Source organism: Natroniella acetigena (assembly GCF_023227745.1).
GTDB lineage: Bacteria > Bacillota > Halanaerobiia > Halobacteroidales > Halobacteroidaceae > Natroniella > Natroniella acetigena.
On sequence record NZ_JALKBX010000014.1, the window covers coordinates 1 to 51,755 of the forward strand.

Annotated in this window: 52 protein-coding genes, 4 pseudogenes and 1 riboswitch; of the genes and pseudogenes, 51 read left to right on the forward strand and 5 right to left on the reverse strand. The window is 33.8% G+C overall.

All coding sequences use genetic code 11. The annotated features are described in order from the left end of the window. Positions 1 to 214 precede the first annotated feature (214 nt). The 44 genes and pseudogenes from MWH25_RS04865 (at position 215) to MWH25_RS05080 (ending at position 39,895) form a co-directional block, all read left to right on the forward strand. Entirely contained in the window at positions 215 to 1,399 is a 1,185-nt protein-coding gene (locus MWH25_RS04865) for a D-alanyl-D-alanine carboxypeptidase family protein (protein WP_248626454.1), read from the forward strand. Positions 1,400 to 1,584: 185 nt separating this feature from the next. Further along, complete coding sequence (locus MWH25_RS04870; RefSeq protein ID WP_248626456.1) at positions 1,585 to 1,917, forward strand: STAS domain-containing protein; 333 nt, start codon at positions 1,585 to 1,587, stop codon at positions 1,915 to 1,917. Between the two features lie 13 nt (positions 1,918 to 1,930). Then, positions 1,931 to 2,359 (forward strand): anti-sigma F factor, encoded by a 429-nt coding sequence (spoIIAB, locus tag MWH25_RS04875; protein WP_248626458.1) that lies wholly within the window; start codon positions 1,931 to 1,933, stop codon positions 2,357 to 2,359. Between the two features lie 10 nt (positions 2,360 to 2,369). Next, positions 2,370 to 3,155, forward strand: coding sequence for a SigB/SigF/SigG family RNA polymerase sigma factor (locus MWH25_RS04880; protein ID WP_248626460.1), 786 nt, complete (start codon positions 2,370 to 2,372; stop codon positions 3,153 to 3,155). Between the two features lie 86 nt (positions 3,156 to 3,241). Further along, the gene (locus tag MWH25_RS04885; protein ID WP_248626462.1) at positions 3,242 to 3,421 is read left to right on the forward strand and encodes a hypothetical protein; all 180 of its coding nucleotides are present in this window, start codon (positions 3,242 to 3,244) and stop codon (positions 3,419 to 3,421) included. After that, positions 3,411 to 4,055 carry a stage V sporulation protein AA gene (locus tag MWH25_RS04890; RefSeq protein WP_248626464.1) on the forward strand — a complete coding sequence of 215 codons (645 nt, stop codon included), beginning with the start codon at positions 3,411 to 3,413 and terminating at the stop codon, positions 4,053 to 4,055. The genes MWH25_RS04885 and MWH25_RS04890 overlap by 11 nt, the downstream gene beginning before the upstream one ends. An 18-nt stretch (positions 4,056 to 4,073) precedes the next feature. Next, positions 4,074 to 4,508 (forward strand): stage V sporulation protein AB, encoded by a 435-nt coding sequence (locus tag MWH25_RS04895; RefSeq protein WP_248626466.1) that lies wholly within the window; start codon positions 4,074 to 4,076, stop codon positions 4,506 to 4,508. Positions 4,509 to 4,542: 34 nt separating this feature from the next. After that, on the forward strand, positions 4,543 to 4,989 hold the full coding sequence (gene spoVAC / locus MWH25_RS04900; protein ID WP_248626468.1) for a stage V sporulation protein AC: 447 nt from the start codon (positions 4,543 to 4,545) through the stop codon (positions 4,987 to 4,989). Between the two features lie 13 nt (positions 4,990 to 5,002). Next, positions 5,003 to 6,091 carry a stage V sporulation protein AD gene (gene spoVAD, locus MWH25_RS04905; RefSeq protein WP_248626470.1) on the forward strand — a complete coding sequence of 363 codons (1,089 nt, stop codon included), beginning with the start codon at positions 5,003 to 5,005 and terminating at the stop codon, positions 6,089 to 6,091. Positions 6,092 to 6,093: 2 nt separating this feature from the next. Continuing rightward, the gene (gene spoVAE, locus MWH25_RS04910) at positions 6,094 to 6,447 is read left to right on the forward strand and encodes a stage V sporulation protein AE (protein WP_248626472.1); all 354 of its coding nucleotides are present in this window, start codon (positions 6,094 to 6,096) and stop codon (positions 6,445 to 6,447) included. A gap of 45 nt (positions 6,448 to 6,492) precedes the next feature. Then, positions 6,493 to 7,071, forward strand: coding sequence for a stage V sporulation protein AE (locus MWH25_RS04915; RefSeq protein WP_248626474.1), 579 nt, complete (start codon positions 6,493 to 6,495; stop codon positions 7,069 to 7,071). After that, positions 7,055 to 8,500 (forward strand): spore germination protein, encoded by a 1,446-nt coding sequence (locus MWH25_RS04920; RefSeq protein WP_248626476.1) that lies wholly within the window; start codon positions 7,055 to 7,057, stop codon positions 8,498 to 8,500. The genes MWH25_RS04915 and MWH25_RS04920 overlap by 17 nt, the downstream gene beginning before the upstream one ends. Positions 8,501 to 8,521: 21 nt before the next feature. After that, a complete protein-coding gene (locus tag MWH25_RS04925) occupies positions 8,522 to 9,442 on the forward strand; it encodes an acyl-CoA dehydratase activase-related protein (RefSeq protein ID WP_248626478.1) in 921 nt (306 codons plus the stop codon). Positions 9,443 to 9,496: 54 nt separating this feature from the next. Next, positions 9,497 to 10,591 (forward strand): acyl-CoA dehydratase activase-related protein, encoded by a 1,095-nt coding sequence (locus tag MWH25_RS04930; RefSeq protein WP_248626480.1) that lies wholly within the window; start codon positions 9,497 to 9,499, stop codon positions 10,589 to 10,591. Next, positions 10,588 to 11,535 carry an acyl-CoA dehydratase activase gene (locus MWH25_RS04935; protein WP_248626482.1) on the forward strand — a complete coding sequence of 316 codons (948 nt, stop codon included), beginning with the start codon at positions 10,588 to 10,590 and terminating at the stop codon, positions 11,533 to 11,535. The genes MWH25_RS04930 and MWH25_RS04935 overlap by 4 nt, the downstream gene beginning before the upstream one ends. A 269-nt stretch (positions 11,536 to 11,804) precedes the next feature. Then, entirely contained in the window at positions 11,805 to 12,089 is a 285-nt protein-coding gene (locus tag MWH25_RS04940; protein ID WP_248626484.1) for an EamA family transporter, read from the forward strand. 509 nt (positions 12,090 to 12,598) lie between these two features. Next, positions 12,599 to 13,107, forward strand: a pseudogene (locus MWH25_RS04945) (DMT family transporter). Between the two features lie 69 nt (positions 13,108 to 13,176). Next, positions 13,177 to 13,354: riboswitch (Lysine riboswitch) on the forward strand. 477 nt (positions 13,355 to 13,831) lie between these two features. Beyond that, positions 13,832 to 15,148 carry a diaminopimelate decarboxylase gene (gene lysA / locus MWH25_RS04950; RefSeq protein WP_248626488.1) on the forward strand — a complete coding sequence of 439 codons (1,317 nt, stop codon included), beginning with the start codon at positions 13,832 to 13,834 and terminating at the stop codon, positions 15,146 to 15,148. Positions 15,149 to 15,271: 123 nt separating this feature from the next. Beyond that, complete coding sequence (locus MWH25_RS04955) at positions 15,272 to 17,908, forward strand: CBS domain-containing protein (protein WP_248626490.1); 2,637 nt, start codon at positions 15,272 to 15,274, stop codon at positions 17,906 to 17,908. Next, positions 17,908 to 18,522: a site-2 protease family protein gene (locus MWH25_RS04960; protein WP_248626492.1), complete on the forward strand. Its 615-nt coding sequence runs from the start codon at positions 17,908 to 17,910 to the stop codon at positions 18,520 to 18,522. Before MWH25_RS04955 ends, MWH25_RS04960 begins: the two co-directional genes overlap by 1 nt. A 25-nt stretch (positions 18,523 to 18,547) precedes the next feature. Then, positions 18,548 to 19,540: a tryptophan--tRNA ligase gene (trpS, locus tag MWH25_RS04965; RefSeq protein WP_248626494.1), complete on the forward strand. Its 993-nt coding sequence runs from the start codon at positions 18,548 to 18,550 to the stop codon at positions 19,538 to 19,540. A 255-nt stretch (positions 19,541 to 19,795) separates the two neighbouring features. Continuing rightward, positions 19,796 to 20,575: a segregation and condensation protein A gene (locus tag MWH25_RS04970; RefSeq protein ID WP_248626496.1), complete on the forward strand. Its 780-nt coding sequence runs from the start codon at positions 19,796 to 19,798 to the stop codon at positions 20,573 to 20,575. Continuing rightward, positions 20,559 to 21,122 (forward strand): SMC-Scp complex subunit ScpB, encoded by a 564-nt coding sequence (gene scpB, locus MWH25_RS04975; protein ID WP_248626498.1) that lies wholly within the window; start codon positions 20,559 to 20,561, stop codon positions 21,120 to 21,122. The genes MWH25_RS04970 and scpB overlap by 17 nt, the downstream gene beginning before the upstream one ends. A gap of 162 nt (positions 21,123 to 21,284) precedes the next feature. Next, a complete protein-coding gene (locus MWH25_RS04980; protein WP_248626500.1) occupies positions 21,285 to 21,911 on the forward strand; it encodes a DUF2953 domain-containing protein in 627 nt (208 codons plus the stop codon). Between the two features lies 1 nt (position 21,912). Continuing rightward, positions 21,913 to 22,323 (forward strand): GerW family sporulation protein, encoded by a 411-nt coding sequence (ytfJ, locus tag MWH25_RS04985; protein WP_248626502.1) that lies wholly within the window; start codon positions 21,913 to 21,915, stop codon positions 22,321 to 22,323. Between the two features lie 44 nt (positions 22,324 to 22,367). Continuing rightward, a complete protein-coding gene (locus MWH25_RS04990; protein WP_248626504.1) occupies positions 22,368 to 23,495 on the forward strand; it encodes a D-alanyl-D-alanine carboxypeptidase family protein in 1,128 nt (375 codons plus the stop codon). A gap of 69 nt (positions 23,496 to 23,564) precedes the next feature. Next, the gene (locus tag MWH25_RS04995; protein ID WP_248626506.1) at positions 23,565 to 24,296 is read left to right on the forward strand and encodes a pseudouridine synthase; all 732 of its coding nucleotides are present in this window, start codon (positions 23,565 to 23,567) and stop codon (positions 24,294 to 24,296) included. Continuing rightward, entirely contained in the window at positions 24,289 to 25,305 is a 1,017-nt protein-coding gene (locus MWH25_RS05000; RefSeq protein ID WP_248626508.1) for an elongator complex protein 3, read from the forward strand. The genes MWH25_RS04995 and MWH25_RS05000 overlap by 8 nt, the downstream gene beginning before the upstream one ends. A 116-nt stretch (positions 25,306 to 25,421) precedes the next feature. Next, positions 25,422 to 25,680 (forward strand): annotated as a pseudogene (locus MWH25_RS05005) (stage V sporulation protein S). Between the two features lie 142 nt (positions 25,681 to 25,822). Then, a complete protein-coding gene (gene smc, locus MWH25_RS05010; protein WP_248626510.1) occupies positions 25,823 to 29,389 on the forward strand; it encodes a chromosome segregation protein SMC in 3,567 nt (1,188 codons plus the stop codon). Between the two features lie 53 nt (positions 29,390 to 29,442). After that, positions 29,443 to 30,576 carry a peptidase S7 gene (locus MWH25_RS05015; RefSeq protein WP_248626512.1) on the forward strand — a complete coding sequence of 378 codons (1,134 nt, stop codon included), beginning with the start codon at positions 29,443 to 29,445 and terminating at the stop codon, positions 30,574 to 30,576. Between the two features lie 20 nt (positions 30,577 to 30,596). Further along, complete coding sequence (gene ftsY, locus MWH25_RS05020) at positions 30,597 to 31,598, forward strand: signal recognition particle-docking protein FtsY (protein WP_248626514.1); 1,002 nt, start codon at positions 30,597 to 30,599, stop codon at positions 31,596 to 31,598. A gap of 89 nt (positions 31,599 to 31,687) precedes the next feature. Further along, entirely contained in the window at positions 31,688 to 32,053 is a 366-nt protein-coding gene (gene ylxM, locus MWH25_RS05025; RefSeq protein ID WP_248626516.1) for a YlxM family DNA-binding protein, read from the forward strand. Continuing rightward, positions 32,050 to 33,393, forward strand: a complete 1,344-nt coding sequence (gene ffh, locus MWH25_RS05030) for a signal recognition particle protein (protein ID WP_248626518.1) — start codon at positions 32,050 to 32,052, stop codon at positions 33,391 to 33,393. The genes ylxM and ffh overlap by 4 nt, the downstream gene beginning before the upstream one ends. 119 nt (positions 33,394 to 33,512) lie before the next feature. Further along, complete coding sequence (gene rpsP, locus MWH25_RS05035; RefSeq protein ID WP_248626520.1) at positions 33,513 to 33,776, forward strand: 30S ribosomal protein S16; 264 nt, start codon at positions 33,513 to 33,515, stop codon at positions 33,774 to 33,776. 17 nt (positions 33,777 to 33,793) lie between these two features. Next, positions 33,794 to 34,024 carry a KH domain-containing protein gene (locus MWH25_RS05040; protein WP_248626522.1) on the forward strand — a complete coding sequence of 77 codons (231 nt, stop codon included), beginning with the start codon at positions 33,794 to 33,796 and terminating at the stop codon, positions 34,022 to 34,024. A 457-nt stretch (positions 34,025 to 34,481) separates the two neighbouring features. After that, a complete protein-coding gene (gene rimM / locus MWH25_RS05045; protein WP_248626524.1) occupies positions 34,482 to 34,991 on the forward strand; it encodes a ribosome maturation factor RimM in 510 nt (169 codons plus the stop codon). Between the two features lie 8 nt (positions 34,992 to 34,999). After that, entirely contained in the window at positions 35,000 to 35,737 is a 738-nt protein-coding gene (trmD, locus tag MWH25_RS05050) for a tRNA (guanosine(37)-N1)-methyltransferase TrmD (RefSeq protein ID WP_248626525.1), read from the forward strand. A gap of 1 nt (position 35,738) precedes the next feature. Next, the gene (locus MWH25_RS05055; RefSeq protein WP_248626526.1) at positions 35,739 to 36,308 is read left to right on the forward strand and encodes an RNA methyltransferase; all 570 of its coding nucleotides are present in this window, start codon (positions 35,739 to 35,741) and stop codon (positions 36,306 to 36,308) included. Positions 36,309 to 37,037: 729 nt separating this feature from the next. Continuing rightward, the gene (gene rplS, locus MWH25_RS05060; RefSeq protein ID WP_248626527.1) at positions 37,038 to 37,382 is read left to right on the forward strand and encodes a 50S ribosomal protein L19; all 345 of its coding nucleotides are present in this window, start codon (positions 37,038 to 37,040) and stop codon (positions 37,380 to 37,382) included. A 77-nt stretch (positions 37,383 to 37,459) separates the two neighbouring features. Next, a complete protein-coding gene (gene lepB, locus MWH25_RS05065) occupies positions 37,460 to 37,972 on the forward strand; it encodes a signal peptidase I (RefSeq protein ID WP_248626528.1) in 513 nt (170 codons plus the stop codon). A gap of 15 nt (positions 37,973 to 37,987) precedes the next feature. Then, positions 37,988 to 38,836 (forward strand): ribosome biogenesis GTPase YlqF, encoded by an 849-nt coding sequence (gene ylqF / locus MWH25_RS05070; RefSeq protein WP_248626529.1) that lies wholly within the window; start codon positions 37,988 to 37,990, stop codon positions 38,834 to 38,836. A gap of 38 nt (positions 38,837 to 38,874) precedes the next feature. Then, positions 38,875 to 39,651: a ribonuclease HII gene (locus MWH25_RS05075; RefSeq protein WP_248626530.1), complete on the forward strand. Its 777-nt coding sequence runs from the start codon at positions 38,875 to 38,877 to the stop codon at positions 39,649 to 39,651. Between the two features lie 13 nt (positions 39,652 to 39,664). Further along, positions 39,665 to 39,895 carry a hypothetical protein gene (locus MWH25_RS05080; protein ID WP_248626531.1) on the forward strand — a complete coding sequence of 77 codons (231 nt, stop codon included), beginning with the start codon at positions 39,665 to 39,667 and terminating at the stop codon, positions 39,893 to 39,895. A gap of 442 nt (positions 39,896 to 40,337) precedes the next feature. On the opposite strand, the gene MWH25_RS05085 is transcribed toward MWH25_RS05080, so the two are convergent. Continuing rightward, a complete protein-coding gene (locus MWH25_RS05085; protein ID WP_248626532.1) occupies positions 40,338 to 41,906 on the reverse strand; it encodes a methylenetetrahydrofolate reductase C-terminal domain-containing protein in 1,569 nt (522 codons plus the stop codon). A gap of 728 nt (positions 41,907 to 42,634) precedes the next feature. Here MWH25_RS05085 and MWH25_RS05090 point away from each other — a divergent pair. Together MWH25_RS05090 and MWH25_RS05095 are read left to right on the forward strand one after the other, a co-directional pair. Continuing rightward, positions 42,635 to 42,988, forward strand: coding sequence for a YraN family protein (locus MWH25_RS05090; protein WP_248626533.1), 354 nt, complete (start codon positions 42,635 to 42,637; stop codon positions 42,986 to 42,988). A gap of 11 nt (positions 42,989 to 42,999) precedes the next feature. Beyond that, positions 43,000 to 44,052: pseudogene (locus tag MWH25_RS05095) on the forward strand (YifB family Mg chelatase-like AAA ATPase); the annotation flags it as partial. Here MWH25_RS05095 and MWH25_RS05100 read toward each other — a convergent pair. Continuing rightward, positions 44,026 to 45,687 carry a recombinase family protein gene (locus tag MWH25_RS05100; RefSeq protein WP_248626535.1) on the reverse strand — a complete coding sequence of 554 codons (1,662 nt, stop codon included), beginning with the start codon at positions 45,685 to 45,687 and terminating at the stop codon, positions 44,026 to 44,028. The pseudogene MWH25_RS05095 and the gene MWH25_RS05100 overlap by 27 nt on opposite strands. Positions 45,688 to 45,940: 253 nt before the next feature. Between MWH25_RS05100 and MWH25_RS05105 the strand changes: the two genes are divergently transcribed. Continuing rightward, positions 45,941 to 47,044, forward strand: a complete 1,104-nt coding sequence (locus MWH25_RS05105; RefSeq protein WP_248626536.1) for a methyl-accepting chemotaxis protein — start codon at positions 45,941 to 45,943, stop codon at positions 47,042 to 47,044. A 207-nt stretch (positions 47,045 to 47,251) separates the two neighbouring features. Here the strand turns inward: MWH25_RS05105 and MWH25_RS05110 are convergent, their stop codons facing one another. The 3 genes from MWH25_RS05110 to MWH25_RS05120 all read right to left on the reverse strand — a co-directional run bounded on the left by MWH25_RS05110 (position 47,252) and on the right by MWH25_RS05120 (position 49,865). Beyond that, positions 47,252 to 48,844, reverse strand: a complete 1,593-nt coding sequence (locus tag MWH25_RS05110) for a recombinase family protein (RefSeq protein WP_248626537.1) — start codon at positions 48,842 to 48,844, stop codon at positions 47,252 to 47,254. Positions 48,845 to 48,936: 92 nt separating this feature from the next. Continuing rightward, positions 48,937 to 49,404 (reverse strand): ImmA/IrrE family metallo-endopeptidase, encoded by a 468-nt coding sequence (locus tag MWH25_RS05115; RefSeq protein ID WP_248626538.1) that lies wholly within the window; start codon positions 49,402 to 49,404, stop codon positions 48,937 to 48,939. A 50-nt stretch (positions 49,405 to 49,454) separates the two neighbouring features. Further along, positions 49,455 to 49,865 (reverse strand): helix-turn-helix domain-containing protein, encoded by a 411-nt coding sequence (locus MWH25_RS05120; RefSeq protein WP_248626539.1) that lies wholly within the window; start codon positions 49,863 to 49,865, stop codon positions 49,455 to 49,457. A gap of 185 nt (positions 49,866 to 50,050) precedes the next feature. Between MWH25_RS05120 and MWH25_RS05125 the strand changes: the two genes are divergently transcribed. The 4 genes and pseudogenes from MWH25_RS05125 to MWH25_RS05140 all read left to right on the forward strand — a co-directional run. Beyond that, entirely contained in the window at positions 50,051 to 50,263 is a 213-nt protein-coding gene (locus MWH25_RS05125; RefSeq protein WP_248626540.1) for a helix-turn-helix transcriptional regulator, read from the forward strand. An 87-nt stretch (positions 50,264 to 50,350) separates the two neighbouring features. After that, positions 50,351 to 50,503, forward strand: a complete 153-nt coding sequence (locus MWH25_RS05130) for a hypothetical protein (RefSeq protein WP_248626541.1) — start codon at positions 50,351 to 50,353, stop codon at positions 50,501 to 50,503. 73 nt (positions 50,504 to 50,576) lie between these two features. Then, positions 50,577 to 51,482 (forward strand): DnaD domain-containing protein, encoded by a 906-nt coding sequence (locus MWH25_RS05135; RefSeq protein ID WP_248626542.1) that lies wholly within the window; start codon positions 50,577 to 50,579, stop codon positions 51,480 to 51,482. Continuing rightward, positions 51,475 to 51,755, forward strand: a pseudogene (locus MWH25_RS05140) (replicative helicase loader/inhibitor); the annotation flags it as partial. The gene MWH25_RS05135 and the pseudogene MWH25_RS05140, both read left to right, overlap by 8 nt.

The following is a 51,755-nucleotide window of genomic DNA, read 5'->3' on the forward strand; positions in this document are numbered from 1 at the left end:
TTTTAGCCCTCTCGCAACTGATTTTGAAGTTTATTGGTTGCAGATTTTAATTTTAAAAGTGAAACTATATATCAATATAATGTAAATCGCAAATTGATTTTAATGATTGGCTTACTCTGATATTAATCTTGAGCTTAAACCTTCCCTTTTTTTTACAATCATACTTGTTGAAAAGAGTTAATAAATATTAGTAAGAATGTGAGGGGAGGAAGTTATGATTTTGTGGAGACGGTCTATAATTAGTTGGTTATTTCTCTGTTTATTAATTTTTTTGATATCTCAATCTGTTTTAGCTGTTGAAGTTCCTGATTTTAATCTTGAATCTGAATCTGCAGTTTTAATGGATGCTAGATCAGGTAGGATACTTTATGAAAAGAATCCCCATCAGCAGAAGCCACCAGCAAGTATTACTAAGATTATGACTATGTTATTAACAATGGAAGCTATAGAAGAAGGGAGAGCACAATTAACAGATAAAGTTCCAACAAGTGAACATGCAGCAGAAATGGGAGGTTCACAGATTTGGTTAGAGCCAGGAGAAGAGATGACTTTAAAAGAAATGTTGAAAGCAATAGCTATTGTGTCTGCTAATGATGCGTGTGTAGCTGTAGCAGAGTATTTGTATGGAACAGAGGAAGAATTTGTTAGAGCAATGAATGAAAAAGCTGAGGAGTTAGGAATGGAAAATACTTATTTTAAGAATACAAATGGTCTACCTATTACTGAGGAGGGGGAAGAAGGTAATTATACAACTGCTTATGATATTGCTCTAATGTCTAGGGAGCTATTAAAGTATCCACAGATTTTAGAATATACATCCACTTGGATAGATCATTTGCGGGATGGAGATTCTTTTTTGCGTAATACAAATGATTTAGTGAGATTTTATGAGGGAGCAGATGGGCTTAAAACAGGATATACAGTGGAAGCAGGGTTTTGTTTATCGGCTACTGCTAGTCAAAGAGGAATGAGATTTATTACTGTAGTGATGAATGCTCCTAATTCAAAGGTTCGATTTGGAGAAACGAGAGAACTCTTATCTTATGCCTTTAATATTCATCAAGCAATTGATATTATAGAAAAAGGAGTAGAAGTAAGTCAAGTCGATGTATTTAAAGGAAAGAGTGAACGGGTGACTGCTATTGCAGCTGAAGATTTGACGGTTTCTGTAATTAAAGGTGAGGAAAGTGAAGTTAAAAAGCAAATTTGGCTTGATCAAGAAGTTATTGCTCCGATTAACGCAGGAGACGATATAGGAGAAATTATAGTTATCAAGAATGGAGAGCAGATAGGTCAGGTTGATTTGGTAGCTGCAGAAGAAGTGGATCAAGCTAATTTATTCGAATTAATAACTTTATTGCTTAAGAAATTTATTAGTAATTTAATTAATTATTCTTAAATTTAATTGGTGACAGTAATTCTTTTAAACTAGAAAGGATTCAGTAAAAAGTTAAGAATAATTTATTTAAGCTAAGTTGCCAATTGGCAACTTTGTCTTTTTAACGAATAAAAAGCGAATACTAGCAGGAAAAAAATGGTTTATATCTAAATGTTATGTAAAAGGGGCAAAGGAGGAGAAGAAGAATGGAGGTAAATTGTAGACAGTTGACTAATAATCTGTTTATTGAATTAGAAGGAGAGTTTGATCTTCATACAGCAGATTATTTTAGTACAGAGATAAGTAATCAATTAACTACTGAAATTGATAATTTAATTCTAGATTTAGATGGAATTGAGTTTATTGATAGTTCAGGATTAGGAGCAATTTTAGGAGTTTATAAGAAGATTAATCAAAAAGGAGGTAATATAGGAGCTATAAATATTACGCCACAGGTAGAAAGGATCTTTGAGGTCTCTGGGCTTTTAAAAATTATCGATATCTACTCTTCAAAACAGGAGGTATTGGACAAAATTTAAAGGGGGAACAGTTATGGAAAATCAGGTTGAGTTAATTATTGATAGTAGATCTAGTAATGTAGGATTAGCCAGAGTAACAGCAGCGTCATTTGCTTCCCAATTAAATTTTACATTAGCAGAAATTGAAGAAATCAAAGTGGCAATTTCAGAAGCGGTATCGAATGCTATCATTCATGCCTACCAGGATCAAGTAGGTAAAGTAAAGATGAAGTTGAGAATTTATGAAGGGCAGTTAGAAATAATTATTAAGGATGAAGGGCAGGGGATTGAAGATATAGAGCAAGCCTGTCAGTCTTCTTATACAACAACTGATAGAATGGGATTAGGGTTAGCTTTTATTGAATCGTTTATGGACAAGTTTGAGTTGAAATCAAAGTTGGGTGTGGGAACTGAATTAAGAATGGTTAAAGTTCCTGCTCAAGAAAAACAACAGGTTAATTAGGGGTAGAGAAATGGAAGGATTAGCAAACATTAATCTTAAAGAGCATAAACTTTTGTCTCAAAAGGAGACGAAGAAGTTATTAGCTGAAAGTCAACAAGGGAATCGACAGGCAAAAGACAAATTAGTTAAACATAACTTAAGGTTGGTCTTAAAGGTTGTTCATCGTTTTAAAAATGCTGTTTATTCATTAGAGGATATCTTTCAGATAGGAACTATAGGATTAATCAAAGCTATTGAACGCTTTGATTTGAGTAAAGAGGTGCATTTTTCTACTTATGCTGTGCCATTAATCATTGGAGAAATAAAAGTTTTTTTAAGGGATAATGATCGAATGAAGATAAGTCGCAATTTAAAGGAGAAAGCAAGTAAGATCAAGCAGATTAAAGAAGAGATGAAGGGTAAGTTGAAACGTGAACCTACAATTAAAGAGTTAAGCCAACGACTTGATTTAGCCCCAGAAGAGATAATTAGAGCTTTAGAAGCAGTTCAAGAACCTACTTCGTTATATGCTAGAGTTTATGACTGTGGTGATAGGGCTGGGAGATTAGAGTTGATTGATCAATTAGCTGATTCTAATGATGAGTATGAGGTAAGTTTGAATAAATTATTTATCAAACAGATTTTAGAAAAAATTGATCAAAGAGCAAGAGAGATAATCAAGTTAAGATATTTTGCTAATCAGACTCAGAGTCAAATTGCTGAAAAATTAGGGATTTCCCAAGCTCATGTTTCTAGATTAGAAAAGAGAATATTGGCTTTAATTAAGAAAGAGCTGGAAAAAAAGGACAGGTGTTGAACACCTGTCCTTTTTGCATTAAATTTTATTAAATTGTGTATAATAAGTTGTAGAAACGAGACTTATTAAGAGAGGTGAATATAGCTATGATTGATCTTGATTTGAATAAAATACTATTGATAATAGCTTTTAGTGTGGTCGTAATCTTAGTTACTTTATATTTTTGGGGTAGTTTTTTTATGAATGATGAAATTTCATCTAGAGCTAGAAAAGTTGATGGAACTCAACTTAATCTGGAAGTGAGAAGTGAGATTAATGATTGGTAAATTCGAGATATTTTTGCGGGTTAAAAGGGTGGTCAAGGCAAAACCCAATCAAAAGTTATTGGTGGGAAATTTAGCAGAGGTTATTACTGCTGAAGATAAGCAAGAAGAGTTAGAAAAAGTATATGTTAAAGAGGTAACTAAAGAAACTGGTCAGTCAATGATTATCACAGCTTTAGAAATTATTCGAGCTATTAAGGGCCAATTTCCTGAAGCAACGATTGAACATTTAGGGGAAGCTGATGTAATTGTTGATATTAATAAAGGCTCTAAAAATAAGAAAAATCAGGACAAGCCTTCTAAGCTATATATTGCTGCAGTCAGTGTCGTTTTATTTTTAGGTTCAGGAATGGCTATTATGAATTTTCATGCTGATGTTAATATGGTAGCTGTTCATCAACAATTATATCAACTAATTATGGGTAGGTTTGAGGAGAATCCACTCTTATTGCAGATTCCTTATTCAATTGGGATAGCTTGTGGGATGATAGTCTTTTTTAATTACATCTATAAATATAAATTGGATGATGATCCTAGCCCTTTAGAGATGGAGATGTATCTTTATGAAAATAAGGTGAATCAATTCTCCTTGAATCAAAAGACAAAAGAAGCAAAAAAAGGGGGGAGTAATAATTAAATGTTAGGTGGTGACTGAGTGAGGGCTTTTATCTTAATTCTGACCGGTTTTGCAGGAGGAGTTGTGGTAGGAACAGCTTTGGTTGCTTTCTTATTAGTTTTAGATGTTATCCCCCGCTTGATTCAAGTCAGTGATTCAAAAGAATATATTAAGTTGTATCAAGTATTAGTGATAGTTGGCCCTTTACTTGCTACGAAATTTCAATTTTATAAGTGGAAGTTACCTTCTATTAATATAATTAATACTGTTTTGGTGATTATGATGGGGTTTATATTTGGAATTTTTATTGGATTATTAGCAGGAGCGTTAACAGAGGTTTTAAAAGTACTACCTATTTTAAGTAGGAGATTGGGTTTGCAAAGCTACTTGGGTGAGCTATTAGCTATTATAATTTTAGGCAAGGCAATTGGTTCACTAATTTATTGGCTATTTCCTACTTTATGGCCACCTTGATCATTAAAAAAAGAGTAAAACTAGGAGGATTATTATGAGTCAGATCGATAAAACACAAGAAGAATATAATAAATTGGTTAAGAAATATCAACCTTCTGATTCTAAAGTTAAAAATTTCTTCAGTGCTTATCTAGTTGGAGGGTTGATCTGTTTAATAGGTCAGATCATAATTGAGTTATTAGTTGGTACAGGTTTAGAGTTAACTGATGCAGCTTCTTATACTGGGTTAATCTTAATTTTAGTTGGTGCTGTTTTAACTGGATTTGGTGTTTACGATGAACTAGCTCAGTTTGCTGGAGGAGGGACGATTATTCCTATTACGGGGTTTGCTAATGCAATTGTAGCTCCGGCTATGGAGTATAGGCAGGAAGGATATATTTTAGGGTTAGGAAAACAGATTTATTCAGTTGCTGGGCCAGTTATAACTTATGGAATCTTATCAGCATTTTTAATTGGGGTTATTAAACTATTACTAGGATAGCGGGGTGAAAAAAATGAAAAAGTTAGGTCAACAGACAGTAAAGTTTATCGATCCTCCTCAAGTTATTTCTTCAGCTTCTATAGTAGGTAAGAAAGAGGAGGCTGGGCCCTTAGGAGAGTATTTTGATGAAGTAATCAGCGATGGATATAATAATCAAAAAACCTGGGAGCAAGCCCAGATAAAGATGACAGAGGATGTATTGAATCTTGTTTTAGAAAAGGTAAAACTTTCTAAAGATCAAATCGATTGTTTATTAGCAGGAGATTTATTAGATCAGACTATAGCCTCTAATTTTGTTGCTCGAAAATTTCCAGTTTCATATTTAGGTCTGTTTGGTGCTTGTTCTACAATGGCTCAGTCATTAGCAGTAGGTGGAATGATGGTCAGTGGTGGAGCAGCTAATCAAGTTGTTTCTTTTACTTCCAGTCATTATCAAGCGACTGAAAGGCAGTTTAGAACGCCTAATGAATATGGGGATAAGTATCCCCCTTATAAACAATGGACTGTAACTGGAACAGGAGCCATGATCTTAAGTAATCAACAAGGAGGAGTCCAAATTCCCTCAGCAACATTAGGAAAGATTATTGATTTAGGGGTAAAGGATCCTAATGATATGGGCTCGGCTATGGCTCCAGCTGCTGCAGATACCATTATCCAACACTTAGAAGATACGGGTCGTGATCCTAGCTATTATGACTTAATTGTAACTGGTGATCTAGGTGAAGTTGGAAAGAGTTTACTTTTAGAATTGTTATTAGAAAAGGGTTGTTCAATTCAAGATAATTATGATGATTGTGGAGTAATGATTTATAATTCAAATCAAAAGGCAGGGGCAGGAGGAAGTGGTTGTGGTTGTTCTGCTGTAGTAACTGCTTCTTATTTATTACCACAGATAATGTATGGAAATTTCAATAAAGTTTTAGTTTTAGGAACTGGGGCATTATTGAGTCCTTTAACTTTTTTGCAAGGAGAGACGATCCCCTGTATTGCTCATGCAGTAGTATTAGAGAAGACAGGGCAGTTAACTCCAGGAATAGGCAGACCAAGTATTAGAAGTAAGTTAGCCAATAAAGTAGAAAATTTATCTGGAAATGAGGGATAAAAATGAGTCTATATATCATGGCCTTTTTAGTTGGAGGGTTAATTTGTGCGTTAGGGCAACTGTTTTTAGACTTTACTAACTATACTCCAGCTCATCTATTGGTTGGTGTTGTTGTTACTGGTGCAATTTTATCTGGATTAGGTCTTTATGAGCCTTTAATAGATATAGCTGGAGCAGGGGCTACTGTACCCGTAATGAACTTTGGACATATTTTGACCAGTGGAGTTTTAATGGAAGTAGAACGGGATGGTTTTTTAGGATTGTTTGCTGGGGTATTAGAACAAGGAAGTATTGGGATTACTGCTTCAATAATCATTGGTTTCTTAACTGCTGCTATCTTTAAACCCAAGGAATAAATGTATATTATTGCTTCAAAATAAATACAATAAGGGAGAAGGATAATGAAAGCAAAAGAGGTTATAATGGTTACAGATGGAGATAAGACAGCTCGGAAAGCAGTTGAAAAAGCTAGCCAAAATTTAGGTTTAGAAGTCATTACAAAATCAGCAGGTAATCCAACACCTTGTTCAGGGGCTGAATTAGTACAGGAGATTAATAACTGTTCTGGAGAATTAGTTGTAGTTATGTTTGATGATCAGGGCGATTTGAATTGTGGACGAGGAGAAACGGCGATGAAAGTAGTAGCTGAATCTGACAATATTGATGTATTAGGAGTAGTAGCTGTAGCTTCCAAGGCTAAGGAAGTGGAAGGGGTTCAACCGACCTGTTCAATTACTCAAGAAGGTGAGCTTGTAGAGCTACCTGTAGATAAATCCGGAAAAAAAGAAGAGGCAAATCATACTATATTAGAAGGGGATACTGTTGACGTAATCAATGAATTTGAAGATGTAATAGTTGTTGGTATAGGAGACTTGGGAAAGATGGAGGGTAAGGATAATTGCCATTTAGGAGCTCCAATAACTACCAAGGCAATTAAGGAGATACTCAAGAGGAGTGGAAGAGATGATGGACTTAAATAAGAAATTAGCTCAAAATATAAAGGTGATAGAAGATAGGTTTGATGGAGATAAAACCTTTGATTTTACTATTAGAGAATTTAAGATTGGAGATAAAGATGCTGCTTTAGCCTTTATTCAAGGGTTTAATAAGGATGAAGTAGTAAATCAAATTTTAGCTTATTTAATGTATGCTAAGAGACAAGACTTAAGTGTTGATGCAATTAAAAAAGTAATAGAAACTAGACTACCAGTGGCAGAAGCTGATGTTGTAGAGACGGTAGATGACGTGGTACTAGAGACCTTATCTGGGCCACAAGTGCTTTTAATTGATGGAGAAGATAAGGCAATTGTTATTGATGCTAGGACTTGGGAAGCTAGAGGGCCAGAAGAGCCTGAATTGGAAAAAGCAACTCGTGGTTCTGAAGATGGTTTTGTAGAGACGATGATGTTTAACGTTCAATTAATTAGAAGAAGAATTCGTGATGCTAGCTTACGAGTAGAGGCTTTACAAGCGGGAAAGAAAGCTAATAGTGATCTTTCAGTTATTTATATGAAAGATTATGCTGATTTAGAATTGGTTGAAGAGGTAAAGGAAAGGATTAATGAGATTGATGTAGATGGTTTGCCGCTAGCTGATCGGACAATTGAAGATTATCTAACTAGAGATACGTTAAACCCACTACCTAAAGTGAGATATACCAACCGTCCTGATATAGCAGCCGCCCATATCTTGGAAGGTAAGATCTGTGTAGTGGTTGATAATTCGCCGACGGTATTGATTTTACCATCAACCTTCTTTGATCAGACACAGAATTTAGAGGAGTATCGTCAATCACCTGTTCCTGGTACTTACTTCAATTTGTTAAGATTAGTAGCAGTAGTTATTGGATTGGTCTTACCACCTTTATGGTTATTAATAGCTTATGGGCCAGCATGGTTACCTGAGGCACTAGAATTTATTGGTCCTAAGGATCCAGGGACAGTGCCTTTAGGTTGGCAATTTGTGATAGCTACTGTAGGAATTGATTTAATCAGAATTGCCTCGATTCAGACACCGACTGCGTTAGCTACTTCACTCAGTTTAATTGCCGCTTTGATCTTAGGTGAGTTTTCTGTGGAAACAGGACTATTTGATCCAGAAACAATTCTTTATTTAGCAATTGGTGCGATCAGTAATTTTGCTTTACCTGGATATGAGTTATCTTTGACCTTATCATTGATGCGCTTTGGATTAATTCTTTTAGTTGTTTTTCTAAGAGCACCTGGATTGATTGCAGGACTGATTTTGATCTTCTTGTTATTTGTTTTGAGTAAGTCATTTGGAACCCCTTATTTGTGGCCATTGATTCCATTTGATTGGAGTGCCTTAAAGACTTATCTCTTTAGACAATCAATCTTATCTTTAAAAGATAGAAGACGAAAAGTACCAGGAGCAAAGGACTTTGAATAATTATAATAAAGGAGAGATTCGATGAACAAAAGAGTAGGAATACCACAAGCTTTATTTTATCATAGATATTCTCCTGCTTGGAAAGCTTTTTTTACTGAGTTAGATTGTAAAGTGGTAGAGTCGGGTCAATCTAATAAAGAAGTAATTGATGCTGGAGTCAAATTGGCCCCTGATGAGGCCTGTTTACCTGTTAAGTTATTTTTGGGACATGTTAAGAAACTGCAAAATCAAGTTGATTACTTATTTATCCCTCGGGTGGTCAGCATAGAAAATAAGGAGTATATCTGTCCTAAGTTTATGGGGTTGCCAGATATGGTTAGGTATAGTATCAATGATCTACCACCTATTATTGATACGACTATTGACTTGAAAACTAAAAAGAGTAATTTAGTAAAATCTGTTTTAGAGGTTGGAGAAGTTTTAGATAAAGGTTATTGGCAAGTCAGCAAGGCCTGTTGGAAAGGGTGGAGAGCATTAAAGAAACATCGCGAGCGATTAAGAGAAGCTAAAGATGATGATGCTCAATATAAGATTGCTATCTTAGGTCATGAGTATATCATTTATGATTCTCATATAAGTATGAATCTGGTTGAAAAGTTAAAGGAGATGGGAGTCGAGGTTGTTACTCCAGAGATGTTGACTCCTCAAGCTATGAGAGTAGGTTTATCAAATTTATCTAAGGATATGTTTTGGACATTGGGTAAAAAGATGATGGGAGCAGCTCATTATTTCTTTTCTAATCAAGAGATTGATGGAATTATTCAACTAACTGCTTTTGGATGTGGACCAGACTCATTAGTTGGTGAAATGATAGAACGAGAAGCTAAGAAAAGAGATGGTCAAGCATTTATGACTCTTAACTTGGATGAACATACGGGAGAAGCAGGATTGGTTACTAGGTTAGAAGCATTTGTAGATATGATTCAATGGGAAGGTGTTTAAAGCAAAGATTATTGTAAAGCTATTGGATAGAGAGAAGAAGGGAGTGTAAATTCTATGAAAGTAACTTTTCCCCATATGGGAACGATGTCAATTCCAGTTAAGAGTATGCTTAAAGAGTTGGGATTAGAAGTTGTTGTACCACCTCCAATTACGAAAAAGACATTAGATCTAGGTGTTAAACATTCTCCAGAATTTGCTTGCTTACCTTTAAAAATGAATGTAGGTAATTATATAGAAGCTTTAGAGCAAGGGGCAGATACGATTCTAATGGGTGGGGGAGTTGGCCCGTGCCGCTTTGGATATTATGGAGAAGTGCAAGAAGAAATTTTAGAGGATTTAGGTTATGATTTTGAAATGATAATTTTAGAACCGTTACAGGGAGATTGGAAAGAGTTATTCAAAACTATAAAATTATTAGTTGGTAATATAGCAATTACTAAGATTAAAAGTGCCTGGCAGAAAGGATGGGCCAAAGCTAAAGCGGTTGATCAGCTCAATCGGATTGCTAATCAAACTAGGTCTTACTTAATTAATCGTTATCGAGCAAGTGAAGTTTATGAAAGAGGACTTAAGTTAATTCGTCAAGCAGAGACAATTGAAGAAGTTGAAACTAAAGTAGGTTTAATTGAAGAAGAGTTTAATAATTTAGAACGGGATGAGGATTTTGAGCCTTTAAAAGTAGGACTAGTAGGTGAAATTTATGTAGTTCTGGAGCCATTTACTAATCTACAGATTGAAAAAAAGTTAGGGGAGAAGGGGGTTTTAGTTGATAAATCAATCTATTTAACTGATTGGATGGAAGGACATCTCTTCCCTAGTTTTTTAAAGCGAGATCAAGAAGGGAAGAAAGTAAAAGAAGTAGCTCAGCCTTATCTTAATCATTTTGTAGGAGGGCATGGATTAGAATCGGTAGGAGAGACGGTCTTATATTCTCAGAAAGGCTATGATGGTGTGGTGCAGCTCTTTCCTTTTACTTGTATGCCAGAGATTATAGCAGAAAGTATTCTACCTACGGTTAGTAGAGATCTAAATATACCGGTTTTATCTTTAACAATGGATGAACATACCGGAGAAGCAGGATATGTTACTCGATTAGAAGCCTTTATAGATTTATTAGAAAGAAAAAGTAGGAAGGAGAAGGTAATATGAAAGGTTACATGGGGGTTGATGTAGGATCGGTTAGTACTAATATTGCTATAATCAATGAAGAACAAGAGGTAATAGAAAAGCTTTATTTAAGAACTGAAGGTCAACCGATTAAAGCAATTAAAAAAGGGTTAATGGAGATTAAAGATAGGGTTGATTGTGAAATTTCGGGAGTAGGAACAACAGGGAGTGCTCGACAGTTGGCTGGAGTGATAATTGGTGCTGATACTGTAAAAAATGAGATTACAGCCCATGCAGTAGCTGCTTCAACAGTTGTACCTGGAGTACAGACGGTATTAGAGATTGGCGGCCAAGATTCTAAAATAATAGTTTTAAGGGATGGTGTAGTAGTAGATTTTGGCATGAATACTGTCTGTGCAGCTGGAACAGGTTCTTTTTTAGATCAGCAAGCGAGTCGTTTAAATATTTCAATTGAAGAATTTGGCGGATTGGCCTTACAAGCTAATGCTCCAGTCAGGATAGCAGGTCGTTGTTCAGTTTTTGCAGAATCTGATATGATACACAAACAGCAGCTAGGACATAATGTGGAAGATATTATAGCAGGACTATCTGAGGCATTAGTTAAAAATTATTTAAATAATGTTGCACAGGGCAAGGAGATTTTAGGGCCAATCGTCTTTCAAGGTGGAGTAGCGGCTAATGAGGGAATTAAGGTTGCTTTTGAGGAAGAATTAGGATTAGAAGTAGTAGTTCCTGAGTATTATGATGTGATGGGAGCGATAGGTTCAGCAGTGTTGGCCCAGGAGGCAGTTAATGAAAAAGGAAGAACAGATTTTAAAGGGTTTAATACAACAGATTTTAATTATCATGCTTCTAGTTTTGAATGTGAGGGCTGTCCTAATTCTTGTGAAGTAATCAATATTCATCAAGGTGATGAAGTAATTGCTCGTTGGGGTTCTAAATGTCCTAAATGGGAAGCGGTATAAAACCCTTTGAAAGTGATACTTAATTACAATATTGTGGCACTTTTGTGCCACAGGAATCAGGAATTTGAAATAAGGAATCAGTAAAAAAATTCTGTAGGGGCAGGTCTCTGTGCCTGCCCCTGTTAAACCACGGGCGACCCTACACAGAATCATGGCTTCGTAAGAATAATACGGATGAAAAGTTACGCTTTATCTCATTTTGATATTGTTAATTAGCCTCAAATATGTTTTAATTAATTATAGAGACTTTTAATTAGAGGTGAGGCTAAATGATAAAAAAAGAGGAATACTTAGCCATGTTAGCTGGAATAATTGCAGCATTTATTTTTGGATTTTCTTTTATGTTTACTAAGGAAGCTCTAGAGTTAATGAGTCCGTTTCAATTATTAGGCTTTAGATTTACTTGTGCTGTCATATTATTAACTATATTGAAGTTAATGAATATAATTGAAATAAATTTTACTAATAAAAACCTACATAGTTTATTTTTACTAGTTTTATTCCAACCTGTAACATATTTTTTATCTAAAACATTCAAAGAAAACTCCATCTAAATCTGTGATTTAGGTGGGGATGAATTTGGATAATATTTATAAGGTTAAATACCTTCAAATATTTAAATCAATATGATATAATACTAGTTACAAGGTTGCAAAAAATAGTAATGCTAACCTACAACTTAGGTTCAGCCCCTTGTAGTGGAACATTGACAGGCTTTGCCTGTAAATCGTAAAAGTGAATATATGGAGTTGCAAACACTAATCCTTGTTTGTGTAAAATATTCAAGGTATCGTAAGGATTAATGGTATTCCTGAAAGACTAATATAGTCTAGTAAGGATATTGGGTTTGTGGACAGCCCCTAGTGAATAAGGTAATCTACACTTGTAGAGGAAACTTAAAATACAAACTTCACTTAAAGCTACTAGTAACCTATACCTATATGGTATTTGTGAAGTATAGCGAAGCTCCATCTAAATCTTATTTTTGATTTAGATGGAGAGGTTCACTATTCTGTCAGTAATAGGAGTTGTGTTTATTATTTTGATGGCTGGCAGTGGAGAGATGGAAACTAGGTTAACAGGTATATTTTTATTATTAGGAGCAGTATTAGCAGGAGGAATCTATAATATTTTATCTAGAAAGTCTTCTTTACAGTTTAAACCAGTAGAGATAACTTATGTTATGATGGTGGTTGGTGCTATAGTATTTAATGGAGTAGCAATTATTCAACATTTATTAGCTGGTGAGTTAACTACTTATTTTTTTCCTTTAATGAAAATTGAAACTATAATAGCCATTATTTACCTTGGGATTTTATCTTCTGTAGTGGCTTTCTTTATGTTGATTTTATGTTATCTAAGATTGAGGCTTCCCGTTCGGCGGTATTTACTAATCTTACTCCTATTGTAGCAGTAATTGCAGGAGTAGTTTTTAGAGATGAGCCTTTTTACTGGTTTCAAGCTGTAGGAGGAGTGATGATTTTAATTGGAGTGTGGGGAACAAATTACTTTTCTCAAGGCGACAAAGTAAAGAATTCCCAAATGAATCTTGATGATTCTGTTGAGCTTTAAAATTATAAGTTTAGTGTTACAGAGTTGACAAGGTTAAATAATTATGTTATTCTATCTTAAAATTAATAAAAATAAGATAGAGGTGCAGTGCTTAAGAGTGATTTTTAGCTGCTAATTTGCTGAAACTGAAAGGGAGGGCTGCCGAAATTCTAAGTTTTTGAGATTAGGGTTGAGGTTATTTATGGTTATAGAATTTGCACGTAAAACCCGATGGGCTTGCCCTCGAGATGTAAGTGCTATTTTAAAAAAATATGATATACTACTAATAAGTTAAGGTAAATCTAAAAACTGAATATATGGAGATTCATGGTTTTAAAATTCAAAAACCATTCATGTAGAAAGCACTGCAATAGGAATTGAAGCGATAACCAAGCTCCTCTATTGCGAATTTATTACGAAGTGTCTGTTAAGACACGTAGGTAAAATATTCAAGGTATCAGAATTCCTTAATCGTCAGTCTACAAGTCTAAAAAGCAAGACTTTTCGTGAAATACATAAAAATCATATCTACCGTAGGGCGTACGGGATTCTAAGCCTCTGGAGAAACTGTAAGACCTAATTTCTTACTTAACACTTGATGTTAAGCAGAAATAGGCTTGTTTCTAGGAATGAGGAATCCACGTGAGCTTGCTCCGTGGAGCGTCAAGAGGTTGTCTCATAACTTTTTTGATTTAATTAATATAATAATAGTTTATAATGAGAGTAGAGAGAAAGGAGTAAGTTGATGCAATTACAAGGAACAATGGAAATTAATGAGCAAGGTGAGTTAGAAATTGCAGGACATAGTTTGGTTGATATTGCTAAAGAATATGAGACTCCTTTATATATTTTAGATGAGCCTGAAATTAGAAAGAACTGTCGAGCTTATCGGCAAGCTTTCGAGAAGTGGTATCCAAATTCTGAAACGATTTATGCTGGTAAGGCCTTTATGTCTTTAAGTATGACAAGAATTATTGACCAAGAAGGCTTAGGGTTAGATGTTGTTTCTGGAGGAGAGTTATATACAGCTTTAGAGGCTGATTTTCCTGCAGAAAAGATTTATTTTCATGGGAATAATAAGACACCTGCTGAAATTGAGATGGCTTTAGAGGCTGAAATTGGTTACTTTATTGTAGATAATAATTATGAACTTGAGTTGTTAAATAATCTAGCTGCTGAAAATGATAAGCAGGTTGATATTCTATTACGAGTTACGCCAGGAATTGAAGCTCACACTCATAGTTATATTCAGACTGGACAGACTGATTCTAAATTTGGATTAGGAATTCAAAATGGATTAGCGTTAGTTGGAATTAAACAGGCTCAGAAATTAACAAACTTAAATATAGTAGGAATTCATTGCCATATTGGATCCCAAATATTCAAATTAGAATCTTTTGCTAAAGCAGTCGATATCATGTTAGAATTTATGGAAGATGTTAAGGATGAGACTGGTATTATTTTAGAACAGTTGAATTTAGGAGGGGGCATCGGGATTCCTTATACTGAAGAGGAAGAGAAGCCTGATATTGAAAAATATGCTGAGCTTGTTACTAAGGCAATTAAGAAAAAATGTGATGAGTTAGAAATTCCGCTACCTAAAGTAATTAATGAGCCAGGTCGTTCAATTGTAGGGACTGCTGGTTCTACCCTGTATCGAGTTGGTTCGATTAAAGAAATACCCGAAATTAGAACATATGTAGCAGTGGATGGAGGGATGTCTGATAATATCAGACCTGCTTTATATGAGGCTGAGTATGAAGCATGTTTAGTTACAAAGGTTGAGCAACCTTTGATTAAAGAAGTTACAATTACAGGGAAATGTTGTGAATCAGGAGATATTTTAATTAGAGAGATTGAATTACCTAAAGTAGAAGAAGATGATTTATTATTGATCTCTTGTACAGGGGCTTATGGTTATTCAATGAGTAATAATTATAATGGTTTGACTAGACCAGGTATGATCTTGGTTAATGAGGAGCAAATTGATCTGATTATTGAACCAGAAAGTTATCAAGATCTGATAGCTAATGATAAAATACCAGCTAGACTAGAGAAATAATTTTTGAAATTGAGTTTAAGGACGTACAATTTAAATTGTACGTCCTTATTTTTGATTATTAATTGTAAATCAAGCTTTACCTATGGTATAATAACAACCGACTTGAATGAAGGGAGGGGTAAAATGGAGATTATAATTAGTCATCAACGGACTGATTTTGATGGTTTAGCAGCAATGGTGGCTGCTCAAAAAATATATCCGCAAGCAAAAATGGTTTTTGCAGGAGGAACAACAAATAATGTTAAAGAATATATGTCATTATATAAGAATAGAATTCCAATTAAGTATCCAAGTGATATAGATAAATCTCAAGTCACTAAAATTATTATAGTAGACACTAGAGTTGCTTTTCGGTTGGGAAGTTTCTCTGAATTGGTGCAGCAAGATGAAATAGAGGTTGTAGTTTATGATCATCATTTAAATCGACAAAATTGCTTGCAAGATGTGACAGAAATAATTGAGCCACTTGGAGCTACTACGACAATTTTAGTAGAGCAAATAAGACAAAGAAAGATTGGTCTAACTTCATTTGAAGCTACTTTGTTTACTTTAGGAATTTATGAAGATACAGGCTGCTTAGTCTTTAATAGTACGACTGCTCGAGATGCTAAAGTAGTAGCTTATTTATTAGAGTTAGGGGCCAATTTAGAGATTGTCGAAAAGTATATTGATTATTCTTTAAATAGGCAACAGCAACAATTATTTAATAAGTTATTAGATTCAGCATATAAAGTTACTAGTAAAGGATTTTGTATTAGTTTTTTTCAAGCAGAGGTTGAGGAATATATACCTGATATCTCTTTGTTGGCCCATAAGTTAGATGAGTTACATAATGTGGATGCCTTATTCGTATTGGTTAAATCAGGAAATAAGGTTTTGATTATTGGACGTAGTAATCATGATAGTATCAATGTCGCTCAGGTTTTAAATTATTTTGGTGGAGGGGGACATGCTCGAGCTGCTGCAGCAACTATAAAAAGGAATAACGTGCAAGATTTAATTGAGTTACAGCAGGAGCTATTAAAGGTGGCTAAAGAGAATATTGTTCCTAGTGTTTTAGCTGAGAACATCATGTCTAGTCCTGTCAAGACAGTAACACCTGACACTTCTATGAGAGAAGCAGATGAATTAATGTTGCGTTATGGTCATTCTGGTCTGGTTGTTGAAGAGAATGAAAGGCTTGTTGGAATTATATCAAGGCGTGATATAGACAAAGTAAGAAATCATAATCTGTTACATGCACCTGTCAAAGGTTATATGTCAACTAATGTAGTGACTATTGAAGCTGAAACTTCATTAAAGGAAGCTCAAGATTTGATTGTTAAGCATGATATTGGAAGATTACCTGTTACTGATCAACAGGGGGAGTTAGTAGGAATTATTACAAGAAGTGATTTATTGAAATTGCTTTATGGAACAGATGATTATATAAAGAATCGACAGAATTTATATGGAAGAAGTTTGGTTGAGTTACAGGAGAAACGTTATAATATAGATGAGAAATTAAAGCTAATTAAAGAAAGAATTATGGAAGTGTTAAAGTTGGCTGCTAGGTTGGCTGATTTTTTAGAGGCTGATCTTTATTTAGTCGGGGGGTTTGTTAGGGATCTCTTGTTAGAACAGGGAAGTTTAGATTTAGACTTAGTAGTAGAAGGTAATGGTATTAAGTTTGCTAGAAAGTTGGCCCAAGAATTAAATGGTGATCTTAATGTCCATCATGAATTTGAGACAGCAACAATATCTTTAGGTAATAATTTGAATTTGGATGTATCTACTACGAGGGTAGAGTATTATTCTGATATTGCTAGCTTACCTGAAATAGAACCCGGTTCTATTCAACAGGATCTTTTTAGACGTGATTTTACTATTAATGCCTTAGCTATCCAATTAAATCAAGATTCTTTTGGACAATTAGTTGATTTTTTTGATGGGAAGGTTGATTTAGAGCAAGGACTTATCAGATTGTTACATAATTTTAGCTTACATGATGACCCGACAAGAATCTTTAGAGGATTAAGATTTGCTAGTCGATATCAATATCAATTTGAGTCTGAAACTGAAAAGTTAATTAGACAAGCAGTAGATTTAGATGTGGTGGATAAACTGAGTAATAATCGTTTGATTGCTGAAGTAAAAAAAGGATTAAATGATGCTCAGCCCCTTTCTTTTATTAAATTATTATTTGATTATGACCTTTTATCTTATTTATCTAATAATATAAGCTGGAATCAAACTAAAGAAGAGTTAGCTGTTAACTTGTCGAAGATTATAGAGTGGTCAGATTCTTTAGCGGTTACCTTTAATATTGAAGAGTGGTTGTTATATTTTACTTTATTAGTAGCTGGGTTGGAAAAGAAAGAGATCAAAATTTTAGTAGCTGATTTTAATTTAAGTAGTGACTGTTTACAGCGGTTGTTATTTAGTTTAGAGGTTGATCAAGTTATTGAGCAGTTGTTAGTAGCAGAAAAGAAGAGCAGAATCTACTTTATTTTAAAGGAGTTAGCTATAGAAGATATCTTATTTTTGTTGGCCCGAGAGTCTAAATTAATAGAGAGAGTTAAGTTATATTTAGAAAATTTGCAGTGGTTAGATATTGAAGTTTCCGGAGAGGATATTATTGATTTAGGATATCAACCTGCTCCTGGCTTTAAGAAGGTGTTAGAGGAGGTGAAAAAAGCTAAATTGGACGGTGAAGTTGAAGGGTATCAGCAAGAACGTCAATTTTTAGAAGAGTATATTAAAGAAAAGGGGGTGGAATAATGAATATGACAGCTCAACTCATATTATTGTTACCGATATTATTACTGTCTTTGTCCTTGCATGAGTATGCACATGGAAAGATGGCTGATTTATTAGGTGATCCGACACCTAAAATGACAGGAAGATTAACTCTAAATCCTATGGCTCATTTAAGTTTAATAGGAACATTAGTTTTAATTATGACTAGACGTTTCGGCTGGGCCAAGCCGGTTCAGGTTAATCCTCGTTATTTTGATGACAAAAGAAAAGGGATGATGTTAGTTGGCTTAGCTGGTCCGTTAGCTAATATTACTTTAGCAATAACAATTACCTTTTTATTTAGGAGTTTAGGGCCAATATTATACCAATTTGTTGACCGGAGAATTATTGAAACTTTATTTATTAATGGAATATTACTTAATTTGGGATTGGCTGTCTTCAATTCAATTCCAGTACCACCTTTAGATGGCTCAAAAATTTTAAAAGGAATAATACCAAGAAAGTATGATAATATCTTTCGAAATTTAGAAGCATATGGACCATTTTTTTTATTATTTGCAGTTTTTACAGGGCTGATTGGTAGAATAATTCTACCAATTATTAATATATTATTTAATTTATTAGTAAGGATTTAAGCTTAAAGGAGTAGGAGGAATTATTATGGAAAAGAAAGGAACAATTTTGAGTGGGATGCGCCCTACAGGAAAGTTACATTTAGGTCATTTAATTGGGGTCTTAAATAATTGGAGGAATCTTCAACAGGAATACAATTGTATTTTTGAGATAGCTGATTGGCATGCACTGACAACAAAATATGATCAGACTGAAAATATAAAGAATGATATTAGAGAAATGGTGATTGATTGGATTAGTGCGGGGATTGATCCTGAAGAGAGTACTATCTTTGTTCAATCTGATGTACCTGAAATTGCGGAGTTAAATCTATTATTATCAATGATTGTTTCTGTATCTAGATTAGAAAGAAATCCAACATATAAAGAACAGGTACAAGAGTTAGGGGTTAAGGGCTCTATTCCTTTTGGTCTATTGGAATATCCAGTCTTACAAGCAGCAGATATCTTGATTCATAAAGCAGATACAGTACCTGTTGGGGAAGATCAATTACCACATATTGAAATTACTAGAGAGATTGCACGTAGATTTAATCACTTATATGAAGAAATTTTTCCTGAACCGGAACCGAAATTAGGACAGGTTCCTAAGTTATTAGGGTTAGATGGACGGAAGATGAGCAAAAGTTATGGTAATGCTATTTATTTAGCTGACGGGTCAACAGAGATTGCTGACAAGGTCAAGCAGATGGTGACAGATCCAGAAAGAATAAGATTAAAAGATCCAGGTAACCCTGAAGTCTGTTCTGTCTATGATTATCATCAGCTCTTTAATTGTGAAGAGATTGAAGAACTTGCTCAAGGATGCTCTACTGCTGAGATTGGTTGTATGGATTGTAAGCAGAAATTAGCTGATCTGTTGACCGATTATTTAGTTGATGTTCATCAAAAACGAGAAGAACTAAAAGCTGATCCAGAATTAATAGATCAAATCTTAGCTGAAGGAGCTAGCAAAGCACGCCAGACAGCTCAACAGACATTAAAAGAGGTTAAAGAGGCGATGAATTTAGTTTATTCTTAATTACAAAATAGCTTCACAATTGACAATTGACGGAATGTACAATTTACAATTAAAGATTAAATTCTTAAAAGCTTAAGTTCTTAAAAGATTAAGTTCTTAAAAGATTAAGTTCTTTGAAGAACCTTGTGGCAACAAGCTTTGGTTGACTTTGATTATAAGATTTAAGGTTTTTAATTGTCCATTGTCCATTGTCCATTGTCCATTGTCCATTGTCAATTGTACATTGTAAATTGTAGACTAAGATGGGGTGAGATTATGGGTTATCAAATTAAAATTGATACCTTTGAAGGGCCAATTGATTTATTATTACATTTATTGAAGAAGAATAAAGTAGAGATCTGTGATATTAAAATTTCTGAGATCACGGAGCAGTACTTAAACTACATTAATAGAATGCAGCAGTTTGATTTAAATATAGCTAGTGAATTTTTAGTGATGGCAACGAAGTTAATGGAGATTAAGGCCCACACTCTCTTACCTAGTCCTAAAGAAGAAGGTGAAGATGAGGTTGATCTTAAACAGCAGTTAGTAGAACGGTTACTGGAGTATAAAAAATATAAACAGCTAGCAACTCAACTACAAGAATTTGAAGAAGAGCAACAGGAAAGATATACTCGAAATGTAGCTCCTTTATTGGGTAACTTGGAATTTGAAGCAGAAAATCCGTTAGAAGATGTAGAGCTTGAACAATTTGTGGCAGCATTTGAGAAGGTAATTAAGCGAGCTACAATTAAAAAGAAACAACAAGAAGAGAAAGATCCAAAACAGGAAGAAAAGCTATCATATTTGACTCCAGAACAGGTTACAATTAGTGAGCAAAAAGAATATATTAGAAAGAGTTTAGTTGTTGCAGGAGGAGAAATTAATTCTTTAGATTTGTTTTTAGAATTAGATTCTAGGCTGGAAATTGTTGTGACTTTCATGGCTTTATTAGAACTAATTAAAAGGCAAGAGATAAAGATTAAACAGGACTTTAATTTTTCTGAGATTAAGATTTATTATACAGGGATGGTGTCAAATGTTAGAACAATCTGAATTAAAAGCTGCTATTGAAGCATTATTATTTATGGCAATTGAGCCATTACAGATTAAAGAACTAAAAAAAACAATAAAAGCAGACATAGCTGAGGTCAAGGAAATATTAGAAGAAATTAAGATAGATTATAATCAACAAGATAAAGGGATAGAATTGGTTAAGGTAAATCATGGTTATCAGTTACAGACTAAAGCCAAGTATGCTTCTATTATTAAGGACTTTCATCAACCAGAAGTAACTAAGGCCCTTAGTCAGGCGGCGTTAGAGACTTTGGCTATCGTTGCTTATAAACAGCCAGTTACTAGAGCAGAGATTGAAGATATTAGGGGAGTAAATGTAGAAAAGGCATTAAAGACATTACAAAAGAGGGGTCTCATATCTGAACAAGGTCGTAAGGATGCAATTGGGAAACCGATTATTTATGGAACAACTGCTCAATTTCTTGAGTATTTAGGGTTAGAAAGTTTAGATGATTTGCCTCAACCAGAGGAGTTTGTCAAATTAAATAATGAAGAATTAGAAGAGATTAAGCCAGATGCTAATTAGCATCTGGCTTTTTTTCTTATGTTTATTTTTGAAGTTTTTGTTTTGACTTAAACTTAAACTCAAACTCAAACTCAAACTATGACTGGAGTTCATTTTGTTTACTGTGTATATTTGAATTTAAGCGAGGGGAAAATAAGGATTATAGGTTAGAAGGTGATAATAATGTCTTATCTGTTGAGTTTAATCGTTTTAATAATTATGGCAATTTTCTTTTGGGTACCAATTAAAATTGAGGTAGATTTTGAGCGACAGCAAGAAAAGAATAACTTAGATCTTAAGTTATCGATATTATTTATTAATTATAAATTGAATTTATCATATCTGGAAATCAAGAAATTATTATCACTGCCGACTTTAGAAATTGAAGGTGATCTGAATAGTATCTTTATAGATAAGGTAGATGTTACTGAGAAATTAGATCAAAATGAATTAAAAAAGTTATATAACTTTTTTAAAAGATCGTATCGACTTAATAAACGAGTTAAAACTTTTTTAGTTTTAACTCATAATTGTCAATCTTTTTTATGGAAGACAAGCTTTGGCTTAGTTAACCCTGCTCATACTGGGTTAGTTACAGGTGGTTTATGGGCTTTTAAAAGTTCAGTAATTGGCTTTTTACAAGAGTATTTGGAGTTCAAAACGTTACCTTGTGTTCAAGTAAAGCCAAATTTTAATCGGAAGCAACCAGTAAGAATAGAACTTAAAGGTATATTTGAATTTAAATTAGTTAATATTATACATATAGGTATTAAAATTATTTGGTATGAGATTAAAAGGAGGATTAAATAAAATGGATGATCATCCAATTGAAACATTGATGAATACAGCAATGGGAAATATAAAGAAGATGGTTGATGTCAATACAATTGTTGGTGATGCAGTTGAAACAAAGGATGGAAGTGTAATTATTCCAATTTCAAAGGTTAATTTTGGATTTGCAGCAGGGGGAGGAGAATATAGTAGCAAGGAAAATAAGAAGAATAGTTCTGAGGAGCCAAAATTTAGTGGAGGAAGTGGAGCAGGTGTAATGTTACAGCCAATGGCTTTTTTAGTTGTCAAGGAAAATCAGGTTAGACTATTACCCGTTAATGATAATGCAGTTATAGAACGTTTAATTAATATTGCTCCTGAGTTGATTGAACAGATTAAAGGGTTTTCTAAGAAGGATAATAATGGAGAGATGAGAAATAGAGGATTTTAATTTTAGCTTAGTTAGGAACAGTAAGTGAAAATAGGGGGTAATCTATGAAAAATAAAAAATATTATAGTATATTAATCATACTCTTTTATTTAGTATTAGTAAGCAATCAACAAGCAGTAGCTCAGCCTCAAGTGAATGCTAGAGCTGCTATTTTAATAGATGCTGAAACGGGGAAAGTACTTTATAATAAAAATATGCATGAGGTGCGTCCTCCAGCCAGTACAACTAAAATAATGACTGGAATATTGGCAATTGAGTATGGGAATTTAGCAGAACAGGTTAGTGCTAGTAATAGAGCAGCTTATGAAGGAGGCTCCTCTATCCATTTAATTCCTGAAGAGACTCTAACTTTACGTGAGTTAGTTTATGGTCTATTAGTTAAATCAGGAAATGATGCTGCAGTAGCTATTGCTGAACATATAGGTGGATCAGTAGAAGAATTTGCTGAGATAATGAATCAGAAGGCAAGAGAGGTAGGAGCATTACAAACCACTTTTAAGAATCCAAATGGTTTACCTCAAGAAGGTCATTTGACGACAGCTTATGATTTGGCCCAAATTACTCGTTATGCATTAGAAAATGATTTTTTTGCTGAAGTAGTTGCCACTCCTAAAAAAAGAATCTCCTGGCCGGGTAATGCCTGGGATAGAATTTTGATTAATACGAATAGGTTACTGACTCGTTCAGAGATGGTAGATGGGGTTAAGACAGGTTATACATCAGCAGCAGGAAAGTGTTTAGTGGCTTCTGCTACCAAGAACGGACAGCAATTAATCAGTGTTGTTTTAAAAGGTGGAGATGTATGGAATGATTCTTTGACATTGTTAAGTTATGGATTTAATAATTATAGTAAAGTTGATATTATAACTAAAGGAGAGTTAATTAAAGAAATAGAGTTTAGAAATGGTAAGCAGCTGGGGCTAAAAGCAGCAGATGAATTTAGGTTGGCAATAGATAATGAGAGTCAAATAAATTTAAAACAGGTTATAGATCTCAATCAAGATATTCGATTACCTGTTGAAGTTGGAGAAAAGGTAGGAAAGTTATCTATTTATGATAGTGATGAGCAGTTGTTAGGTCGAGTTGATTTAATAGCAGATAGAGATATTGAAGCTTCAGCGTGGATTAATTTTTGGCGAAGATTAACGTCGATAGTGCAGACTTATTTTTAAGGAAGGAACTTCAGCAGCTATCGTGAATATAATCAAAGGAACAAAATTATTTAATTGAGGTGATAGTTGATGGAGCGTTTACAAAAAGTAATGGCTAAAGCAGGAGTAGCATCGCGGAGACAGAGTGAGAAGTTAATTGCAGCAGGAAGAGTAAAGGTCAATGGAAAGGTAGTTACTGAATTAGGAAGTAAGGTTGATCCTGATCAGGATCAAATTGAAGTTGATGGTGAGCAAATAACTAAAGAAAAACTGGTTTATATTTTGTTAAATAAACCACAAGGTTGCGTTACGACTGCTGATGATCCTCATGGAAGAAGGACGGTCTTGGATTTAATTAAGGTTAAACAACGGGTTTATCCAGTAGGAAGATTAGATTATGATACGGAAGGATTGTTACTTTTGACTAATGATGGTGATGTAACTTATGCTTTAACACATCCTAGCCATCAGGTTACTAAGAAATATATAGCTACAGTTAAAGGTGTTCCTAACCAAGGAAATTTAAAAGCACTAGAAAGAGGGATTAAATTAGCTGATGGTTGGACAGCACCGGCTGAAGTAGAACTAGTAGTTAATTTTAGTGAGCGAGCAATTTTATCTTTAGAAATTCATGAAGGTAGGAAGCATCAAGTAAAGAGAATGTGTAGAGCAGTTGGACATCCAGTTCAAGAATTAAAAAGGATTAAGATGGGGCCTTTAGAGTTAGATGATGATTTAAAGTTAGGAGATTATAGATTTTTAAGAAAGAATGAAATAAAGCAGTTAAGGGAGCTTGCCAAGAAAGTAAAGGAAAATGAGTAAACAGAATTATATTATTCCAATCTTCGTGCCCCAGTTAGGATGTCCTCATGACTGTGTTTTTTGTAATCAAGAAGAGATTACGGGAATTAAAGAGCAGATTAATCTTAAGCAGATAAGTGAGCGGATAGATGATTATTTAGCTACTATTCCCCGCCAAGCTGATCGAATTGAGGTTGCTTTTTATGGTGGGAGTTTTACTGGTATTCCACAACAACTACAGCAAGATTTATTAACTGTAGCTAATAAAAGGTTAGCAAGGGGTAGAATTAATGGAATTAGATTATCAACTCGACCGGATTATATTGATAGCAAAATTTTAGATTTTTTAAAACAAAATAATGTAACTGCAATTGAATTAGGAGTTCAATCACTTGATAATAATGTCTTAGCTGCTGCAGGTAGGGGGCATACTAGAGAAGATACTCTACATGCAGTAGAATTAATTAAAGAATATAACTTTGGACTTGGCTTGCAAATAATGCCTGGACTACCCTCTTCTAGTGAAGATTCTGATTTGGCTACGGGAAGAGGAATAATAAATTTAGGGCCAGAATTCGTAAGAATCTACCCTACGTTAGTTATTAAGAATACTGAATTGGCCCGTTTATATCAGAGAGGTGTGTATACTCCTTTATCCCTCAAAGAAGCTGTTGGAAGTACAGCAAAATTATTGAATTTATTTAGGAGGGTTAATATAGATGTAATTAGGATTGGTTTGCAGCCTTCAGAAAGTGTTAATCAAAAAGAGATTTTAGCTGGGCCATTTCATCCAGCCTTGAGACAGTTAGTTGAATCTAAATTACTCTTAACTAAGATAGAGGAGAAATTAAAAGAGGTTTCAGTTGGAGATAAGATGAGGATAACTGTTCATCCTAAAGATTTATCAAATTTAAAAGGACAAAAAAATAAAAATTTTGTATATTTAAAAAAAGAATATGATATTAATGAAATTAGGTTTAACTTAGATGATACCTTGGTTAGAGGAGAAGTTGTAGTTGATTTACTTTAATAAATTTTTAGAAAATAAAGGGATTTTTTCGTTTTCCGTGAATATTATAGTTAAACGACACACTATACATTAATAGAAGTCATAAATGTAGTTATAAAATTAAAGGGGGATAAAACATGGAAATATTAAAGGTATCATCAAATTCAAAACCGAAATCTGTAGCAGGGGCATTAGCGGCTGTTTTAAGAGAAGAAGGTAGGGTTGAGATGCAAGGTGTTGGTGCTGGTGCAGTTAAAGGCAGTAAAAGCCGTTGCAATTGCAAGGGGCTTTGTAGCACCGAATGGGATAGATTTAATAGCTATTCCAGCTTTTACAGAGATAGAAATTGATGGTGAGGAAAGAACAGCGATTAAATTTATTGTTGAGCCTAGATAAAAATTTAAATTTAATTATTTGCTCTAGTTGACCTATCTACTCTTGTAGGTAGGTTTTTTTATGGGTAATATATTTTATTTTTATTTAATTTATGATAAAATAAAGTTTAGTGTTTCGATTTTGGTAAGAAGGAGGGACTGGTTTGTTTTTAAAACAGATTGAGATTAAGGGATTTAAATCTTTTGCTGATAAAGTACAGATAGATTTTGAACCAGCAATTACGGGCATTATTGGTCCTAATGGGAGTGGGAAGAGTAATATTTCGGATGCAGTGAGGTGGGTTTTAGGAGAACAGAGTGCTAAAACACTGCGTGGCTCCAAGATGGAAGATATAATATTTGCTGGGAGTAAGCAGCGAAGAGCATTAGGGATGGCTCAAGTTTCTTTAACTTTAGATAATAGTCAAGGTGAATTGCCAATAGATTATAATCAAGTGACTATTAGTAGAAGGGTAACTCGTAGTGGAGAAAGTGATTACTTAATTAATAATAATATTTGTCGTTTAAAGGATATTCAAGAGTTATTATTGGATACAGGAATTGGAAAGGATTCCTATTCGATTATTGGACAAGGAAAAGTAGATCAGATCTTGAGTGAGCGTTCTGTAGATAGACGAGAGTTATTTGAGGAAGCAGCAGGGATTAGTAAACATAAACAGAGAAAAAAAGAAGCAATTAAAAAATTAGATAGTACTGAACAAAAATTAAACCGAGTAGGAGATATTATTGAGGAGATAAAACGCCAATTAAATCCTTTACAAGAAGAAGCTACTAAAGCTAAAGAATATAAAAAACATCAAGGTCAATTAAAGGAATTAGAAGTTAATTTATTATTAAATCAATATGTTCAATTAGATAATAAGTTTGATCAACAGATTTCTATTAAGCAAAAGCTATCATACCAGTTAACCGAAGCTAAGGCAGGGGTTAATGAATTTGATTTGAAAATAGATAACTGTCAGACAAAACAACAAGAATTAGTAGTAGCAATTGATCAGCATAAAGATGCTCTATTTAATACTAAACAGGATTTAGAGCGGCTTGAAAGTAAATTAGAGTTACTTGCAGAAAGGAAAAAGAGTCTTATAGAACAACAAGATAAGGTTAATCAGGAAATAATTGAGTTAAAAGATAAGATGAGTTTGCTCGAAGAAGAAATTTCTAAGAAAAGAGAAAAGGAGGAAAGTTTAGAGCAGAAGTTACAGCAGAAACTTTCGTTGTTAGCTAATAAGGAGGAAGAACTTGATCAAATTAGGAAAAAATTAGCAGAAAAATTAGGTTCCAAGCGAGAAATTGAGGATAATAAGTTAACTCAGGCTAATCAAATAACTGATTATAAACATCAGGTTGAAAGTTTAACTAAAGAGATTGAACGTTGTCAGCAGGAAAGTGAAGGGTTAATTGAGGTTAAAGAGAAGTTACAACAAAAAATTGAAAAAGTTAATGAAGAGAAGGAAGTTAAACTTAAAAAATTAGAAGAAGTTAAAAATAATTTATCCAATTTGCAAGCTGATTATGAAAGAAAGAAGATAGAACAAGAAGAATTAAAGAAGGAATTAAATACTATCCAGGAGGAGTATCAACAACTAAAAGAGGAATTAAATAATAAAGAATCTAGATTAAATGTTTTAGAAGGGATGCAAGATAATTATCAAGGTTATTATCGTGGAGTTAAGAACTTACTTAACTATATTAAGCGAACTCAGGATTTAAATGGAGTGTGTGGAGTAGTAGCTGAATTAATAGAGGTACCTCAAGATTATGAAACGGCAATTGAAGTTGCTTTAGGTAGTAAATTACAGAATGTAGTTGTCGAAGATGATCAAGTAGGAAAGAAGGCAATTGAATATTTAAAGGATAATAAAGCTGGAAGAGCTACTATGCTACCCCTTAATTTAGTTACATCACGGTCGCTAAGAAAGAGTGAAGAACGGGGATTGGAGTTAGAGGGAGCAATTGGGGTGGCTAAAGATTTAATTGATTATCAAGTACAATACCGACCAGTAATTGAAAATATTTTAGGTAGAGTTATTGTAGCTGAAAATATCGATGCAGCTGTTGAAGTTTCTAAAGCAACTAATAAGCGGGTTAAGGTTGTTACGTTGGATGGAGATGTAGTTAATCCTGGAGGAGCAATGACTGGAGGAAGTTATGCTCAAGATAACAATTTATTGGGGCGGAGTCGAGAAATTGAGCAATTAAGAATAGAAGTAAAGAAGCTTTCTAAAAAGATAACTACTTTGGAGCAACAAGGTCTTGCTAAAAAAGAAGAGCTAGTAATTAATCAAGAACAGATCAAAAAAATAAAGGAAAAATTACATCAATTAGAGATTCAAAAGACAACTTTTGAAAAGGACGAGCAGCAATTAGAAAGAGAATTGGCTCGGATTGAGGAAGAGGTTGAGTTTAAAGTTAATAAAATTGAACAGTTAGAGCAACAAATTATCGAATTTGAAATTACAAAAGAAGAATTAGTCGATAACTTAAATCAACTGTCTGTGAATGAGGATAATTTAGAGTCAACAACTGATCAGTTAGAGTCAGAGATTAGTTCAATTGAGCAGAAAGAAGAATTACTTGTTGAGCAGATTACTGATTTAAAGATTGAATTAGCTTCTGTTAAGGAAGGAAAGAAGAATTTAGAAACTGAATTAATGAAGTTAGAGCAGACTTTTAAGCAAAGTCAACAGCAATTAAAAGAGAAAGAAGAGGAAATTATTAGGTTAGAAAATAAGCAGGTTCAACTTAAAGATACCGCCCAAAATTTAGCTTTAGAACAGCAAGAGTTAAATTCTAAAGTAGGGAATTTAGAGGAGCAGTTGCTTAGTTTAAGAGAAGAAAAAAAAGAAGTTAAAGAGCGAATCAATCAGTTTCAGCAACAATCAAAAGAGGTCAGGGAGCGATATCAGAATTTGCAACAAGAGTATAATCAAATAGAGGTGGAGTTGGCCCAATTAGAAGTTAAATTAACTAACGTTGAAACTAAACTGACTGATGAGTATCAATTAGATATAGACTTAGTGGTTGAACAGCGAACAGCAATTGAGGATTTTTCTGAGGTTAAAGAAAAGATTAAAAAGTTAAAGCAAGAGGTGAAAAGATTAGAACCGGTTAACTTAGGAGCAATTGAAGAGTATAAAAAATTAAATCAACGCTTTGATTTTCTTAAAGAGCAATCTGATGATTTGGCCCAAGCGAAAAAATCATTGCAGAAAGTAATAGCTGAGATTAATGAAAAGATGGAACAGAAATTTGCTAAAACCTTTAAAGAGGTAAAAGGTGAATTTGAAGATATATTTGTTGATTTATTTGGCGGAGGACAAGCTAAATTAACTTTAGAAGATGAAGCTGATTTATTAGAGACAGGTGTGGAGATTAATGCTCAACCACCTGGTAAAAAACTACAGAAGCTATCTTTAATGTCTGGTGGAGAAAAGGCTTTAACAGCTACTGCATTAGTATTTGCTTTATTGAAGGTTAATCCGAGTCCTTTTTATGTATTAGACGAATTAGATGCTCCTTTGGATGCTGCTAATGTAGATCGTTTTGCTAATTATTTGGATAAGTTGTCGTCTCAAACACAATTCATAGTGATCACTCATCGTAAAGGAACAATGAAGGTTGCAAATTCGTTATATGGTGTTACTATGGAGGAATCTGGTGTTTCAAAATTAGTTTCTTTACAGTTAGATCAACTGGCTGCCTTTTAATTGTATATTAAGTATTAAAAATAGAGAAAATAGATTAGAAAAGGAGGAAGATAATGAGGATTAAAGGAATAGCGAAATTTATAGTAGATAGAATTGTAGAAAGAAGTAATTATTTAAGTCAGGGTCGCTCTGTAGGAGCAATTGGTTTTGTTAATCAAGACGGATATATAGATGCTTTATCTGAAGTTGTTAATGGAGGGATCTCTGGCATTCCTTACCGTGAGATGTTATCTAAAGTTGTTGAAGCAGATGGTAAGTCTTTATTAGAAATTATTAATCAACTACCTGATAACGCAGTTATTATTACAACTAATCCAGGGAAAACAGGGATTATTGTAGGAACAGGTGGGGTTAGTATCTTTAATTGTCCTCTAGTTAGGATTGGTGTTAAGATGGGCCAACCTGCTGGGGTAGGTATCATCTACCCAGAACCTGATTATTTTGAATTGGCTACTGAATCTGAAGAAATTCAATTAGAAAGGTTGACAGCTAAGACGATGGATGAAGAACGAGAGATATTACGTAACTTATTTAATTTAAGGTTAAAGTACTTAGATATTAGTCAAGAATTAGAAGTAATAGAGATTAAAGAGCAGGAAGTTGATTTTGAACAGAAAGAGCAAGATGAATGGGAGGTTCCATTTATTGAGGTCAATTCTCTTTCTAAAGAATTTGCTACCAAACTAGTAGAGAAATCAACTACTGTGGAGCAAGGTAGAGAAGTAGCAGCTTTTGGTGAGGTTAAAGATGGTCACATTGTCCAAAAAGGAGAGATTGTAGTAGGAGGAATGGGTTATGTTCCATCACGGATGTTAGCTTCAAGTTATACTGATATTACTAGAAAATCTTTGCGAGAGGTTTACTCAACAGTAATTCCTAACAATGTAGCGATTGTTCATACTCATCCTGGAGGGACTGGAGTCATGCATATGGGAGATGCCAAAGCTGGCCCGGGAACATGGGGACGACCTGTTGTGGCTATTGGTCATAATAAAGAAGGGGAGATCAAAGGGGCTACGGTAATTGAGTTATTATCAGAAGTAGCTGAGCTTGATCAAGAATATGAAAGGATTGGTCAGGAATATTATGAAGCTGAAACCCCAGAAGAAGAAGCTAAAATAAGAAAGAGGCGTTTTGGGATTGCTCAAGAATATACAGATTTATGCAAATCATTAGAAATTAAGTAAAAAAATTAGGAGGAGAACTGATGTTAAAGAAGATATTTGGTTTTGGAAAGGAAGAAGAGGTTAAAGAGCAAGAAGTAAATGAAGAACAGGAAGAGACTACAAAAGAAAAACCTGGATTATTTAAGAGGTTAAAGGATGGTTTAAGTAAGACGCGAGAAGGATTTGTATCTCAAATTCAAAATTTATTTAGTCTTTATTCTAGTATTGATGACGAATTGTATGAAGATCTAGAAGAGATTTTGATTCAAGCTGATGTTGGTGTTCATACTACGATGAAATTGGTTGATCAGTTAAAGACAGAAGTAAAAGAAAGGAAGATTAAAGAACCAGAAGAATTAATAGAAATTTTTCAGAAGCAGTTATGCCAACTATTAAGTCAAGATGTAGAGCAAGTTGAAGAGAGTGATCAGCCAACTATATTAATGGTAGTAGGAGTTAATGGAGTTGGCAAAACAACAACGATAGGTAAGATTGCTCAACGGGCCAAAAATGCGGAAAAGGATGTATTGTTAGCAGCAGGAGATACCTTTAGAGCAGCAGCTATTGATCAGTTAACAGCTTGGAGTAATAGAGTAGGAACAGAGGTTATAGCCCATCAGGAGGGAGCAGATTCTGCTGCAGTAGCTTATGATGCAGTTCAAGCAGCTAAATCAAGAGCAACCGATTTATTAATTGTTGATACTGCAGGTAGACTACATACTCAAGCTAATTTAATGGAAGAATTAAAGAAGATTAAGCGAGTGATAGTAAGAGAAGCAGAAGGGATTAAAGTCGAAGTTTTATTGGTATTGGATGCAACAACTGGTCAGAATGCAATTTCACAGGCTAAATTATTCAATCAAGAAGTTGATGTAGATGGGATTGCTTTGACTAAATTAGATGGTACAGCTAAAGGAGGAGTAGTAATAGCTATTATGGATGAATTGGGCATTCCAATTAAGTTGATTGGAGTTGGAGAAGATCTAGAAGATTTACAAGATTTTGAACCAGAAACATTTATTAATGCTTTATTCGAACAATAATTGTCTAACTGCTTGACAAAAAAATAATTATATGTTATATTATCTGCTGTAAAGGGAAAATACTTAACAGCAATTGTAGGTGATCTTTATTGAAGGTAGAAAAAGTAATTAAAATTGGAAAGTTATTCGCCTTTTATGCTTCTTTATTAACAGAAAGGCAACAAGAGTTTATGAGCTTATACTATTATCATGATCTCTCTTTAGGAGAAATTGCTCAGCAAAAATTGGTTACTCGGCAGGCTGTTTATGATAATTTAAAGAGATCGGAACAGGCTTTACAAGAATATGAAAAGAAGTTAAACTTAGTTAAGTATTATGATAAAATTCAATTAGAAATCGATAATCTAGGGCAGGTAATAGATCAGATTGAATCTCGGCTTGAATTAGAAGAGGTTGAGAATTTACGGGGGATTTTGGATAGATTACAGACCTATCAGAAGGGGGAATTGATGTGATTTTCGAGGGGTTAGCGGAAAAGTTACAGAGTACTTTTGATAAATTAAAAGGTAAAGGTAAGTTATCCTCGAAAGATGTTAAAACTGCCTTAAGAGAAGTTAAGTTGGCATTGTTAGAAGCGGATGTAAATTTTAAGGTTGTTAAAAACTTGATCAATAAAATTGAAGAAAGAGCTGTTGGACAAGAGGTTTTAGATAGTTTAACTCCAGCTCAACAAGTAATTAAGATTGTTAATGAAGAGTTGACTGATTTAATGGGGGGCACCCAAAGTAAGATTAATTTTGGGGCCAAATCTCCAACAGTAATTATGGTAGTAGGCTTACAGGGTGCTGGTAAAACAACTACTGTTGGTAAACTGGCTAAAAGATTTAGAAAAAAAGGAAAAGATCCTTTATTAGTAGCGGCTGATATCTACCGTCCTGCTGCTATTAAACAGTTACAAGTACTAGGTGAGAGGATAGAACAGCCAGTATTCAGTATGGGTGACAAACAAAATCCTGTTGATATAGCTAAAGCTGCTATCAGTAATGCCAAGTCAAATGGAAATGATATTGTAATTATAGATACTGCGGGACGATTGCATATAGATGAAGACTTAATGAATGAATTAGAAGACATTAAAGGTGCAGTTACTCCTCATGAAATCTTATTGGTAGTTGATTCTATGACTGGTCAGGATGCTGTTAATGTAGCAGAAAACTTTGATCAAAAATTAGGAATTGATGGTGTTGTCTTAACTAAATTAGATGGTGATGCACGTGGTGGTGCTGCTTTATCTATCAGTTCTGTTACAGGACGACCAATTAAGTTTGTAGGGATGGGAGAGAAGTTAGATGCTTTAGAGCCTTTTCATCCTGATCGAATGGCTTCCCGGATCTTGGGTATGGGAGATGTATTAAGTTTAATTGAGAAGGCTGAGGAGCAGATTGATGCTGAAAAAGCTAAAGAGCTAGAGGAGAAATTACGAAAAGAAGAGTTTACATTAGAAGATTTTTTAGACCAGATGAATCAAGTTAGAAATATGGGTTCATTAGAGGAAATATTGAATATGATTCCTGGAGTAGGCAAACAGCTGAAGGGTCTTAATATGGATGAAGGTCAATTAGACCGGATTGAAGCAATTATTAGTTCAATGACTATTGAGGAACGGAGAAATCCAGAAATTATTAATGGAAGTCGACGTCGTAGAATTGCTAATGGAAGTGGGACGACTGTGCAAGATGTCAACCAGCTTTTAAAGCAATTTAAGCAGACTAAGCAGATGATGAAGCAGATGGGTGATTTACAGAAAGGTAATATGGGTGGATTAAAAGGAAAGATGAAATTTCCTTTCTTTTAAATAGAATTTAAGTTTAAGGCTAAGGTTGAGATTAAGTCAATCTCCAAGAATAGCTGTTTAGTTTTTACTTAGACTTAAACTTGAACTTAACCTTAATTTTGTTAAAGGAGGTGACAAGAATGGCAGTTAAGATTAGATTAAAAAGAACTGGAGCTAATAGAAATCCTTCTTATAGATTGGTTGTGGCTGATTCTAGAAAGCCACGTGATGGAAGATTTATTGAAGAGCTAGGTTTTTATAATCCTACTACTGAACCAGAGACAGTTAAAATTGATGAAGAGAAAGCACTAGAGTGGTTACAAAATGGTGCTAAACCTTCTAATACTGTTAGGAATATTTTCAGTCGAGAAGGAATTATGAAGAAGTTTGATGAAGCGAAGTAAGTTTGGAGGTGCTTTAATTGAAGGCGCTACTAAAAACGATTGTAAGTAATATTGTAGACAAGCCTCATGAAGTATTTGTACGCAAGATAGAAGATAGTAAGACAATAACTTTAAAGTTAACAGTTGCTGATGAAGATATGGGTAAGGTGATAGGAAAGCAAGGTAAGATTGCGAAGGCTATCAGAACAGTAATCCAAGCAGCAGCAACTAAGGAAGGTAAGAAGGCTAGCGTAAAGATTATACAATAATTACTTGCTAAAATTACTTACTAAAGGCTAGGGGCAACTCTAGCCTTTTCTTAATGAGAGAGTTTAATGTAGGGTATATTATAGTATAGTATAGTGGATAGAAAAAATCTAAGAGCGGATTTTTTCATCATGAAGGGTTCAAAGAACCCGAAGGGAGAAGTAAGAAACAAATGTACAGTTTACAATTTACAATGTACAGTTAAAAAAGCAATGAATAGTTAATAATGAATATTGAATAGTTAAAGGTCAGGAGCTTAAGAGAAAAAGCAGTGAGCAGTGAGTAGTAAACAGTTAAGAGCTAAGTAATAAAGAGCAATAAAAAATCTAAGAGCGGTTTTGACTTTGAGGTGTTTAACTGTCAACCGTCCCTACAGGTCTTTGTCAAGACCTTTCGTGAAATCCATAGAAACCATATCTACTGTACACTGCAAACTGATATTTAAAGAGGTGATTAGTTATGAGTGAAGAATTAATTACGATAGGTCAAATTACTCGGCATCAAGGGAATAAAGGTGAAGCAAGGGTTATTCCTCTCACTGATTATCCAGAGCGATTTGAGTATTTAGATCGGGTTTATTTAGTTAAAGATGATCAGACTAAGGATGAAGTAATGGTTGAAGAAATCAGATACCATAAACAATTTATTATTATTAAATTTGCAGGGATAGATGATATTGGAGAGATTATGGCTTATAAAAATTTCTATCTGCAAATTCCTCAGGCAGAAGTGGTTGAGTTACCAGAAAATAATTATTATTTATATGATATTATTGGACTTGAAGTTTATACTGTCCAAGATGAATACTTAGGGCAGGTTGAAGAGGTCTTAGAGACTGGGGCCAATGATGTCTATGTAGTAACTAAAGATGGTAATGAAATTTTAATTCCAGCAACTCTCGAGGTGGTTTTAGAGATAGATTTAGAGCAAGGAAGAATGGAAGTCAAGTTACCTTCGGGATTAAGGTAGGTGTTAAGATGAAAATTAATGTGTTGACCCTATTTCCTGAAATGTTTAAAAGTGTTTTAGGAACTAGCATGTTAGCTAAAGCAAAAGAACAGGAGTTGATCTCTGTAGATTTGATAGATATTCGAGATTATACTCAAGATAAGCACCGTCAAGTTGATGATTATCCTTATGGTGGAGGAGCAGGAATGCTTTTAAAACCAGAACCTATCTTTAGAGCGATTGATGATGTTGATTACCCTAGTCAAACTCCGATAATATTTTTAACCCCCCAAGGAGAGACCTTTAATCAAGCTAAAGCTAAAGAACTTGCTAATTATGAAGAATTGATCTTATTATGTGGACATTATGAAGGAGTAGATCAACGGGTAAGAGAGGAATTGATCACCAATGAAATTTCGCTTGGTGATTATGTATTGACTGGTGGAGAATTGCCAGCTATGGTTTTAATTGATGCTGTTGCTCGATTGATCCCAGGGGTGTTGGGTAGTCAAGAATCTGCTGTAGAGGACTCTTTCTATCAAGGAATATTAGATTATCCGCACTATACTCGTCCTAGGGATTATAAAGGATTAGAAGTACCACAAGTCTTATTAAGTGGAGATCATGGTCGAATTGAGCGGTGGCGGAGAAAGAAGGCATTAGAAAACACATTACATAAACGACCAGATTTATTGAAAGATGCTGATTTATCTGTACAAGATCAGGAATTATTAGCAGAAATTAAGCAGGAGTTGAAGGAGGAGTAAAATGGAACAACAGGTTTATTTAGCTTTATTACATAACCCTGTTTATAATAAAAATATGGAAGTAATTACTACTACAGTAACCAATTTAGACTTACATGATATTGCTCGAGCCAGTAGAACATATAATATTGGTCAGTATTACATAGTTAATCATTTAGACTCCCAACAAGATTTGGTCAATCGAATGAAAGATTATTGGGCAGGAGATTTTGGAGCAGAATATAATCCTGATCGTAAAGAGGCATTCAGTGTACTTGAGATTAAGGCTGAGCTTAAAGATGTAATAGCAGATATAACGGCTAGGGAAGGTAAAGAACCAACTTTAGTTACGACTGATGCTAGAACTTATTCTAATACAATTAGTTATAGAAAATTGCGCCAAGAGATTGCTAAAGGAGAAGAAGTATATTTGATTTTATTAGGGACAGGTTGGGGCTTGACCAAAGAAACTATGAAATCTGCTGATTATATCTTGGAGCCAATTTATGGGCCAGGTGATTATAATCATCTGTCAGTTAGAAGTGCTGCTGCTATTATTTTGGATAGATTGTTAGGAGAAGTTTGGTGGTAGAAAAAATCTAAGAGCGGATTTTTTCATCACGAAGGGTTCGAAGAACCCGGAGGGGAAGTAGGAAACAAATTTACAATTTACAATTTACAATGTACAATGTACAATGTACAGTTAAAAACCAAGTGATAGAGAGTAATAAAAAATCTAAGAGCGGATTTTTTCATCACGAAGGGTTCGAAGAACCCGGAGGGGAAGTAGGAAACAAATTTACAATTTACAATGTACAATGTACAATGCACAGTTAAAAACCAAGTGATAGAGAGTAATAAAAAATCTAAGAGCGGATTTTTTCATCACGAAAGGTTCGAAGAACCCGGAGGGGAAGTAGGAAACAAATTTACAATTTACAATGTACAATGTACAATGTACAATGCACAGTTAAAAACCAAGTGATAGAGAGTAATAAAAAATCTAAGAGCGGATTTTTTCATCACGAAAGGTTCGAAGAACCCGAAGGGCGATGTAAGAAATAAATTTACAATTTACAATGTACAGCTTATAGTTGAAGAGCAAAATCTTAAAAGCTTAAGACCGTTGAAAAGTCTTATGTTTAGGAGCTTAGAGTGGTTTTGAATTTATTTTTTTAACTGTCAACTGAATAACAAAAGAAATTAAGGGGAAAATATAGCTTGTAATTAGATTTGGCATGTGTTATAATAATTTACGGACAAAAACAGGCGGTCCTCTGGCTAATATAGTTAAGAACGTTTTGTGAGAGGAGGAAAGAGTATGAACTTAGTTGATATTGTAGAACAAGAGCAATTACGTGATGATATTCCTGAGTTTGGCCCAGGTGATACTGTTAGGGTTCACCTTAAGGTTCAGGAAGGTGGGAAAGAAAGAATCCAGGTTTTCGAAGGTATTGTAATTAAAAGACAAGGTGGTAGTGTACGCGAAACCTTTACTGTAAGAAAGATATCTTTCGGTGTTGGAGTTGAGAGAATCTTCCCATTACATTCTCCAAAGATTGACAAGATTGAAGTTGCTAAACGTGGAGATGTTAATCGAGCTAAATTGTATTATTTAAGAGAGCGTCAAGGTAAGGCTGCTCAAGTACGAGAAAAAAGAAATTAATTAAATTGTACTTAAATTTATTTAAGAAGGGGACTGGCTGTGTAGGCTTGTCCTCTTTTGTATAGGAGTGTCTATTAATGATAGATAAAGAGACGATTAAAGAATATTTGGAAGCAGTTGTTGTGGCGGTAGTAATTGCCTTTTTTATTATTAATTTTGTTGCTCAAGCTTTCTATATTCCTTCAGGTTCAATGAGACCTGAATTGCAGCCTGGAGATAGAATCTTTGCTAATAAATTTATTTATAGATTTCGTGAACCACGTAGACAGGAGGTAGTTGTCTTTAAATATCCTGTTGAGCCTGAACTTAACTTTATTAAAAGAATAATTGGTATGCCTGGTGATCGAGTCGAAATTGCTGATGGGCAGATTTATATTAATGATCAAGTATTAGAAGAGGATTATGTAGTAGAAAAGATGTATAGTGATTTTTCAGAGGTTGAAGTTCCTGATGATAATTATTTTGTATTGGGAGATAATCGGAATAATAGTGAAGATAGCAGGTATTGGGGCTTTGTTCCGCGTGAAAATATCGTAGGACAAGGTAGTTTTATTTTTTGGCCGCTAACTAGAATAGGGCTGATTAATTAGAGGGGGATAAGTTTAATGTCAATTCAATGGTATCCTGGTCATATGGCTAAAGCTAAGAAGAAGGTTGAAGAAGGTTTAAAATTAATTGATGTAGTAATTGAGTTATTGGATGCTAGAATTCCATTAAGTAGTAGAAATCCTGATATAGATGATCTTTTGGCAGACCAAAAGAGAATTATTGTACTTAATAAGAAGGATTTAGCTGATCACAAACGAACTAAAGAGTGGAAGAGATATCTTGCTAAGTCAGCTCCAACGTTAGCTGTTAATTCTTTGACTGGAGCAGGAGTAAACCAAGTTTTAAATTTAGCTCAACAAATAATGAAAGATAAGTTGTCTGCTCTAGCAGATAAGGGACGTAAAGAACGTGATATTAGATTAATGATAGTTGGTATTCCTAATGTTGGAAAGTCACAATTGATTAACCAACTTAGCAATAATAAGAGTGCTCGAACCGGAGATAGACCAGGTGTTACTAAGGGCCAACAATGGGTCAAGTTAAGAAAAGGTTTTGAGTTATTAGATACTCCTGGGATTTTATGGCCTAAGTTTGAAGATCAAGAGGTTGGTTTTAAACTAGCAATTACGGGAGCGATTAAGGAGAAATTGGTTGAAAGTGAGTTGCTTGCTTATAAATTAGTTGAAATCTTACAAGAAGTTGCTCCTAACAAGTTAAAAGAAAGATTTAACTTAGATCAATTGACTCCTGATACATATCAGTTAGTAGCAGATATTGGACGGAAGCGTGGTTGTTTGCAGTCGGGAGGAAGAATTGATCGGGAGCGGACGTCTAAGATAATTATTAAGGAGTTTCAGGAGGGTAAATTTGGTAAACTTACATTAGAATTACCGCCAACAGTTTAATTATTTTTGTTAGGAGTTAAAGATAAGGAGTTGTTAGAATGGATTTATCTAAGTTAACGATTAAAGAGGTTAAAGCTGAAGTTAAAGTTTTAGAAGAAATATCACAAGAGCTAATTGAGAAGCTGGCAGCTGATTCTAGAAAAGGGATTCAGAAGTTGGCCCAGCGGCTTGTCCGTCAAAAGGAGAAAAGACAACAGACTATTGCCAAATTTAAACGGATGAGCCAACATGAAGATAGATTACGCCAGCAAGGTTACAATTTGATTGCAGGGATAGATGAGGCAGGTCGGGGGCCTCTAGCAGGACCAGTAGTAGCTGCTGCTGTTATTCTACCAGAGGATACTTTAATCTTAGGTGTAGATGACTCTAAGAAGTTATCCGAAAAGAAACGTGAAGAATTATTTACACTTATCCAAGAGCAAGCGTTGGGTATTGGGGTTGGAATTATTGATAGTCAAACAATTGATCAGATTAATATTTTACAAGCCACCTATCAGGCGATGAGAGAAGCAATTGCTGATTTAGAGCGGGTACCTGATTATTTATTGATTGATGCTGAACATCTTCCTGACACCGATCTAGCACAGGCAGCAATTACTGAAGGAGATAGTAATAGCGTTTCAATTGCTGCTGCTTCTATTATAGCTAAGGTAACAAGAGATCGACTCTTGGTTGAATATGACCAACAATTTCCTGAATATAACTTGGCCCAGCATAAAGGCTATGGAACCCAAGAACATATTCAAGCTTTAGAACAATATGGGCCAACTTCAATCCATCGTACTTCCTTTAAAATAGTTAAAAATTTAAGCTAACTGGAGGCATGTAATGTTGCTTAAAGCTGGTACTAAGTTAGAAGGGGTTGTCCTAGAATTAAAAGAAGATAGTGCAGTGATTAAATTTGATCAGAAAGCTATTGAAGCTCAAATAATGACCGATTTAAAAGTGGGTCAAAGAATTACTGTTGAGGTTAAGGGTTGGTATCAAGGAAGAGTTATTTTGAAAATTTTGGGTACAGATGATAAATTATCTGCTACCAAAATTGATATTAAAGCTTAATAGAGTGAACCCCCCCGCAATAAAACTTGGAGGGGTCAATCTATAGTGAGAGATAATCACTTAAGTGACTATCTTTATTTTTATTATATGTAAATAAGTAAAAATAAGTACAGATAAGCTCTAGTAATCATCAGAAAAAATTACCAATGAACAAAAAATGGTTAGGAAGTTTCAATAATTATTTGATGATTTGACCATAAAAAGCATTAAAATATTTTTGTATACTATATATAGTATAATGCAGATAGCCACCTACTACATACAGTATGTTTTTGATGGTTTCATCATTAATTAGACTTTTTGAGGTTGAACCATTTAATAAAAAAGAACATATAAGATCAGTAAAGCTATGGGAAGGATAATAAATATTATCCTTCCCATAGCTCATTATAAGTCCAGAAAAAGATTATTAAATTGCTTAATTTATAAGTTTGAATAAGATTTAAGCTTTCTGACTCTTATCTCCACTAGTTGGAGGAGCAATATCAATTCTTTCAGATACATGATCGCGTCCCATAAAGAAGTTAATCCAAGATGATGTACGATATAAATCCCAGTTAACTGGAGGAACAATATATTCTTGTAACTGTTCTTCTTCTCCGTAAGGCTTCAATCTATCATAAACTCTAACATAGATACATTTTTGTTCCTTTGGATATACTTCACACCAGCCATCTCTACTACCACCACACGCACCATTTCTTTGGTTCTTTGGACATTGAGACATCGGACATAGATAAGCTAAATCAAATAGTGCACAGTCTCCACATTCCCGACATTCATTAGAAACTGTCTTAATCACACGCTCCATAAGATCAAATGGTCCTTCGAAAATACTATCTTCAACAGTTTTACATAAAAATTGCATCGGTTTAAATAATGGACTAGCTGGCTCAAAGAGAGCATGGTGCATTACTCTAAAGCTACTATTAACAAACTCCTTACTTGGTTTATGATTTCTAGCAGCAGGTTTATCAGTATTTAAGCCAGTCTCTTCATCCTTTTCAAAGTAATAGAAGCCATCTTCCATTGGGTAGTCAAACTCATGGACAAGGTCTTTCCAATTAGGAGCTAACTCTTCTCCTTTTTCAATGATGAACTCTAAATCCTCATAACTCATACCATGACCAGCAATGTGTACTCCAGCAAAACCCATACCTTTTTTGAAAGCATACATCTTAGCTGCTCTTTCAAGTCCAGCCTGATGACCACCATCGTCAGCATCCTTCTCCTTAGCTAAATCAGCAACTAAGTCATCAGTAACAACACATCCTGGAATGCGGTTAGCATTCATAGCTCTAGAGGCACCATAAGATAGGACATATACATTACCGATAATTGGAATATCCCAACCTTGTTGTTCTACAAACTTAATTAATTCATGGTATTTACGAGCATCATAACCAAGTTGAGGAATGATATATTCTGCTCCTGCTTCAACCTTTTTCTTTAACTTATAATATTGAGCCATCTGCTCTGATTCTAATGCCTTAAATGGAGAAGCCGCTACTCCTGGGAAGAAATTAGTCGGCTTTAGACTATTAGAACGACCAAAAGCATCTTTATACTCTAGTCCGTCATTAAGATCTTTCATTAACTCTACTATATGAACAGGGTCAAAGTCATAAACAGGTCTGGAACGACCATTATAGCCACTTACTGGATAATCACCTGTCATTACCAAAATATTATTGACATTTTCTCGTTCCATAGAGTAAAGAAAACTTTCAATCTGATTTCTATTCTTATCTTTACAAGTAAAGTGAACTAAAGGTTCAATTCCCATCTCTTTAATTTTGATACCTAAATATTCAGCAGAAATAGCTGGATTTCCTCCTGGATTATCAGTGATAGTTATAGCATCTACTTTACCTCCTTCAACGGCCCTTTCTGTGTTTTTAAAGATCATCTCCTGGTTGGCTTCTCTTGCTCCACGTCCTGGTACTAGCTCCCAGGTTATGGTGAATTCATCGTCATTTAAAATAGATTCTTTTAGTTTGTTTGTACCCATAATCTCATCTCCCTTTTTCGTTTATTAGTTATAAATATTAATTTTTTGACGCTCCACTGAGTAAGTTCACGTGGATTCCTCATTCCTAGAAACTAGCCTATTTCTGCTAATATCAAGTATTAAGTAAAAAATGAGGTCTTACAGTTTCTCCAGAGGCTTGAAATCCCGTACGCCCTACGGTAGATATAGTGTTTATGTGTTTCACGAAGAGTCTTGTTTTTTTTAAGACTCGTAGGTTGTACGATTAGATTTTCTGATACTTTGAATATTTTACCTACGTGTCTTAACAGACACTTCGTAATAAATTAGCAACAGAGTAGCTTGGTGCTTGGTTTTCACTTTAATTCCCTTTGCAGTGCTTTTTATATGAGTAGTTTTTGAGTTTTAAAACCATGAATCCTTATATACTCAGTTGTGGATTTATCACGTCAGGTTTTGTCTGTAAGAAGATTTACTTTAACTGTTGTCAGTATATCATATTTTAAAAATAATATCGAATTGTTTTCAAAATAGCACTTACATCTTGAGGGCAAGCCCATCAGGTTTTACGTGCAAAATTTACAACCTGTTATAATGTTTATTCTATACTTAAATTAAATTTCCTTCTTAAATACTAATTAATAGTTAGAAAAAAATTAAAAAATTTTTTGAAGTTTTGATTTAGTTTAATGTATAATTCTTCTTTTAGTGGTTAACTTATCTTAATAATAGGGTTTGGAGGTAAATTAATGAATAAAAGAGAACAAGGAGCAAGGGGAGAAAAGATTGCTAAAAAGTTCTTAAGAAAAAAAGGTTATCAAATTTTGGAAGAGAATTTTTGGACTCGTTATGGAGAGATAGATTTGATAGGTCAAGATGGAGATTATTTAGTATTTATTGAAGTTAAATTATCGACCAGTCGCTCATTTGCTTCACCATTAGAGAAGGTTGATTATAAAAAGAGACAACATTTAATTCGAGTTGCACGTTATTATTTGAGTTTGCAACAGCAAGAAATTGATTTTCGATTTGATGTAGTTGCTATTCTTTCTTATCAGCAACAAAACAAGATTAAATTAATCAAGAATGCATTTTTGTGTTAAGGGGGAGAGAAATGTTAGCTAAAGCAAATAGTAATTCTGTGCTAGGAATAGATGGTTATGTAGTTCAGGTTGAGGTTGATTTGGCTAAAGGTTTACCCGCTTTTAATATTGTAGGTCTGCCTGATACGGCAGTTAGGGAATCAAAAGAGAGGGTTAAAGCAGCTATTAAGAATACTGGATTTAAATTTCCGATTAAAAGAATTACAGTTAATTTAGCTCCTGCTGATATTAAGAAGGAAGGACCAGTCTTTGATCTGCCGATTGCGATTGGAATTTTAGCAGCTAGTGGTTTGATTAAGGGTGATAGATTAGAAGATTATGCTTTAATTGGTGAGTTATCTTTAGATGGGCAAGTGCGAGGAATCAATGGGATCTTACCAATGGCTTTAGCAGCTAAAAAAGAAGGAAAGAAAGGGTTTGTTTTACCGCAAGAAAATGCTCAAGAAGCTGCTGTGATTGATGGATTGGAGATTATTCCAGTTGCTGATTTAGAAGAGACCGTTGATTACTTGAATGGGGAGCTACAATTAGATCAAGTAAGTAGTGATTTTTCTATAGCTGAAGATGAGGATTATAAGGTTGATTTTAAAGATGTTAAGGGTCAGGAGCATGCTAAACGTGCTTTAGAAATAGCAGCTACAGGAGGGCATAATGTGATTATGATTGGCCCACCTGGTTCGGGAAAGACTATGTTAGCAAAAAGAATATCTACTATTTTGCCACCTTTAAGTAAAAAGGAGGCAATTGAGGTAACTAAAATCTTTAGTATTATAGGTAAGCTGTCAACTGAAAGATCACTAATTACTAAGAGACCATTCAGAAGCCCTCATCATACAACTTCAGATGTAGGTTTAATTGGTGGAGGAAGAATACCTCAGCCAGGGGAGGTCAGCTTGGCCCATCATGGGGTATTATTTTTAGATGAATTACCGGAGTTTAAGAAAAATGTTTTGGAAGTATTACGTCAACCGTTAGAGAAAGGTGAAGTTAGTATTTCTAGAGCATTAACGACATTAAATTATCCGGCCCAATTCATGTTAATAGCGGCTATGAACCCTTGTCCGTATGAAATCAAACTGCAAAGATTGGTCTGTTAAACTTTCCATTGTATCAATAGGAAATAACTCTATTCTTATTTTACCTTTATTAAATACAATCTTATCTATTATGGTCTGTAAGAAACTTCTTTTTTCCTCAAGCTTCATTTGGTCAAATTTATTTTCAAACTTTCTTAGTTGTTTTATCATTAAGTCTTTGTTAAAAAGATTATTTTTATACTCCGCTAAATCTTCCTGAATAGTTTTCAACTTTTCTTGTGTTTTTGTTTTCTTCTCGTTAAGTTTATCAACTTTAGTTTCGATCAACTTCAGTAATTTATCAGAAATATCCAGTTTGATTTTGTCAACCAGGTTATCTTCTTTCTGACTAATTTTATTTAATTTCTCTTGTAACTTTTTTTCTCTTCTCTCTAGCAGTTTTATTGATTCTATGAATTCTGATTCAGAATCTTTGGTTAGTTGATTTAATAATTCTTGATTACTAGAAAGCTCAAATAGTTTATCTAAGATAGCTTTTTCTAGCTCTTCACTTCGGACAGTTTGTCCTTCACAGACTTCAGTTCCTTGTTTCATTTTGGTACTACAGCGATAATAATAAATTCTTGAATTTGTTTTAGAGTTAGAAATACCATAGGTGTAACTTAATGACTTATTACATTTGCCACACTTTATAAGCCAAGCCAAAAGTCCTTTGGTCTCTCTTTTTTTAATACGTCCTCCAGCTCTTTTCTGGCGTTTGGTTTGAGTTTTGATATATAGGTCGGAGTTTACTATTCCATCGTGTTGAGCGACCGATATGAGCCATTCAGACTTATTTCTGATTTTACTGCTAGTACCAACTACTTTTCTATGGTTGTATCTAATAAAACCTCGCTTACCATCAGCAGCTTTTTTATTGTAAATTGTATGACCTTGTTCTTCAAAGTAGGCTATTGATTCATCATCAGCTATACAGTAAATTGGATTCTTAAGAATCCTTCCTATTTGATTTGGATTCCATTCTTTTCCCTTAGAAGTTAATATCCCTAGCTTATTTGCTTTAAAAACACAATTTCTGATTGAACCCCCTGGAGCAGTGTACCACTTATAAAACTGGATTACATGCTTTGCTTCTTGGTTAGGTCTTAAATTAGCTTGCTTATCATCTTCAGTTTGGGTAAAGCCAAAGGGGATTGGCCCGCCATTCCAAACTCCATTTTTAGCATTATGAATCATATTATCTTTAACCCTTGAAGCAGTCATTTCAGATTCAAACTGAGCAAAGTCTACTAAAACATTTCTCATCAATCTTCCAACTGGAATAGAAGTATTGAAATTCTGTGTTATTGAGATAAAGTCGATAGAATTTTTGTCTAAAATATCAATGAAAGTGTGAAAATCACTAACTGATCGAGCTAAGCGATCTAACTTATAGACCAGCAAATAGTCAATATTTAGTTTATTATTAATTATATCCTTGAACATTTCCTGGAACTTTGGTCGGTTAGTAGATCTGCCTGAGTAATCTAGGTCAACATATTCAGCTACTAGCTCAATATTGTGTAAGTCACAATATTGTTTAATCTTTTCTAATTGGGTTGATTGAGTAATCATATCATCTCTAGCTTTAGAAACTCTGATATAAGCCACTCCTGTTTGCATATTAATCACCTCTTTTTAATGGAATTATAGGTTATTTATTAGAAAGATTAAATGTTGTTTTATGACATAAAAGTAATTTAATATAAATTAAGATATTTTTTATAGCAAATAAAAAGGGATATTTACTAATAGTCAAGAATTATTTTAATAACTGATCATTAGAATTTTCAAATAAAAAAGCTGAGAAATTAGACAACGTAAAAAGTTATTATATGAATTTTAGTATACTAATTATTTTATAGGAGGAGTAAAATTGGATAAATTAAAGTGGAAGTTATTATTAATAATTAGTACTTATGGGATTGCTATTACATTATTAGCTTTAAGATTTGGAATTGAAAACAGAGCAATTTTATTTGCAGGAATTGGAGTGATTTCTTCTTTCTTAGTAGCTTATTATATAGCAAAAGATATTTCTGATTCAATGATAGAACTAATAACTGTAATGAAAGAAATAGCTAATGGAAGTTTGACGGCAAAAGCTGATCTTGATAGAAATGATGAATTTGGTGTATTAGCACAGATAATTAATGATTATATTGATGGGGAGAAAGAAGCAGTAGAAACTACCTTAGATTATGTCAATAAGTTAGCAGACAATAGTGAGAAGTTAGCAGCAACGACGGAAAAAAATAATACAACTATAGAAACTAACAATGAGTTTATTGAAAATATGTCAGCAGGTATTGAAGAAATTTCAGCTAGTGCTCAAGAAGTAGCAAGTTTTTCTCAAGAGGCTGATTCACAAGCTGATATAGGTAGTCAAAACATTGAAGATACAATAAATAGTATTAAAGAAATTAATGGAGTTGTTGACGAAGCAGTAGAGGTAATTGAGGATTTAGATAATAATTCAAAAGAAATAGAGCAGATTGTTGAAATGATTACAAATATAGCAGAACAGACAAATCTTTTGGCTTTAAATGCAGCTATAGAAGCTGCAAGAGCCGGAGAACATGGACAAGGGTTTGCAGTAGTAGCAGAAGAAATAAGACAGTTGGCAAGCGAAACTGCTAATGCAACAGATAAAATTGCTAATTTGGTTACTAAAACTCAAGAACAATCTAAAAAAGGAATTGAGAAGGTTAAAAAAGTAGAGAAGAAAGCTAAGGAAGGTCAAGAAGTTGCAGAAAAGACAGGAAGTGTATTTGAAGGGATTAAAGATTCAGTACAAGAGACATCACTTCAAATAGAACAGACTGCTAATGCTACTAATGATTTAGCACAAAATAGTGATCAGCTCATAGGTAATTCTAGTAATATTGTTGATGCTTCTAATATAACATCTGAATCTGCTCAAGAGTTAGACCAGATTACTCAAGAACTTGTTGATTTATTAGGAGCATATTCAGCTTAATAAATAAAAAAGTGTAAAAAAGAGCTTAGCCTAAAAGTTTTGATTTTTTAATAGGAGCAGAGTTTTTATTCATATTATTATGAGTTCAATAGGTTTAAATCTATTTGAGAGTTATGAAGATTAAATAAGTAAAATAAAAAAGTTAAATAGATAAAGGCATCTTGCAGCAAGATGCCTTTATCTATTTAACTAACTAAATCAAGATAATTAAAGAAATAACTCTAATTCAATTTCTCCCTCATTATAAATAATCCTATTGATTACTGTCTGTAAAAAACTTCTTTTTTCCTCAAATTCCATCTGCTCAAAATTATCATTAAAGTCTTTAAATCTATCTAAAATCAATCGTTTGTTATATTCTTCAGCCTCATAACTAAAAAGTTTAGTCTTAATTTCTTCTAGATTTTCAGTTAATTCTTTTTTCTTTTTCTCTAACTCTTCGATCTGCTCTTCAATTTTAGTTATTAATTTATCAGAATTAACTTTAGTTAAGGAATTGATCAATCTATCTTCTTCTTTTATTATTTCAGTTAATTGATTATTAATTAACTCTTTTTCCTCCTCTAATAAGTCTATTGAGTTTTTAAAACTAGCCTCTAATCTTTCTTCAGCATTATCAAAAAAGGTATCGCTTTTATGAATAAGAGATAATTTATCGAGTACTACTTTCTCTATCTTTTCTGCTCTAACTGATTGACCTTCACAGACTGCTTTACCCATCTTTCTTTTACTATTACATTTATAATACCTATACTTTTTCTTGGTTCCATCAGCAAGAGTAGAAGTAGAATAACTATAAGTCATGGCTCGTCCACATTTACCACATTTGAGTAACCAAGCTAAAAGACTTTTTCCTGTTCCAGCTCGAATTGGTTTGTTGGTTCGTGATTGACGCTTCTTTTGAGTTTTGATAAAAAGTTCAGCTGGTACTATTCCTTGGTGTTGAGCAACTGAGATTAACCACTTATCTTTATCTCTAATTGTTTCATTTTTTCCTTTTGGGTTTCTGCGGTTATAACAGATAAAACCTCGTTTATTATCAGCAGTATCTTTATTAAAAACCTCAAAGCCCTGATCTTCAAAATAAGAGATTGACTGTTCATCAGCTATACAGTAGATAGGATTTTTAAGTAATCTACTCATCTGGCTTCCCTGCCAGTAGTTGTTATTAGAAGTAGTGATTCCTAACTTATTAGCCTTGACAACACACTTCCTAATTGAGCCACCTGGAGCAATGTACCACTTATAAAATTGAAGAACATGTTTTGCTTCTTGATTAGGTTTTAAATTAGCCGCTTCAGTATCTTCAGTTTGTGTAAAACCAAAGGGGATTGGCCCGCCATTCCAGACTCCATTTTGGGCATTTTGAATCATATTATCTTTAACTCTTTCACCGATCATCTCTGACTCAAACTGAGCAAAGTCTATTAGAATATTTCTCACCAGACGCCCCATTGGGCTGGAAGTATCAAAGTGTTGAGTGATAGAGACAAAGTTAATATCTTTTTCTTCTAGAATTTCCATATAATTATGAAAGTCATTAACTGATCTAGCAAAGCGATCAAGTTTATAGACTAGAAGATAGTCAATATCGATCTTATTTTCTTCAATATCTTCAAATAACTTCTGAAAATCAGGCCGATTAGTTGATCTGCCAGAGTAATCTAAGTCCATATATTGACTTACAAGTTCAATATCATGTAGCTCGCAATAGTGTTTGATCTTTCTTAGTTGTGTATCTTGAGTAATCATACTATCTCGATGTTTAGAAACTCGAATATAACAGACCCCTTTTTTCAATTGGCTGCCTCCTCTCAATGGAATTAATGATTACAACTGTAAATATAGTATATAAATGCTATAAATTTACATAAGAAAGAAAAAATAAAAAGCTATTCTTCAATAGTATAAGTAAGATTTAAATTTTCTATTTGCTGAATAACTAATTCTCTAGGAACTTTAAAATGATTTTTAATTTTTTGAGTAGAACCATTATATTTTTGAGCGATTTTCTTAACTTCAGTCTCAGGTAATAGTAGTTCCCTGGCACAAGCTTTAGCAGATAGGTCAGAGGAGGGGGCAGAATAGCCCTCAAATATAAGTCCGTGGTTATCAAGTAAGATATGTGCGATATTTATAGTGATTTCAAATCTAAGTTTTTCATCAGATAAGTTATTATTAGCAAAAATTAGTCTTTGATTCTTATCAGCGTAGAATACAGTTCCCTTTCCCTCGAAGTTACAATAAATTAGCTTAATATCTAAAATATTAACTATTTTTTTAATATTAATAGGAAAGTTGAGATTATGAGTTTCTAAAAATTGTTTTGCTATTTGTTGAGCTTCTTTTTGATTTGTCATTTATCTCGACTCCTCTCTTATTAACATTTGAGTTTATTGTAGAAGAGAAATTACTTACCCACCTCCTCATCATCAGTTATTAATTTAATAATTTCAATTGCTTTTACCAAGTCTTTGTCAGTTAATCCTTCAGATGCTCTTAATAATACTTTTCGCTGTTTATCGCTAACTAAATTAATTAAAAGATCCAATTCCTCATCATCTAATGAATTTAAGACTTGATTAGGGATAACCTTTTCAAGTTTAGCCATTGGATTTTTTTCATCAGTAAGCTCCAGTAAGTAATCTACCGATACGTTAAAGTAATCAGCTATTCGTTTTAAAATTTGATAGTCTGGCTCTCGGTTGCCACTTTCATAAAGAGAGATAGTTGATTCTCCAATATTTAGTTCTTTTGCTAATTTGGCTTGAGTAAGTTCTGCCTCTTTTCTTAGCTTTTTTAATCTCCTACCAATGGACATATAATCACCTCACTTTCATCATACTTATTATTTATTATACTTTACAAATAGAAAAGTTTCAAATTATTAGATTAACTTTTCAAAATGAAATCTTTTGTTAATAAATCCTCCTCTAAACTTGACATATTGAAAATGAACCTTTATAATATAATCAAATAGTTTGCAATATGAAAGGAGGGAGGTTTATGGATGAAGATGTTAAATCCCGTTTAGTTCAATTTAGAGAAGAAGCAGACCTAACACAGAAGGATTTAGCAGACAAATTAGAAATATCAGAAAGCTACTATTGTTTGCTAGAAAATGGGAAAAGGAGAATGACTTTAGATAATGCTTTGCAGATTGCAAATGAGCTGGATAAGACCTTGAATGATATTTTTTTAGGTAGCGACTTTTCATAATGCAATCTTTTGAGGGGTTTATCTTTTATTTTATACTATTTAAAGGAAAGTTATAACCTTGACTTTTTAAAAGGAGGGTAGTAAAAAGTGAAGCGGGAGATTAAGATTACTAAAGTCAAGTTTTTAAATAATCAAGAAAAGATAAAGGAAGCAGCAGAGATATATGCAACAGCAGTTAAGAAGAACTTAGAAAGGTTAAATAAAAAAGAAACACCCGCGGCAACGGGTGCTTCCAAGTAAAGACATCTTATTATTTATAATACCATAATTATTTTTAGTTAGCAATTTAAATTGTATGGGGAGGTATATTAAGTTGAATATCAGTAATTTAGGAGAACCTTCTATCATCTGTAAAGCAATTGTTGAAGAAAAGAAGTCTTTAGTTTATAAACCAGCTTTGAATGAAATAACTAGTTCTGTTCTGTCTTCAATTTTATTACAACAGATTATGTACTGGGCAGAAAAAAGTGATAATAAATTCTTCAAGTTCATGTCTCCCTGTAAACATGAAAAATATAAAAAGGGTGATAGTTGGCAGGAGGAACTTGGATTTAGTAAATATGAGCTGAGAACTGCTTTTAAAAATATAGCCTTTAAGTTAGGTAAGAGTAAAAATAAGATAAAGAAAAAAGATGCTTTTGTGATTTACTATACAGATAGTAAAAGATTAACCTGGTATTCTATTAATTGGAATGTATTAAATAAAGCTATAAACTCTATTTATTCAGAAAATCTGGATTCTAGAAATACTAAGGAAAATGTGAATTCTAAAGATACTAAAGAAAATCTGTCTACCGAAAATACTATCCTTACAGAGATTACTACAGAGATTACTACAGAGAATACTTACAAAGAAGAAGGAAAAGGGTTGGCCCAATTTTATGAAAAAGCTTTGGGAAGAACGATCAATTCTTATCAGTTAGATCTACTAGTAAGTTACTTGAACGATGGATTAAGTTTAGAAGTAGTAGTTTTAGCAATAAAAAAAGCAAGTGTTAATAATATTTATAGATTTTCTTATATAAAAGAGTTGCTCGATGATTGGTTGGCCCAGGGATTAATGACGATTAAGCAGGTTAAAGGTTATCTTAATCAGCGTAAAGGTAAAGCAAAAAAGAAGAAGAATGAAAATGATTTACCACAAAACATTCAAAACGCCTTAAGCCTAGTTGAAGAATGTGAGTTAGCAGAGGAGCTAGGTGGTGAGGTAGATGACTAAGACTGAGACTGCTAAGATACTATCTATTTTATCACTTGCTTATCAGAAGTTTGAAGTTGATCGGAAAGGGGTTAAGCTAAACTTTTGGTATCAGATGTTGAAGGACTTTGATTATAAGGAGGTACAAGTAGCAGTCCAGAAGTTAGTTGCTGAACAGCCCTTTATACCGACCATAGCAGATATTAGGGAGGCAGTATTAGAAGTAACAACCGAAGATAGGTTAACCCCTGCGGGTGCCTGGGGAAAAGTAATAAAAGCAATTGACTACTATGG

Bases quoted from the DNA above. Each gene is read 5' to 3' on its own strand.
- MWH25_RS05125 (WP_248626540.1), top strand. From the start codon at position 50,051: ATGGATGAAGATGTTAAATCCCGTTTAGTTCAATTTAGAGAAGAAGCA.
- trpS (WP_248626494.1), top strand. From the start codon at position 18,548: ATGGAAAAGAAAGGAACAATTTTGAGTGGGATGCGCCCTACAGGAAAG.
- MWH25_RS05015 (WP_248626512.1), top strand. From the start codon at position 29,443: ATGAGGATTAAAGGAATAGCGAAATTTATAGTAGATAGAATTGTAGAA.
- rimM (WP_248626524.1), top strand. From the start codon at position 34,482: ATGAGTGAAGAATTAATTACGATAGGTCAAATTACTCGGCATCAAGGG.
- MWH25_RS04980 (WP_248626500.1), top strand. From the start codon at position 21,285: ATGTCTTATCTGTTGAGTTTAATCGTTTTAATAATTATGGCAATTTTC.
- MWH25_RS04865 (WP_248626454.1), top strand. From the start codon at position 215: ATGATTTTGTGGAGACGGTCTATAATTAGTTGGTTATTTCTCTGTTTA.
- rpsP (WP_248626520.1), top strand. From the start codon at position 33,513: ATGGCAGTTAAGATTAGATTAAAAAGAACTGGAGCTAATAGAAATCCT.
- lepB (WP_248626528.1), top strand. From the start codon at position 37,460: ATGATAGATAAAGAGACGATTAAAGAATATTTGGAAGCAGTTGTTGTG.
- ytfJ (WP_248626502.1), top strand. From the start codon at position 21,913: ATGGATGATCATCCAATTGAAACATTGATGAATACAGCAATGGGAAAT.
- MWH25_RS05090 (WP_248626533.1), top strand. From the start codon at position 42,635: ATGAATAAAAGAGAACAAGGAGCAAGGGGAGAAAAGATTGCTAAAAAG.
- MWH25_RS04870 (WP_248626456.1), top strand. From the start codon at position 1,585: ATGGAGGTAAATTGTAGACAGTTGACTAATAATCTGTTTATTGAATTA.
- MWH25_RS04995 (WP_248626506.1), top strand. From the start codon at position 23,565: ATGGAGCGTTTACAAAAAGTAATGGCTAAAGCAGGAGTAGCATCGCGG.
- MWH25_RS05085 (WP_248626532.1), bottom strand. From the start codon at position 41,906: ATGGGTACAAACAAACTAAAAGAATCTATTTTAAATGACGATGAATTC.
- MWH25_RS05000 (WP_248626508.1), top strand. From the start codon at position 24,289: ATGAGTAAACAGAATTATATTATTCCAATCTTCGTGCCCCAGTTAGGA.
- ftsY (WP_248626514.1), top strand. From the start codon at position 30,597: ATGTTAAAGAAGATATTTGGTTTTGGAAAGGAAGAAGAGGTTAAAGAG.
- MWH25_RS05080 (WP_248626531.1), top strand. From the start codon at position 39,665: ATGTTGCTTAAAGCTGGTACTAAGTTAGAAGGGGTTGTCCTAGAATTA.
- MWH25_RS04970 (WP_248626496.1), top strand. From the start codon at position 19,796: ATGGGTTATCAAATTAAAATTGATACCTTTGAAGGGCCAATTGATTTA.
- rplS (WP_248626527.1), top strand. From the start codon at position 37,038: ATGAACTTAGTTGATATTGTAGAACAAGAGCAATTACGTGATGATATT.
- MWH25_RS04960 (WP_248626492.1), top strand. From the start codon at position 17,908: ATGAATATGACAGCTCAACTCATATTATTGTTACCGATATTATTACTG.
- lysA (WP_248626488.1), top strand. From the start codon at position 13,832: ATGCAATTACAAGGAACAATGGAAATTAATGAGCAAGGTGAGTTAGAA.
- MWH25_RS04920 (WP_248626476.1), top strand. From the start codon at position 7,055: ATGATGGACTTAAATAAGAAATTAGCTCAAAATATAAAGGTGATAGAA.
- MWH25_RS04930 (WP_248626480.1), top strand. From the start codon at position 9,497: ATGAAAGTAACTTTTCCCCATATGGGAACGATGTCAATTCCAGTTAAG.
- MWH25_RS05075 (WP_248626530.1), top strand. From the start codon at position 38,875: ATGGATTTATCTAAGTTAACGATTAAAGAGGTTAAAGCTGAAGTTAAA.
- spoIIAB (WP_248626458.1), top strand. From the start codon at position 1,931: ATGGAAAATCAGGTTGAGTTAATTATTGATAGTAGATCTAGTAATGTA.
- MWH25_RS04940 (WP_248626484.1), top strand. From the start codon at position 11,805: ATGATAAAAAAAGAGGAATACTTAGCCATGTTAGCTGGAATAATTGCA.
- ylqF (WP_248626529.1), top strand. From the start codon at position 37,988: ATGTCAATTCAATGGTATCCTGGTCATATGGCTAAAGCTAAGAAGAAG.
- MWH25_RS04880 (WP_248626460.1), top strand. From the start codon at position 2,370: ATGGAAGGATTAGCAAACATTAATCTTAAAGAGCATAAACTTTTGTCT.
- spoVAE (WP_248626472.1), top strand. From the start codon at position 6,094: ATGAGTCTATATATCATGGCCTTTTTAGTTGGAGGGTTAATTTGTGCG.
- MWH25_RS05115 (WP_248626538.1), bottom strand. From the start codon at position 49,404: ATGACAAATCAAAAAGAAGCTCAACAAATAGCAAAACAATTTTTAGAA.
- spoVAD (WP_248626470.1), top strand. From the start codon at position 5,003: ATGAAAAAGTTAGGTCAACAGACAGTAAAGTTTATCGATCCTCCTCAA.
- MWH25_RS05100 (WP_248626535.1), bottom strand. From the start codon at position 45,687: ATGCAAACAGGAGTGGCTTATATCAGAGTTTCTAAAGCTAGAGATGAT.
- MWH25_RS04885 (WP_248626462.1), top strand. From the start codon at position 3,242: ATGATTGATCTTGATTTGAATAAAATACTATTGATAATAGCTTTTAGT.
- MWH25_RS04915 (WP_248626474.1), top strand. From the start codon at position 6,493: ATGAAAGCAAAAGAGGTTATAATGGTTACAGATGGAGATAAGACAGCT.
- MWH25_RS04925 (WP_248626478.1), top strand. From the start codon at position 8,522: ATGAACAAAAGAGTAGGAATACCACAAGCTTTATTTTATCATAGATAT.
- MWH25_RS04935 (WP_248626482.1), top strand. From the start codon at position 10,588: ATGAAAGGTTACATGGGGGTTGATGTAGGATCGGTTAGTACTAATATT.
- MWH25_RS05055 (WP_248626526.1), top strand. From the start codon at position 35,739: ATGGAACAACAGGTTTATTTAGCTTTATTACATAACCCTGTTTATAAT.
- spoVAC (WP_248626468.1), top strand. From the start codon at position 4,543: ATGAGTCAGATCGATAAAACACAAGAAGAATATAATAAATTGGTTAAG.
- MWH25_RS05120 (WP_248626539.1), bottom strand. From the start codon at position 49,865: ATGTCCATTGGTAGGAGATTAAAAAAGCTAAGAAAAGAGGCAGAACTT.
- trmD (WP_248626525.1), top strand. From the start codon at position 35,000: ATGAAAATTAATGTGTTGACCCTATTTCCTGAAATGTTTAAAAGTGTT.
- MWH25_RS04890 (WP_248626464.1), top strand. From the start codon at position 3,411: ATGATTGGTAAATTCGAGATATTTTTGCGGGTTAAAAGGGTGGTCAAG.
- MWH25_RS04955 (WP_248626490.1), top strand. From the start codon at position 15,272: ATGGAGATTATAATTAGTCATCAACGGACTGATTTTGATGGTTTAGCA.
- scpB (WP_248626498.1), top strand. From the start codon at position 20,559: ATGTTAGAACAATCTGAATTAAAAGCTGCTATTGAAGCATTATTATTT.
- MWH25_RS04990 (WP_248626504.1), top strand. From the start codon at position 22,368: ATGAAAAATAAAAAATATTATAGTATATTAATCATACTCTTTTATTTA.